The sequence below is a fragment of the Rhodococcus shunpengi genome (genome assembly GCF_048381395.1).
Lineage (GTDB): Bacteria > Actinomycetota > Actinomycetes > Mycobacteriales > Mycobacteriaceae > Rhodococcus.
In genome coordinates this window covers 145,478-203,148 of sequence record NZ_JBLWIU010000034.1, presented here as the reverse complement: position 1 = coordinate 203,148, position 57,671 = coordinate 145,478, and the positions used below count along the sequence as shown (strand labels likewise).

The 57,671-nt window shown below is 69.0% G+C and carries 50 protein-coding genes (1 of these 50 cut by a window edge); 19 read left to right on the top strand and 31 right to left on the bottom strand.

Features of this window, described 5'->3' with window-relative positions; genetic code table 11:
• From mutM to ACNJ7K_RS21130, 10 genes are all read right to left on the bottom strand, one after another.
• On the bottom strand, window positions 1–687 hold the 5' portion of the coding sequence (mutM, locus tag ACNJ7K_RS21175; RefSeq protein WP_230787571.1) for a bifunctional DNA-formamidopyrimidine glycosylase/DNA-(apurinic or apyrimidinic site) lyase. Its footprint begins 177 nt before the window's first position; 687 of the gene's 864 nt are visible here — the first part of the coding sequence; the start codon lies at window positions 685–687; its stop codon lies off the left edge, out of view.
• Window positions 688–693: 6 nt separating this feature from the next.
• A complete protein-coding gene (rnc, locus tag ACNJ7K_RS21170) occupies window positions 694–1,497 on the bottom strand; it encodes a ribonuclease III (RefSeq protein WP_120282237.1) in 804 nt (267 codons plus the stop codon).
• Between the two features lie 11 nt (window positions 1,498–1,508).
• Window positions 1,509–1,691 (bottom strand): 50S ribosomal protein L32, encoded by a 183-nt coding sequence (gene rpmF / locus ACNJ7K_RS21165; RefSeq protein ID WP_006551208.1) that lies wholly within the window; start codon window positions 1,689–1,691, stop codon window positions 1,509–1,511.
• Between the two features lie 2 nt (window positions 1,692–1,693).
• Entirely contained in the window at window positions 1,694–2,308 is a 615-nt protein-coding gene (locus ACNJ7K_RS21160; RefSeq protein WP_120282236.1) for a YceD family protein, read from the bottom strand.
• A 101-nt stretch (window positions 2,309–2,409) separates the two neighbouring features.
• Window positions 2,410–3,168, bottom strand: a complete 759-nt coding sequence (locus ACNJ7K_RS21155) for a DivIVA domain-containing protein (RefSeq protein WP_230787573.1) — start codon at window positions 3,166–3,168, stop codon at window positions 2,410–2,412.
• A gap of 139 nt (window positions 3,169–3,307) precedes the next feature.
• On the bottom strand, window positions 3,308–3,799 hold the full coding sequence (gene coaD, locus ACNJ7K_RS21150) for a pantetheine-phosphate adenylyltransferase (RefSeq protein ID WP_487042151.1): 492 nt from the start codon (window positions 3,797–3,799) through the stop codon (window positions 3,308–3,310).
• The gene (gene rsmD / locus ACNJ7K_RS21145; protein ID WP_487042150.1) at window positions 3,796–4,362 is read right to left on the bottom strand and encodes a 16S rRNA (guanine(966)-N(2))-methyltransferase RsmD; all 567 of its coding nucleotides are present in this window, start codon (window positions 4,360–4,362) and stop codon (window positions 3,796–3,798) included. The genes coaD and rsmD overlap by 4 nt, the downstream gene beginning before the upstream one ends.
• A complete protein-coding gene (locus ACNJ7K_RS21140) occupies window positions 4,359–7,760 on the bottom strand; it encodes a pyruvate carboxylase (protein ID WP_487042149.1) in 3,402 nt (1,133 codons plus the stop codon). The genes rsmD and ACNJ7K_RS21140 overlap by 4 nt, the downstream gene beginning before the upstream one ends.
• A gap of 182 nt (window positions 7,761–7,942) precedes the next feature.
• Window positions 7,943–10,234, bottom strand: coding sequence for an ATP-dependent DNA helicase RecG (recG, locus tag ACNJ7K_RS21135; RefSeq protein WP_120282231.1), 2,292 nt, complete (start codon window positions 10,232–10,234; stop codon window positions 7,943–7,945).
• 45 nt (window positions 10,235–10,279) lie between these two features.
• Entirely contained in the window at window positions 10,280–11,968 is a 1,689-nt protein-coding gene (locus ACNJ7K_RS21130) for a DAK2 domain-containing protein (RefSeq protein WP_268655540.1), read from the bottom strand.
• Between the two features lie 233 nt (window positions 11,969–12,201).
• Between ACNJ7K_RS21130 and rpmB the strand changes: the two genes are divergently transcribed.
• The gene (gene rpmB / locus ACNJ7K_RS21125) at window positions 12,202–12,393 is read left to right on the top strand and encodes a 50S ribosomal protein L28 (protein ID WP_006551201.1); all 192 of its coding nucleotides are present in this window, start codon (window positions 12,202–12,204) and stop codon (window positions 12,391–12,393) included.
• An 88-nt stretch (window positions 12,394–12,481) separates the two neighbouring features.
• Window positions 12,482–13,297: an enoyl-CoA hydratase/isomerase family protein gene (locus ACNJ7K_RS21120; RefSeq protein WP_487042148.1), complete on the top strand. Its 816-nt coding sequence runs from the start codon at window positions 12,482–12,484 to the stop codon at window positions 13,295–13,297.
• A gap of 22 nt (window positions 13,298–13,319) precedes the next feature.
• Here ACNJ7K_RS21120 and ACNJ7K_RS21115 read toward each other — a convergent pair whose 3' ends face one another.
• The 3 genes from ACNJ7K_RS21115 to ACNJ7K_RS21105 are packed head-to-tail and all read right to left on the bottom strand — an operon-like array spanning window position 13,320 to window position 15,548.
• Window positions 13,320–14,048 carry a uracil-DNA glycosylase gene (locus tag ACNJ7K_RS21115; protein ID WP_216850655.1) on the bottom strand — a complete coding sequence of 243 codons (729 nt, stop codon included), beginning with the start codon at window positions 14,046–14,048 and terminating at the stop codon, window positions 13,320–13,322.
• 3 nt (window positions 14,049–14,051) lie between these two features.
• Window positions 14,052–14,579: a gamma carbonic anhydrase family protein gene (locus tag ACNJ7K_RS21110; RefSeq protein WP_120282228.1), complete on the bottom strand. Its 528-nt coding sequence runs from the start codon at window positions 14,577–14,579 to the stop codon at window positions 14,052–14,054.
• A gap of 45 nt (window positions 14,580–14,624) precedes the next feature.
• Window positions 14,625–15,548, bottom strand: coding sequence for a thiamine-phosphate kinase (locus ACNJ7K_RS21105; RefSeq protein ID WP_487042285.1), 924 nt, complete (start codon window positions 15,546–15,548; stop codon window positions 14,625–14,627).
• A 144-nt stretch (window positions 15,549–15,692) separates the two neighbouring features.
• Here ACNJ7K_RS21105 and ACNJ7K_RS21100 point away from each other — a divergent pair, with 144 nt between their 5' ends.
• Window positions 15,693–16,307: a DUF3515 domain-containing protein gene (locus ACNJ7K_RS21100; RefSeq protein WP_120282226.1), complete on the top strand. Its 615-nt coding sequence runs from the start codon at window positions 15,693–15,695 to the stop codon at window positions 16,305–16,307.
• A gap of 100 nt (window positions 16,308–16,407) precedes the next feature.
• Here the strand turns inward: ACNJ7K_RS21100 and scpC are convergent, their stop codons facing one another.
• Window positions 16,408–17,949, bottom strand: coding sequence for a succinyl-CoA:acetate CoA-transferase ScpC (gene scpC / locus ACNJ7K_RS21095; protein WP_159419262.1), 1,542 nt, complete (start codon window positions 17,947–17,949; stop codon window positions 16,408–16,410).
• Window positions 17,950–18,298: 349 nt separating this feature from the next.
• Between scpC and ACNJ7K_RS21090 the strand changes: the two genes are divergently transcribed.
• The 5 genes from ACNJ7K_RS21090 (at window position 18,299) to ACNJ7K_RS21070 (ending at window position 24,026) form a co-directional block, all read left to right on the top strand.
• Window positions 18,299–20,512: a RecQ family ATP-dependent DNA helicase gene (locus ACNJ7K_RS21090; RefSeq protein ID WP_487042147.1), complete on the top strand. Its 2,214-nt coding sequence runs from the start codon at window positions 18,299–18,301 to the stop codon at window positions 20,510–20,512.
• Between the two features lie 216 nt (window positions 20,513–20,728).
• Complete coding sequence (gene ectA, locus ACNJ7K_RS21085; protein WP_487042146.1) at window positions 20,729–21,235, top strand: diaminobutyrate acetyltransferase; 507 nt, start codon at window positions 20,729–20,731, stop codon at window positions 21,233–21,235.
• Between the two features lie 60 nt (window positions 21,236–21,295).
• On the top strand, window positions 21,296–22,585 hold the full coding sequence (ectB, locus tag ACNJ7K_RS21080; protein WP_120282224.1) for a diaminobutyrate--2-oxoglutarate transaminase: 1,290 nt from the start codon (window positions 21,296–21,298) through the stop codon (window positions 22,583–22,585).
• 57 nt (window positions 22,586–22,642) lie between these two features.
• Entirely contained in the window at window positions 22,643–23,041 is a 399-nt protein-coding gene (locus tag ACNJ7K_RS21075) for an ectoine synthase (RefSeq protein ID WP_120282223.1), read from the top strand.
• Window positions 23,042–23,090: 49 nt separating this feature from the next.
• On the top strand, window positions 23,091–24,026 hold the full coding sequence (locus ACNJ7K_RS21070) for a D-isomer specific 2-hydroxyacid dehydrogenase family protein (protein ID WP_060651095.1): 936 nt from the start codon (window positions 23,091–23,093) through the stop codon (window positions 24,024–24,026).
• Window positions 24,027–24,064: 38 nt separating this feature from the next.
• Here ACNJ7K_RS21070 and ligD read toward each other — a convergent pair whose 3' ends face one another.
• Window positions 24,065–25,012, bottom strand: coding sequence for a non-homologous end-joining DNA ligase (gene ligD / locus ACNJ7K_RS21065; protein WP_455409254.1), 948 nt, complete (start codon window positions 25,010–25,012; stop codon window positions 24,065–24,067).
• Between the two features lie 136 nt (window positions 25,013–25,148).
• Between ligD and ACNJ7K_RS21060 the strand changes: the two genes are divergently transcribed.
• Both ACNJ7K_RS21060 and ACNJ7K_RS21055 read left to right on the top strand, forming a co-directional pair.
• Window positions 25,149–26,687 carry an ATP-dependent DNA ligase gene (locus ACNJ7K_RS21060; protein ID WP_487042145.1) on the top strand — a complete coding sequence of 513 codons (1,539 nt, stop codon included), beginning with the start codon at window positions 25,149–25,151 and terminating at the stop codon, window positions 26,685–26,687.
• 5 nt (window positions 26,688–26,692) lie between these two features.
• Window positions 26,693–27,538 (top strand): NAD-dependent protein deacetylase, encoded by an 846-nt coding sequence (locus ACNJ7K_RS21055; RefSeq protein WP_230787598.1) that lies wholly within the window; start codon window positions 26,693–26,695, stop codon window positions 27,536–27,538.
• A gap of 5 nt (window positions 27,539–27,543) precedes the next feature.
• On the opposite strand, the gene proB is transcribed toward ACNJ7K_RS21055, so the two are convergent.
• From proB to ACNJ7K_RS21010, 9 genes are all read right to left on the bottom strand, one after another.
• A complete protein-coding gene (gene proB, locus ACNJ7K_RS21050; RefSeq protein WP_159418610.1) occupies window positions 27,544–28,647 on the bottom strand; it encodes a glutamate 5-kinase in 1,104 nt (367 codons plus the stop codon).
• A 51-nt stretch (window positions 28,648–28,698) separates the two neighbouring features.
• Window positions 28,699–30,156 carry a GTPase ObgE gene (obgE, locus tag ACNJ7K_RS21045; RefSeq protein ID WP_016691889.1) on the bottom strand — a complete coding sequence of 486 codons (1,458 nt, stop codon included), beginning with the start codon at window positions 30,154–30,156 and terminating at the stop codon, window positions 28,699–28,701.
• Between the two features lie 140 nt (window positions 30,157–30,296).
• Window positions 30,297–30,560: a 50S ribosomal protein L27 gene (gene rpmA / locus ACNJ7K_RS21040; protein ID WP_006551184.1), complete on the bottom strand. Its 264-nt coding sequence runs from the start codon at window positions 30,558–30,560 to the stop codon at window positions 30,297–30,299.
• Between the two features lie 36 nt (window positions 30,561–30,596).
• Window positions 30,597–30,908, bottom strand: coding sequence for a 50S ribosomal protein L21 (gene rplU / locus ACNJ7K_RS21035; protein ID WP_006551183.1), 312 nt, complete (start codon window positions 30,906–30,908; stop codon window positions 30,597–30,599).
• 234 nt (window positions 30,909–31,142) lie between these two features.
• Window positions 31,143–34,445 (bottom strand): translation initiation factor IF-2 N-terminal domain-containing protein, encoded by a 3,303-nt coding sequence (locus tag ACNJ7K_RS21030; protein WP_487042144.1) that lies wholly within the window; start codon window positions 34,443–34,445, stop codon window positions 31,143–31,145.
• A 444-nt stretch (window positions 34,446–34,889) separates the two neighbouring features.
• Entirely contained in the window at window positions 34,890–35,309 is a 420-nt protein-coding gene (gene ndk / locus ACNJ7K_RS21025) for a nucleoside-diphosphate kinase (protein WP_006551181.1), read from the bottom strand.
• Window positions 35,310–35,318: 9 nt separating this feature from the next.
• Entirely contained in the window at window positions 35,319–35,729 is a 411-nt protein-coding gene (locus ACNJ7K_RS21020) for a DUF4233 domain-containing protein (RefSeq protein WP_487042143.1), read from the bottom strand.
• The gene (folC, locus tag ACNJ7K_RS21015) at window positions 35,726–37,147 is read right to left on the bottom strand and encodes a bifunctional tetrahydrofolate synthase/dihydrofolate synthase (RefSeq protein WP_006551179.1); all 1,422 of its coding nucleotides are present in this window, start codon (window positions 37,145–37,147) and stop codon (window positions 35,726–35,728) included. Before folC ends, ACNJ7K_RS21020 begins: the two co-directional genes overlap by 4 nt.
• A complete protein-coding gene (locus ACNJ7K_RS21010; RefSeq protein WP_487042142.1) occupies window positions 37,144–39,804 on the bottom strand; it encodes a valine--tRNA ligase in 2,661 nt (886 codons plus the stop codon). Before ACNJ7K_RS21010 ends, folC begins: the two co-directional genes overlap by 4 nt.
• A 182-nt stretch (window positions 39,805–39,986) precedes the next feature.
• Between ACNJ7K_RS21010 and ACNJ7K_RS21005 the strand changes: the two genes are divergently transcribed.
• The gene (locus ACNJ7K_RS21005) at window positions 39,987–40,352 is read left to right on the top strand and encodes a hypothetical protein (protein WP_060651104.1); all 366 of its coding nucleotides are present in this window, start codon (window positions 39,987–39,989) and stop codon (window positions 40,350–40,352) included.
• A gap of 32 nt (window positions 40,353–40,384) precedes the next feature.
• On the opposite strand, the gene ACNJ7K_RS21000 is transcribed toward ACNJ7K_RS21005, so the two are convergent.
• Window positions 40,385–42,379 carry a S9 family peptidase gene (locus tag ACNJ7K_RS21000; protein WP_487042141.1) on the bottom strand — a complete coding sequence of 665 codons (1,995 nt, stop codon included), beginning with the start codon at window positions 42,377–42,379 and terminating at the stop codon, window positions 40,385–40,387.
• Window positions 42,380–42,503: 124 nt separating this feature from the next.
• Here ACNJ7K_RS21000 and thiD point away from each other — a divergent pair, with 124 nt between their 5' ends.
• A complete protein-coding gene (thiD, locus tag ACNJ7K_RS20995; protein ID WP_120282216.1) occupies window positions 42,504–43,295 on the top strand; it encodes a bifunctional hydroxymethylpyrimidine kinase/phosphomethylpyrimidine kinase in 792 nt (263 codons plus the stop codon).
• Window positions 43,296–43,317: 22 nt separating this feature from the next.
• Here thiD and ACNJ7K_RS20990 read toward each other — a convergent pair whose 3' ends face one another.
• The 6 genes from ACNJ7K_RS20990 to ACNJ7K_RS20965 all read right to left on the bottom strand — a co-directional run bounded on the left by ACNJ7K_RS20990 (window position 43,318) and on the right by ACNJ7K_RS20965 (window position 48,675).
• Entirely contained in the window at window positions 43,318–43,923 is a 606-nt protein-coding gene (locus ACNJ7K_RS20990) for a GNAT family N-acetyltransferase (RefSeq protein WP_120282215.1), read from the bottom strand.
• Window positions 43,924–43,932: 9 nt separating this feature from the next.
• A complete protein-coding gene (locus ACNJ7K_RS20985) occupies window positions 43,933–45,144 on the bottom strand; it encodes a winged helix DNA-binding domain-containing protein (RefSeq protein ID WP_120284162.1) in 1,212 nt (403 codons plus the stop codon).
• Between the two features lie 123 nt (window positions 45,145–45,267).
• On the bottom strand, window positions 45,268–46,293 hold the full coding sequence (locus tag ACNJ7K_RS20980; protein WP_487042140.1) for a heme-dependent oxidative N-demethylase family protein: 1,026 nt from the start codon (window positions 46,291–46,293) through the stop codon (window positions 45,268–45,270).
• Complete coding sequence (locus tag ACNJ7K_RS20975; RefSeq protein ID WP_487042139.1) at window positions 46,290–47,285, bottom strand: PDR/VanB family oxidoreductase; 996 nt, start codon at window positions 47,283–47,285, stop codon at window positions 46,290–46,292. The genes ACNJ7K_RS20980 and ACNJ7K_RS20975 overlap by 4 nt, the downstream gene beginning before the upstream one ends.
• Window positions 47,282–47,797 (bottom strand): dimethylamine monooxygenase subunit DmmA family protein, encoded by a 516-nt coding sequence (locus tag ACNJ7K_RS20970; RefSeq protein WP_487042138.1) that lies wholly within the window; start codon window positions 47,795–47,797, stop codon window positions 47,282–47,284. Before ACNJ7K_RS20970 ends, ACNJ7K_RS20975 begins: the two co-directional genes overlap by 4 nt.
• Before the next feature lie 260 nt (window positions 47,798–48,057).
• Window positions 48,058–48,675: a TetR/AcrR family transcriptional regulator gene (locus tag ACNJ7K_RS20965; protein ID WP_120282212.1), complete on the bottom strand. Its 618-nt coding sequence runs from the start codon at window positions 48,673–48,675 to the stop codon at window positions 48,058–48,060.
• Between the two features lie 178 nt (window positions 48,676–48,853).
• On the opposite strand from ACNJ7K_RS20965, the gene ACNJ7K_RS20960 reads away from it, so the two are divergent.
• The 7 genes from ACNJ7K_RS20960 to ACNJ7K_RS20930 all read left to right on the top strand — a co-directional run bounded on the left by ACNJ7K_RS20960 (window position 48,854) and on the right by ACNJ7K_RS20930 (window position 57,640).
• Entirely contained in the window at window positions 48,854–51,259 is a 2,406-nt protein-coding gene (locus tag ACNJ7K_RS20960) for an alpha/beta fold hydrolase (RefSeq protein ID WP_487042137.1), read from the top strand.
• 49 nt (window positions 51,260–51,308) lie between these two features.
• A complete protein-coding gene (locus ACNJ7K_RS20955; RefSeq protein WP_120282210.1) occupies window positions 51,309–52,070 on the top strand; it encodes an SDR family NAD(P)-dependent oxidoreductase in 762 nt (253 codons plus the stop codon).
• A complete protein-coding gene (locus tag ACNJ7K_RS20950) occupies window positions 52,063–53,454 on the top strand; it encodes an amidase (RefSeq protein WP_487042136.1) in 1,392 nt (463 codons plus the stop codon). Before ACNJ7K_RS20955 ends, ACNJ7K_RS20950 begins: the two co-directional genes overlap by 8 nt.
• Window positions 53,451–54,200, top strand: coding sequence for an enoyl-CoA hydratase/isomerase family protein (locus ACNJ7K_RS20945; RefSeq protein ID WP_487042135.1), 750 nt, complete (start codon window positions 53,451–53,453; stop codon window positions 54,198–54,200). Before ACNJ7K_RS20950 ends, ACNJ7K_RS20945 begins: the two co-directional genes overlap by 4 nt.
• A gap of 26 nt (window positions 54,201–54,226) precedes the next feature.
• Window positions 54,227–55,021, top strand: coding sequence for a MaoC/PaaZ C-terminal domain-containing protein (locus ACNJ7K_RS20940; RefSeq protein WP_059383885.1), 795 nt, complete (start codon window positions 54,227–54,229; stop codon window positions 55,019–55,021).
• A gap of 79 nt (window positions 55,022–55,100) precedes the next feature.
• Entirely contained in the window at window positions 55,101–56,459 is a 1,359-nt protein-coding gene (locus ACNJ7K_RS20935; protein WP_487042134.1) for an MFS transporter, read from the top strand.
• Between the two features lie 32 nt (window positions 56,460–56,491).
• Window positions 56,492–57,640 (top strand): acyl-CoA dehydrogenase family protein, encoded by a 1,149-nt coding sequence (locus tag ACNJ7K_RS20930; protein ID WP_487042133.1) that lies wholly within the window; start codon window positions 56,492–56,494, stop codon window positions 57,638–57,640.
• Window positions 57,641–57,671 lie beyond the last annotated feature (31 nt).

Sequence of the window (57,671 nt, the reverse complement as noted above, 5' to 3'; positions counted from 1 at the left end):
GTCGAACGACGTACCGCCCTGCCCGAGAGCCTCCGCCATCACCTCGGTGGCCGCGTCGAGAGCCGACCGGAGCTTCGGACGCGACAGCGCGTCGGTCGGCCGGTTGCCGTGAATCCTTGCGCGCCACAGCGCTTCGTCGGCGTAGATGTTGCCGATGCCGGAGACGACGGTCTGGTCGAGCAGCGCACGCTTGATCTCGGTGTGCTTGGTGCGCAGCACGGCCACGACCGCGTCCGGGTCGAACCGGGAATCCATCGGGTCGCGGGCGATGTGCGCGACCGGCAGCGGCAGATGATCACCGTCCACCTCGACGAGCGGAGCCAGGGCCCAGCCTCCGAAGGTGCGCTGGTCGACGAAACGCAGATCGGCACCGTTGTCGAGGACGGCGCGGATACGCAGATGCTTCTCGTCCGGCACGGTCGGAGGCTGCACGAGCATCTGCCCGCTCATCCCCAGGTGCACCACGAGCGCCAGATCGGCCGGTTCGAGCACGAGCCACATGTACTTGCCGCGACGCTCGACCGAGGCGACCTTCTGACCGGTCACCTGCAGTGCGAGATCGCGCGGACCGGGCTCGTGCCGGCGGACGGCACGCGGATGCAGCACCTGTACCGAGTCCACCGTCGCGCCGACGACGTGCGCGTCGAGTCCGCGACGGACCACCTCGACCTCGGGAAGTTCGGGCACCTGCGGTCAGTTGCTCTCGGTGGGCGTCTCGGCGGATCCGGACTGCTGATCGGAAGCCCCGACATCACCGGCTTCGGCAGCAGTGCCCTCGGTCAGCGCGTTCCACGCGGCCGACGCGGCCTTCTGCTCGGCTTCCTTCTTGGTACGTCCGACACCGGTGCCATAGGGATTGCCACCGATGAGGGCGGTGGCGGTGAATTCCTTGTCGTGGTCGGGACCCGTGGCGGTGATCTCGTAGGCGGGAACACCGAGACCGCGTTCGGCGGTGAGTTCCTGCAGACTCGTCTTCCAGTCCAGACCGGCACCGAGGCGGGGGCCGCGTTCGAGCAGTGCGGCGAACAGGCGCAGGACCACTTCGCGCGCGACGTCGATGCCGTGGGCGAGATGGACGGCGCCGAGAAGCGATTCCATTCCGTCGGCCAGAATGCTGGCCTTGTCGCGTCCGCCCGTCAGCTCCTCCCCCTTACCGAGCAGGAGGTGCACTCCGAGCCCACCTTCTCCGAGGCCGCGCGCCACCTCGGCGAGCGCGTGCATGTTGACGACGCTCGCGCGGATCTTGGCGAGTTCGCCCTCGGACTTGTCCGGGTGGGTGAGGTAGAGCTTTTCGGTCACCGCGAGCCCGAGGACGGCATCGCCGAGGAACTCGAGACGTTCGTTGGTGGGCAACCCGCCGTTCTCGTAGGCGTACGAGCGGTGGGTGAGCGCCAAGGACAGCAGTTCTGCGTCCAGAGGCACGCCGAGGGCGGCGAGGAGAGACTCGTGGCTCTCTTCGCCGCCCTCGGTAGCTGTTTCGGAGGACTTGCTCGTCACGTGAATACCGATTAGACGGGCGCGGTCACCTGACGGCCGTTGTAGGTGCCGCACGACGGGCACGCCACGTGGGGCAGCTTCTTCTCTCCGCAACCCCGGTTCGGGCAGGTGACGAGCGTCGGCGCAGTGGTGTTCCACTGGCTGCGCCGCGACCGGGTGTTGGAACGCGACATTCTGCGCTTGGGGACGGCCACGTCTACTTCTCCTCGTTGTTCGAGCTGTCGATTTGACTGCTGGGTTCTTCGGAGCCCGCGCCGAACTTGGCTGCCAACCCAGCCCAGCGAGGATCCATTGTCTCATGACGGTGCCCGGATTCTGCAATCGCCAGGCGAATGCCGCATTCGGGGCACAATCCCGCACAGTCGTCACTACACAACGGCTGCAGCGGAAGTTCCAGACCCACCGCGTTCACGAGGACCGGTTCGAGATCGATCAGATCGTTCTCGACGCGGTACACCTCGTCGTCCTCGGTGGTCTGCTCCGTAACGCTGTTCGGGTAGGCGAACAGCTCGGTGAGGTACACGTCCACCGGCTCGGTGAACGACTCGAGGCACCGAGAGCACTCACCGACGGCGTCGGCACGAACACTACCGGTGACCAGGACGCCCTCGGACACCGACTCCAGGCGGAGATCGAGATCGATCTCGGAGCCTTCCTCGATCGCGATCAGATCGAGCCCGATGCGCGAGGGTGACGGCACCTTCCGCTCGACCGTACGCATCGAACCGGGCCGGCGGCCCAGGGAGAGCGTGTCGAACACCAGCCCGGAGTCCCGGCCGGAACGGGACGTGCTGGAATCACGGGTGGACACGGGGAACTCACCTTCTTCGGACGACGCAGGACACGACTCGGTCGTGATAGGGCAACCGCTCCATGATACGCGATGGGCGGCAGGAGCGAAAATCCCGCGGGTCAGCGGCGACGGCTCGCCCGGTGGTCGGCCTCCGCGAAGTCGGGAGCACCCGACAGCCGCAGCTGCTGCCGGCCGCGGCCGACGGACCGCAGCGTGGTGCCGAGCAGTTCCTCGAACTCCGCCAGCTTGCCGTCGATGTACTCGTCGCACTCGGTCCGGAGACGGTCGGACTCGGCGTGGGCCGAATCGATGACACGCGCCGACTCGGCGTGTGCGGCCTGCACGACCTCGGTCTGCGACACCAGGCGTGTCTTCTCGGCCTCACCCTCGGCCACGGAACGCTCGTAGGACGCCTGCCCGGACTCGACCAGGCGGTCGGCCTCGATGCGGGCACGCCCTGTCACGCTCTCGTACTGCTTGTTGCCCTCGGCCACGAGATCGTCGGCCTCTGCCTGCGCATCGCGCACGAGTTCCTCGGCGTGGGCGCGGGCCTCCTTGACCATGCGGTCCGCCTGGGCCTTCGCGTCCGCGAGCATCCGGTCGGCGTCGGCGCGCGCGTCCTCGAGGAGGGTGCGCGCCTCCTCGTCGGCGTCCCCGACGGTCTTGTCGGCCTGGGCCCGCGCATCGTTGATCAGCTTGTCGCGGTGATCGAGGACGTCCTGCGCGTCGTCGAGTTCGGGCGGCAGCGCGTCGCGCACGTCGTCGAGCAGTTCGAGGACATCGCCGCGCGGTACCACGCAGCTCGCCGTCATCGGAACGCTACGTGCCTCTTCGACGATTGCGACCAGCTCGTCGAGTGCCTCGAATACCCGGTACACGCCCAACCCCAATCACTCGCTCGACACGACCGGTGCGGTCGCGCCGCCGTCCAGTCTGCCGCAGCGCAGGGCACGCTCGTGTGCCCTGCGCTCGGTGTGTCGGGATACGGCCGTCACAGGCCGCGCGGGAGGGTGCGGTCTAGTTCGCGGCGGCCCGCTCGGCCAGGCGCGCGAGCAGACGATCGTGCACGGAGCCCGGCAGCATCTCGGAGACGTCGCCACCGTAGGTCGCGACCTCCTTGACGAGCGAGCTCGACAGGTAGCTGTAGACCGGGTTGGTGGCGACGAACAGCGTGTCGACGCCGGTGAGCTTGTGGTTCATCTGCGCCATCTGCAGCTCGTAGTCGAAGTCGTTGGCGCCGCGCAGACCCTTGACGATCGCGGTGATCCCCCGCTCCCGGGCGTAATCGACGAGCAGGCCCTGCCAGGCGTCGACCGTGACGTTCGACAGGTGCGACGTGGCCTCGGTGAGCATCTCGAGGCGTTCGTCGATCGTGAACATCCCCTGCTTGTTGGGATTGATCGTGACGGTCACGACGACCTCGTCGAACTGGGCCGAGACCCTGCCGATGACGTCGAGGTGTCCGTTGGTGACCGGGTCGAAGGATCCTGGGCAGACCGCGCGGCTCATGACCCAGCACCGTAGCAGGTGGCGATCTCCACTCTCGTCTCGCCGTAGCGCTTCGACCTGCCGACCTCGAATCCCTGCGGCCACACCGTTTCCGGTGATCGCGACGACCGTTCGACCACGACGATCGAGCCGTCCTCTACCCAGCCTCCGGACACGAGCGTCTCGAGCATGCCGGTGACGGCCTCCTCGGTCACGGCGTAGGGCGGGTCGGCCAGGACGAGGTCGTAGACGCGGTCCGGGGTGCCCGCGAGTACAGCGGATACCGGTGCGGTGCGCAGCACCGCACCGGACAGTCCGACCGTCGCGATGTTCTCGCGGATCACGCCCGCCGCCTTCGCGTCGGACTCGACGAGTATTGCGTGCTCGGCGCCGCGGGACAGCGCCTCGAGACCGAGCGCCCCCGACCCCGCGTAGAGGTCGAGGACGGCGGCCCCGTCGATGTCCATGCGTGCGTCGAGCGAACTGAACAGGGCTTCGCGCACCCGTTCGGAAGTGGGCCGGGTCCCGCGGGGCGGCACCTTCAGGCGCCGCCCCCCGGCCCGGCCGGCGACGATCCGTGTCACTCGGCGCTGTCTCCCGTGGACACCTCGACGAGCAGGTCGCCACCTTCGACCTGTTGCACCGGCCCGATCGCGACGCGCGTGATGCGTCCACCGCGCGGCGCGGTGATCGCGGCCTCCATCTTCATGGCCTCGATCGTGGCGACGGTGTCGCCGGCCGAGACGCTCTCGCCCTCGGACACGACGAGGGTGACCATGCCGGCGAAGGGCGCCGCGACGTGACCGGGATGGTTGCGGTCGGCCTTCTCTGCGGCAGGGATCTCCGCAGCCACCGAGCGGTCGCGCACCGACACCGGGCGCAGCTGCCCGTTGAGGATGCACATGACCGTGCGGTAGCCCTTCTCGTCGGCATCGGAAATCGCCTCGAGGCCGATGAGCAGTTCGACACCCTTGTCCAGGCGCACCCGGTGCTCGTCGCCGTGACGCAGACCGTAGAAGAACTGGTTGGCCGACAGCTCGGTGGTGTCGCCGTAGGTCTCGCGGTGCTGCTCGAACTCCTTCGCGGGGCCCGGGAAGAGCAGGCGGTTGAGCATGCGGCGACGCTCGTCGGACGAACCGCCGAGGGCCTTCTCCTCCTCCGGCGCGAGCGGGGTGACCGGCTTGGGCTCGGCGCGGCCCGACAGCGCCTTGCTGCGGAAGGGCTCGGGCCAGCCGCCGGCCGGGGTTCCGAGATCGCCGCGCAGGAAGCCGATCACCGAATCGGGGATGTCGTACTTGCCGGGCTCGGCGGCGAAGTCGTCGACCGAGACGCCCGCGCCCACGAGGTGCAGCGCGAGGTCGCCGACGACCTTGCTCGACGGCGTGACCTTGATCAGGCGGCCCAGGAGGCGGTCGGCGCCGGCGTAGGCGGCCTCGACCTCCTCGAAGCGGTCGCCGAGGCCCAGCGCGATGGCCTGCTGGCGCAGATTCGACAGCTGACCGCCGGGGATCTCGTGGGTGTAGACGCGGCCGGTCGGTGCGGGCAGGCCCGACTCGAACGGTGCGTACACCTTGCGCAGCGCCTCCCAGTACGGCTCGAGATCGCACACGGCCTGCAGGTCGAGACCGGTGTCGAACTCGCTGTTCGCCGCGGCGGCGACGATCGCCGACAGGGCGGGCTGGCTCGTCGTACCGGCCAGCGCCGCGGACGCACCGTCGACGGCGTCGGCACCGGCGTGCCAGGCCGCGAGGTAGGTGGCGAGCTGACCGCCCGGGGTGTCGTGCGTGTGCACGTGCACCGGCAGATCGAAGTTGCTGCGCAGCGCCGACACGAGCGTCGCGGCAGCCGGGGCGCGCAGCAGACCCGCCATGTCCTTGATGGCCAGGACGTGCGCACCGGCCTCGACGATCTCCTCGGCCAGACGTAGGTAGTAGTCGAGCGTGTAGATCGTCTCGTTCGGGTTCGACAGGTCGCCGGTGTAGGACATCGCGACCTCGGCGAGGGTGGTGCCGGTCTCGCGGACGGCGTCGATCGCCGGACGCATCTGGTCGACGTTGTTCAGCGCGTCGAAGATGCGGAAGATGTCGATGCCGGTGTCGGCGGCCTCCTGCACGAAGGCGCGGGTGACGGCCTCCGGGTAGGGGGTGTAGCCGACGGTGTTGCGTCCGCGCAGCAGCATCTGCAGGTTGATGTTCGGGATCGCCTCGCGCAGCGCCGCGAGCCGCTCCCACGGATCCTCGTGCAGGAAGCGCAGTGCGACGTCGTAGGTCGCGCCGCCCCACGCCTCGATCGACAGCAGCTGCGGCGTCATCCGGGCCACGTGCCCGGCCACGGTCAGCAGGTCCTTGCTGCGCACGCGGGTCGCGAGCAGCGACTGGTGGGCGTCGCGGAAGGTGGTGTCGGTGACGCCGATCGCCTTCTGCTCACGCAGCGCATGGGCGAAGCCCTCGGGGCCGAGCTCGAGCAGACGCTGACGCGAACCGGCCGGCGGCTCGGCGTTCAGATCGATCGCGGGCAGCTTGTCGTGCGGGTAGACCGTCGTGGTGCGCTCGCCGTGCGGCTTGTTCACCGTCACGTCGGCGAGGTACCGCAGGATCTTGGTGCCGCGGTCGGCGGACGAGCGCAGCGTCAGCAGGTGGGGGCGCTCCTCGATGAACGAGGTGTTGACGTTGCCGCCGCGGAAGTCCTCGTCGTCGAGCACAGCTTGGAGGAACGGGATGTTCGTGGCGACACCGCGGATGCGGAACTCGGCGACCGCGCGGCGCGCGCGGGCGACGGCGGTCTCGAAGTTGCGGCCGCGGCAGGTGAGCTTGACGAGCATCGAGTCGAAGTGGGCGGAGATCTCTGCGCCGACCGAGGTGCCGCCGTCGAGACGGATGCCGGCACCGCCCGGGGTGCGGTAGCCGGTGATGCGGCCGGTGTCCGGACGGAATCCGTTGGCCGGGTCCTCGGTCGTGATGCGGCACTGCAGCGCCGCGCCGCGGATGGTGATGCTGTCCTGCGACAGGCCCAGTTCCTCGAGCGACTCGCCCGCGGCGATGCGCAGCTGGGACTGCACGAGGTCGACGTCGGTGATCTCCTCGGTGACCGTGTGCTCGACCTGGATACGCGGGTTCATCTCGATGAACACGTGGTTGCCGCGTTCGTCGACGAGGAACTCGACGGTTCCTGCGCACTGGTAGCCGATCTCCTTGGCGAAGGCGACGGCGTCGGCGCAGATACGGTCGCGCAGCTCGGGATCGAGATTCGGGGCAGGGGCGAGCTCGATGACCTTCTGGTGGCGGCGCTGCACCGAGCAGTCGCGCTCGTACAGGTGGATGACGTTGCCGTGCTTGTCGGCGAGGATCTGCACCTCGATGTGCCGCGGGTTGACCACGGCCTGTTCCAGGAAGACGGTGGGATCGCCGAAGGCGGCGTCTGCCTCGCGGGAGGCGGCTTCGATGGCCTCGCGCAGCTGGGAGGGTTCGGCGACCCGGCGCATGCCGCGTCCGCCGCCACCGGCGACAGCCTTGACGAAGACCGGGAAGTTCATCGTCTCCGAGGCGGCGACCAGTTCGTCGACGTCCGACGACGGCTCCGACGACGCCAGCACCGGGAGGCCGGCGGCCTTCGCCGAGGCGATCGCGCGAGCCTTGTTGCCCGTCAGCTCGAGGATCTCCGCCGACGGACCGACGAAGGTGATGCCGGCTTCGGCGCACGCCGCGGCGAGGTCCGGATTCTCGGAGAGGAAGCCGTAGCCGGGATAGATCGCGTCGGCACCGGCCGACACGGCCGCTTCGACGATCTTCTCGACCGACAGGTATGCGCGGACCGGGTGCCCCTCCTCACCGATCTGATAGGCCTCGTCGGCCTTCAACCGGTGCAGGGAGTTCCGGTCTTCGTACGGGAACACCGCGACCGTCCCGGCACCCAGTTCGTAGGCGGCACGGAACGCGCGGATCGCGATCTCGCCACGGTTGGCGACAAGCACTTTCGAGAACATTGGTCGACGGTACCGCGACGTAACATGCCGCCTTCGACGCGCGTTCCACATCGTGGGACAAGGCGTCCGGATGGCACGACTGGAACGATGCAGTCGGCCCTGTCGTAACACGGCGTCAACATGCCGGGCACGGCCACCGAAACCTCACCGCGGGCTCTGGGGCACGGTGTACGGAACGTAACTCACGACTTGTCGAGATACGCCACGCGTTCGGCGTCGAGCGCGGCCCGCACCATGCTCGCGAGCCCCGGGTGGTGTTCGAGGCCGGGATCCTTCTCCGTCACCGTCCGGGAGAAGTCGCGGGCTGCCTCGATGACGTCGGCGTCGTCGACGAGCGAGAGCAACCGCAGCGTCGACACGGTGCCGGACTGGGCGACACCGAGGACATCGCCCTCGCGGCGCAACTGCAGATCGAGCTGGGCGAGCTCGAAACCGTCGGTGGTGCCGGCCACGGCCTCGAGCCGCATCATCGTCGGGGTCGCGGGCTTCGCGTCGGTCACGAGCAGGCACAGGCCCTGATGGCCGCCACGACCGACGCGACCGCGCAGCTGGTGCAGCTGGCTGACACCGAACCGGTCGGCATCGACGATCACCATCACGGTCGCGTTCGGCACGTCGACACCGACCTCGACGACGGTCGTGCACACGAGCACGTCGAGCTCCGCGGCGTTGAAGGCCTGCATCACCGCGTCCTTCTCGTCGCCGGGGAGGCGGCCGTGCAGCAGCCCCACCCTCAGGTCGCGCAGCGGACCGGAGGTGAGGAACTCGAACTGCTCGAGCACCGAGACGGTCTCGGGCGGCGCCTGCTTGCCCTTCGTCGATCCCGACGGCTCGGGCCCGTCCGGATCGAAGAGCGCGTCGTCGTCGGAATCGCCGTCGCCGATGCGGGAACACACCACGTAGGCCTGCCGTCCGTCGGCGACCTCCTCGCGGATGCGCTCCCACGCGCGGTCGACCCACTTCGGATGCACCTTCGCCGGGACCACGCGGCTGACGATCGGCGACCGTCCTCGAGGGAGTTCGCGCAACGTCGAGACCTCGAGGTCGCCGAGCACCGTCATCGCGATGGTGCGCGGGATCGGCGTCGCGGTCATCACCAGCACGTGCGGGGACGCGCCGTCGCGACCTCGCGACCGCAGTGCGTCGCGTTGTTCGACACCGAAACGATGCTGCTCGTCGATCACCACGAGACCGAGGTCGAAGAACTGCACCGTGTCCTCGATCAGCGCGTGCGTGCCGATGACGATCCCGGCATCGCCCGTCACCGTCTCGTTGAGCGCGGCCCGCTTGCGTGCGACCCCCATCGAGCCGGTCAGCAGAGTCACGCGGGTCGCGAGTTCGTGGGCGCCGAGTTCGCCCGCCGCGGCGAGATCGCCCAGCATCTTCGTGAGCGAGCGCGCGTGCTGCGCCGCGAGCACCTCGGTGGGTGCGAGCAGCGCGCACTGCCGACCGGAGTCGATCACCTGCAGCATCGCCCGCAGCGCCACGATGGTCTTGCCCGAGCCGACCTCGCCCTGGAGCAGCCGGTTCATGGGGTGTTCGCGTGCGAGATCGGCCGCGATCTCGTCGGCCACCGAGAGCTGCCCGGCCGTCAGCTCGAAGGGCAGCCGCCGGTCGAACTCGTCGGCGATTCCGCCCTCGCGACGCGGGCAGGACGGCGCCGACCGCACCTCGACGTCGTGCCGGCGTCCGGCGAGCACGAGCTGCACCGCGGCGGCCTCGTCGAACCGCAGGCGGTCGCGTGCCCGGTCGATCTCCTGTTTCGTGTCGGGCAGGTGGATCGAGCGGAGCGCCTCGTCGAGGCCCACGAAGCCGTGCTCGTCGCGCACCCACTCGGGCAGCGGGTCGTCGACGTGGTCGAGCTGGTCGAGCACCTGCCGCACGCAGCGCATGACGGTCCACGACTCGACCTCGCGAGTCGCGCGGTACATCGGGATCAGCGCGCGGTCGAAGACCGACATATCGACCCCCGACCCGTCCTGCGCGGTGCGGGCGAGACCCGCCAGGGCGCCGGCGCCCCGCACCCGTGCGGGGGTCGCCGAGACCAGATCCTCGGCGTCGCGCGGCTCGGGCAGCACGAGATAGCTCGGATGGGTCAGGCTCCACTTGTCGCGGAAGTACTTCACGGTGCCCGAGAACATCGCGCGCACGCCGGGCTTGATGTTGTGCTTGACCCGGTGCGGGTTGAAGAAGGTGACGTCGATGCTGTGGCGATCGGAGCGCAACCGCACCGCGAGGCGCTTGCCGGCGCGGGACTTCATCGGCACCTCCTGCGCCGACTCGACCCGCGCGATGATCGTGATGTGCTGGCCCTCCGCGGGCCGACTCTCGCCGAGCTCGGCACCCTGGGTGGCGTAGCGGTGCGGATAGTGCCGCAACAGATCCTCGACGGTGGTCATCCCGAACGCGTCGTGCAAGGCGTCCGCCGTCTTGCGGCCGAGGACATGATCGAGCCGGTCCGCGAGTGTCGCCACTGCCGTCCCTTCCGCTACTCCTGCGGTGGCCTCGCGGCGCACCGGCTACTCGACGCCGAGCTGCAGCAGGTCGCTGCGCTGACCGCCCTGGTAGACCACCACGTCGATCTCCGGGTGACGGCGATCGAGGTGAGCGGCCAGTTGCTCGACGAGTCCGTCGGGGGCGTCGGCGCCGACCAGCATCGTCACGAGCTCGCCGCCCGCGGCGAGAATCCTGTCGAGCAACGACGCTCCCGCTGTCACCAGATCATGCTCGATCACTACGACATCATGGCCGGCCAGTCCGAGACTGTCGCCGGGCTCGCACGTTCCGACCCAGGTCAGCGCACGTTCGTTCGCGTACCGCAGCGATCCCCAGCGCACGCACGACGCCGCCTCCGACATCGCGAAGGCGTCGTCGACGGTGGCGCGCATCGGATCGTGCACGGCCAACGAGGCCAGTCCCTGGACCACGGAGGAGGACGGCAGGAACATCACGTCGCGGTCGTCCCGCCGCGCCCGGGCGCCCACGGCGACGACGTCCTGCGCGGAGAGCGCACCGTTGGGCAGCACGAGGACGTCCCGGCTCGGCAGTTCCCGGATCGCCTCGAGCAGTTCGTCCGGGGCCGAGATCTCCTCGGCCCGCAGCACCCGGGCACCCTCCGCCTCGAACAGTTCGGCCGCGCCCTCGCCGCCCACCACTGCGAGGACCGCCCGGGACTGCTCCTCCGCCGGCTCGGCACGGACCGGGGCGGGAGCCGTGCCGAGCGCCACAGCGCCGTCGCCGCACCCGCGACGCGCGGACTCGAGCGCGAAGCACGTGATGTCGATGCGGCTCAGCGAACCCGCCGCGAGACCGGCCTCCACGGCGGCTCCGGGATCGCAGCAGTGCACGTGCACGGACCAGCACCCCGATCCCCCGGCGACGATCGCGACCGAGTCGCCGAGCGCGTCGAGAGACGACCGCAGGGCGTCCATGCGCGCGTCGTCGGAGTTCCCGACGAGATACATCACCTCGTATTCCTGATGGTCGCTGTCGTGACGTTCGTCGACGATCTCGGGTTCGACCACGGGCCGCGAGGCTCCGGCGAGCACCATCCGGCGATCGGGACGTGTTCCGGTCGCGACCTCCACCAGGCAGTCGAGCAGCACGAGCAGGCCGAGGCCGCCGGCGTCGACGACCCCGGCCTCGGCGAGGACGTCGAGCTGAGTGGTGGTGCGCTGCAGCGCGTCGGCGGCGGCATCGGCACTCGCGACGGCGACATCGCACACGGTCGCATCCGTCTCCGAGGCGACGCGGGTCGCGCCGTCGGCCGCAGCTTCGAGGACGCTGACGATGGTGCCCTTCGCGGGTGCACTGAGCGCTCCGGTCACAAGCGTCGCGGCGTTGGAGAAGGCGGCGGCAAGGTCCCGGGCGCCGATCGTCGTCAGTCCCGCGATCGCGTCGGCGAGACCGCGCAGTGCCTGCGCCAGGATGATCCCGGAGTTGCCCCGTGCCCCGGCGAAGGCGCCGCGCGCGAGCCCTTCGGCGACGTCGGATGCGGTGAGCGCGCCGTCCACGGGCCCGCCGATCCGGGCCGCCGCGGCCTGCAGGGTGATCAGCAGATTGTTTCCGGTGTCCCCGTCGGGCACCGGGAAGACGTTGAGCGAGTTGATCTCCGCTCGGCGCTGTTCGAGCGCTTCCACACCGAACTCGACCCACCGGCGCAGCGCCCGCCCGTCCACCGTGTCCTCGGCTCCGAGCAACGATTCCACCCCCTTCGCCTCGTCCTACGGGCATCGTCCACCTCTACGATCGGTACCGTTGCGCACGGTGCCGAGCCCTGGCGAACAGGTTAGCCGCGACCCGGCGCACCGTCCGGTTTGGCCAACCGCCCTCGAGTTCGCTAAGCTTGCCGGGTTGCCTCGCACGGGCGGCTCGTTCCCCGTGTTCGCAAGGCGAAACAACAGACAGAAGATCTATCCACTAGACACAAGGAGTTCGCGACATGGCTGCCGTCTGCGACGTATGCGCCAAGGGCCCCGGCTTCGGGAAGTCGGTCTCGCACTCGCACCGGCGTACCAACCGTCGCTGGAACCCGAACATCCAGAGCGTGCGCGCTCAGGTTGCACCGGGCAACACCCGCAAGATGAACGTGTGCACCTCCTGCCTCAAGGCCGGCAAGGTCGTCCGCGGCTGATTCCCGGTCGAGTCGTAGCGAAGGCCCCCTGCGCTGATTGCGCAGGGGGCCTTCGCCGTTCGATCCCTCGGCCGGATATCGTGCGGGAATGACCGAGAACCAAGTTTCCTTCCCCGACAGCGACTCTCTCCGTTCACTGGTGATTGTGGAGGACCGCGTCCTGCGGATCGCCGTGGCGACCTCCGAACACGGCACCTCCCTGTCCCCCGCAGGGATGGAGCAGGGCATCGCGGCCCTGCGCGCGGCAGGCACCGAGATCGGCGCCGTGCTGCTCGTCGGTGAGGGTGCGAACTTCTGCGCGGGCGGCAACGTCCACGGATTCGCCGCGGCCGAGGACCGCGGCGCCCACCTGCTCGAGATCGCGAACCTCTTCCACGACTTCGTGCGCGAACTGGAGAAGGCGGCCGTGCCGGTCGTCGCCGCCGTGCACGGCTGGGCCGCAGGCGCCGGCATGAGCCTGGCGTTGCTCGCCGACATCGCACTCGCCGGCCCCGGCACGAAGATGCGCGCCGCGTACCCGTCGATCGGCTTCTCCCCCGACGGCGGCATGTCGTGGACCCTGCCGCGGATCGTCGGCCCGTCGCGGGCACGGGAGATCATCATGACCGACGCCGTGATCGGCGCCGACGAAGCCGTGCGCCTGGGTCTGCTCAGCCGGCTCGTCGCCGACGGCGAGATCCAGAGCGAGGGGTTGCGACTCGCACGGACCCTCGCGCACGGACCCACGCAGTCCTACGCCGCCATCCGCTCGCTCGTGGCGGGCTCGGCCGGACGATCACTGTCCGACCACCTCGATGCCGAAGCCGCCTCGATCTCCGCCGCCGCGACGACGCCCACGGGTATCGAGGGTGTCGACGCCTTCGTCGCCAAGCGGCGCCCGGACTGGGATTCGGCCCGCGCCTGACATCCGGGCGGCGGATCGGTGGTCAGGGCAGCCGCCAGTCCACCGGTTCGCCGCCCCGCTCGACGAGCAGAGCGTTCGAGCGGCTGAACGGACGCGACCCGAAGAATCCGCGTGAGGCCGACAGCGGGGACGGGTGCGCCGACTTCACGGTGGGCACACCGCCGAGCATGGGTTCGAGGGTCGCCGCGTCGCGGCCCCACAGGATCGCGACGAGCGGGGTACCGCGCGCGACCAGCGCGCGGATCGCCTGCTCGGTGACGGCCTCCCAGCCCTTGCCGCGGTGCGAGGCCGGCTGGCCCGGCGCGACGGTGAGGACCCGGTTGAGCAACAGGACACCGTGCTCGGTCCACGGCGACAGGTCGCCCGTGGAGGGCTGCGGCAGACCGAGATCGTCGGTGTACTCGCGATAGATGTTGGCAAGACTGCGCGGGATGGGACGGACGTCCGGAGCCACCGAGAAGCTCAGTCCCACAGCGTGACCCGGAGTGGGATAGGGATCCTGCCCGACGATCAGGACGCGGACGGATTCGAACGGCTGCGTGAAGGCACGCAGCACGTTCGGACCGGACGGCAGATAACTGCGGCCCGCAGCGAGTTCGGCGCGGAGGAACTGCCCCATCGCGGTGATGTCACCTGCGACGGGTTCGAGTGCTCGCGCCCAACCCGCCTCGACGAGTTCGGACAGGGGCCGACCGGAACGGGGCTCGTCCGCTCCCCCGGCCGCGGACTGTGTGTCGACGGTGTCGGCCACCTGTCACTCCTGGTCGATGCGGCGGAGGGCGGTCCGGTAGTAGGCGGCGTTCGCCGCATACATCTCGGCGTTGGCGTCGAAGTTGTTCTCGGGGATCTCGTAGCCCTCGCGGACCTTCGCGGGGATGCCCATCGCCATGCGGCGGGGCGGCAGTTCGAAGCGCGGCGGGATCAGGGCGCCGGCGGCGACCTGCGCGCCGGCACCGATGACCGATCCGTTGAGGACGAGCGAACCCGAACCGATCAGCGCGCCGTCACCGATCGTGGAGCCCTCGATGTGCGCGTTGTGCCCGACGACGCACCGCGCGCCGATGACGGTGGCCTCGATCGCGGTGCAGTGGATGATCGTGCCGTCCTGGATGTTGGTCTTCTCCCCCACGGTGATCGTGCCGTAGTCCCCGCGCAGCACCGCCGAGGGCCACACGGAGGCACCGGCACCGAGGGTGACGTTGCCGATCACGACCGCGTCGGGATGAACCCACGCGTCGGGATGGATATCGGGGACACGCTCGCCGAGTGCGTAGACAGCCATGACTGCAGAACCTATCTCGAGCGAACCCCACCCGGAGTGAGCGGCCTAGAGACCAGCGCCCGCCGCGAAGCTCTCCCAGCCGCCGGATCCGTCGTGGCGCTGCCCGTCGACCGTGACGCCGGAGCCTTCCAGGACCACGCCGATCGGCCGCCATCCGTCCGGCAGGGTGACCTCGCGAGGGAAGCAGGCCGCGAGGGCATGATCCTCGCCGCCGGTGAGGATCCATTCCCACGGGTCGGCCGCCAGTACCCGACCGGCCTCGCGGAGTTGCGTGTCGGGAGCGAGCGCACCGGAGTCGAGGTCGATCGCGACCTCCGAGGCCGTGCAGATGTGCCCGAGATCGGCGACGAGACCGTCGGAGATGTCGGTGCAGGCGTGGGCGCCGGCTGCGGCCGCTGCAGGACCTGCTGCATAGGGCGGAGTGGGCACACGATGCGCCGCGACGAGTCCGGGGAAGTCCCGGTTGCCGGCCAGCAGCAGGGCCAGACCCGCCGCGGAGCGACCGGTGCGACCGGCGAGGGCGACGACGTCGCCGGGGCAGGCGGTGGAGCGGAGCAGCGGTGGCCGTCCGTCGAGTTCGCCGAGCACGGTGACCGAGACGATCACCTGACCCGTCTGCACGAGATCGCCTCCCACGACTCCGGCGCCGACCTCCTCCGCAGCCTCCCCGATGCCCGCCGAGATGCCGTCGAGCACGGCGACGGGAGTCTCGGGCGGACAACCGAGGCCGACGACGAAGGCCGTGGGGCGTGCGCCGACCGCGGCGACATCGGCTCCGTTCTGGGCGACCGCCTTGCGTCCCACCTCTTCCGGGCTCGACCAGTCGAACCGGAAGTGACGTCCTTCGACCAGCATGTCGGTCGAGATCGCGATGCGCCCGTCGGCCGCTGTCACGACCGCCGCATCGTGGCCCGGCCCGACGAGTGTGCTGTCGGGTTGCCGCCGTGCTCTCACCGCGCGCTCGATCACGGGGAATTCGCCGATGTCGGCGACGGTGGGTCCGGTCGGGTTCGTCACGGTGACGGTCGCCTCTTTCTCGGTCGCCGGTGGGAGAGAGCCGGCACGTGCCCTGCTACGTTCGATCACGCTACCGCCCCCTGTCCCCGAGCCCGGATGCTGGACACGATGACCGACACCTCTGCTTCCGATCGCGAACCTTCCGACGACGCCCCCGCCGAGGCACCCGGATCGGACGGGACGCGACGCAGTCCCGCTCTGATCGCCACGGCGATCGCACTGCCCGTCGCTCTGCTGGTCGGCGTGGTGGTGGCGGCCGTGATCGTGTCGCAGTCACCTGTGAACACGCCTGTCGGCCTCGGTCCCGTGCCTGCTCCGGAAGCAGAATCCGAATCCTGCTCGCAGTTGCTCGACGCGCTGCCGGAGGAGCTCGGCGACTACACGCGCGCCGAACTGGCCGATCCGGCACCGGTGGGTGCGGCGGCCTGGCAGTCGGACGACGGCGAGGAGGTCGTCCTGCGCTGCGGTCTCGACCGGCCCGACCAGTTCGACCAGGCGGCGGCGCTGCAGGTGATCGACGACGTGCAGTGGTTCGAGGTGTCGGGAGCCGAGCAGGGTATCCCGGCGAGCACGTGGTTCGCCGTCGACCGGCCGGTCTACGTGGCCTTGACCGTGCCCGACGGATCCGGGCCGACCCCGCTGCAGGACATCACAGCGACGATCTCGGCCACACTCCCGCAGCAGCAGATCGATCCGGCGCCGATCCGCTGAGCGGGATCTACCCCTCCGTCTTCACTACGACCCACGAACGAAGGTCGGCCCCGGCACCGTGGTGTGGTGCCGGGGCCGACCGTGTTCGTCGCCGCGCCGATCAGGACGCGTGCATGGTCCCCGTGCGCTGGTAGCGCTCGTGGAAGGAGAACGCCTCACCGAGCAGGTGCGGGGTGTGACCTGCTCCGGGGGCGGCTTCTGCGCGCTCGATGTAGTCGAGCAGTTCGGCGCGGTAGTCGGGATGCGCGCAGCGCTCCACGACGACCCGCGACCGACGACGGGGAGACAGGGCGCGTAGATCGGCGAGACCCTGTTCGGTCACGATGACCTGCACGTCGTGCTCGGTGTGGTCGACGTGCGGCACCATCGGGACGATCGACGAGATCGCGCCGTCGCGGGCCGTCGACGGGCTCAGGAACATCGACAGGTAGCCGTTGCGCGCGAAGTCGCCGGAGCCACCGATGCCGTTCATGATGCGGGTGCCCATCACGTGGGTGGAGTTGACGTTGCCGTAGACGTCGGCCTCGAGCATGCCGTTCATGGCGATGATGCCGAGTCGGCGCACGATCTCGGGGTGGTTGCTGATCTCCTGCGGCCGCAACATGATGTGGTCGCGGTAGAAGTCGATGTTCTCGACGAAGTCGTTCAGCCCCGCTTCGGACAGTGCGAGGGCAGTCGCCGAGGCGAACCGGACGGTGCCGTGCTTGACGAGGTCGAGCATGCCGTCCTGGATGACCTCCGAGTAGCACGTCAGCCCCCGGTACGGTCCGCTGTCGAGACCGGCGAGCACGGCGTTGGCGACGTTGCCGACACCCGACTGCAGCGGAAGCAGCGTGTCGGCGGGCAGCCGTCCCGCGGCGACCTCGTGCGCGAAGAAGTCGAGGACGTGGTCGGCGATGGCCCGGCTGGTGGCGTCGGGCGCCGTGAGCGCGGTGGCGCTGTCGGGACGGTCGGTCTCGACGACCGCGACGACGCGTTCAGGATCGATCCGGAAGTAGGGCTGGCCGATGCGGTCCTCGACGTCGGTGAGGTCGATCGGACGACGGTGCGGGGGAAGCGCGGTGCCGTAGTAGACGTCGTGCACGCCGTCCATGGCGGCGGGGATCCACGAGTTGACCTCGAGGATCACCTTCTCGGCGACGTCGAGCCAGGTCTTGTTGTTGCCGATGGACGTGGCGGGGATCAGCTCGCCCGTCTCCGTGATGCCGGAGATCTCGACGACGGCGACGTCGACGTGTCCGTAGTAGCCCTCCCAGACCTGCTGGGCGACGTGCGACAGGTGGATGTCGACGTAGTCCATGCGGCCTTCGTTGATCCGCCCGCGGGCGGTGGGCTCTGCCTGGTACGGCATACGCAGCGCGATTCCGTCGACATCGGCGAGCATGCGCTCGGTGTCGGAGGCCACCGACGCTCCGGTGAGCAGATTGATCCGGAAGTCGCCGCCGGTCGCCCGCGTGCGCCGGATGTGTTCGGCGAGGGCCGGGGTCACGGCCTTCGGGGTACCTGCGCTGGCGAAGCCGCTGATGGCGACCGTGTCGCCGGGGCGGATCCACTGGACGGCGTCCTGAGCCGACACGATCTTCTTGCGGTAGGTCTCATGACGTACCCGAGCCTCGGCCGGGGTCACGACGACCGACTCCACAGACGGCGCTGCGGGGGATGAAAGGGCTGCGTACATGACGACGACCATAGCGGCGCGGATGATCTGCTCGTCACACTCGGGCCGGACCGGCGATCGCCGTCACCAATTTGGACACAGAGTGTCACGAGTCGCACTCCAAGATCGATGTAATCCAAAGTTGTTGTTTCGCAAGATTTTACATGATGATTTCCGCCACGCGGACTGACACTGGGTGCCACCACCTTTCGTGAGAGCCACTCCGCCGCCATCTCTACGGTATCCCCGTTCGCCGCCGCATCAGTACCGTTCGCCGCCCCCGGAGAACCGTTCACCGCCGCCGTGACGGAACGTCGTCGGGCACGATTGCAGCATGACGAACTCCACCGACCTGTTGCGCGACGATGCCGAGCACCTTCTCCGCGAGCTGGCAGGCCCCGATGCCCGGCTCCGCGACGACCAATGGGTCGCGATCGAGGCGCTCGTGGTGCACCGTCGCCGCGCCCTCGTCGTCCAGCGCACGGGCTGGGGGAAGTCGGCCGTCTACTTCATCTCTGCCAAGCTGCTGCGGCGGCAGGGCCGCGGCCCCACGGTGATCGTCTCGCCGCTGCTCGCCCTGATGCGCAACCAGGTCGCGGCCGCCGAGCGGGCCGGCGTCCACGCCGCGACCATCAACTCCGGCAACGTGACGGAATGGGCGGCGATCCACGAGCGGATCGCAGCGGGCGAGGTCGACGTCCTCCTTGTCAGCCCCGAACGCCTCAACAACCCCGACTTCCGCGACCAGGTGTTGCCCTCCCTCGCCCGCGACGCCGGACTGGTGGTCGTCGACGAGGCGCACTGCGTGTCGGACTGGGGTCACGACTTCCGGCCCGACTACCGCCGCATCCGCACCCTCGTCGCCGAACTCGGCGACGACATCCCGGTCCTGGCGACGACCGCGACCGCCAACGACCGGGTGGTCGCCGACATCGCCGCCCAACTCGGTGTCGGCGGAAGCAGCGACCTCGGTGGACGCAACGATGCCGGCTCCGGCGGCACGCTCGTACTGCGCGGCGGCCTCGACCGTCCGTCGCTGCACCTGTCGGTGGTGCGGATCGACGAACCGGCACGACGCGCGGCGTGGCTCGCGCAACATCTGAAGGATCTGCCGGGCTCGGGCATCGTGTACGCGCTGACGGTCTCCGCCGCCCGCGACCTCGCGGCGCTGCTCACCGACCACGGCTATGCAGTGGCGGCCTACACCGGTCAGACCGAACCGACCGAGCGTGAACAGCTCGAGGCCGATCTCCTCGACAACAAGGTCAAGGCGCTCGTCGCGACCTCGGCGCTCGGCATGGGCTTCGACAAGCCCGACCTCGGCTTCGTGGTGCACCTCGGCGCTCCCTCGTCCCCGATCTCCTACTACCAGCAGGTCGGGCGTGCGGGTCGCTCCACCGAGCGCGCCGAGGTGGTTCTGCTCCCCGGCCCGGAGGACCGCCGGATCTGGCAGTGGTTCGCCTCGGTCGCCTTCCCGGACGAGGCGCTCGTACGACGCGTGATCGCAGCGCTCGATACCGAACGGCCGGTATCGACACCCGCGCTCGAACCGCGGGTCGACCTCACGCGCTCCCGCCTGGAGATGGTCCTCAAGGTCCTCGACGTCGACGGAGCGGTGAAAAGGGTCAAGGGCGGCTGGATCGCCACCGGGCAGCCCTGGACGTACGACGAGGAGCGCTACGGGCGCCTCGAGGAGGCCCGCGCCGCGGAACAGGAGGCGATGCTCGAATACGAGCGCACCACCGAATGCCGCATGGTCTTCCTTCGCCGTCAGCTCGACGATCCCGATCTCGCCGCCGGGGGCCCCGGCTCCGATCACACCGCCGGGGGTCCCGGCTCCGATCACACCGCCGGGGGTCCCGGCTCCGATCACACCGCCGGGGGTCCCGGCTGCGGCCGGTGCGACAACTGCATCGGGTCCCGGTGGGAGACGTCCGTCGGCGACGACGAGGTCGCCCGGACCCGTGCCCGCCTCGAACGCCCCGGTGTGGATCTGCCGCCGCGTCGGCAGTGGCCCACGGGGATGTCGACCCTCGGGATCCCGCTGTCGGGCCGGATCACGGACGGTCCGCGCCCCGGGCGCGTGCTGGGCCGGCTGTCGGATCTGGGATGGGGACCGCGACTGCGCGAACTGCTCGACGGACCGGACCGCGAAGCGCCGAAGGCGGTGGTCGACGCGTCGATCGCGGTGCTCGCGGCGTGGGACTGGGAGGAGCGGCCCACCGCCGTCATGGCCATGGACTCCCCCACACATCCCTTGCTCGTCGAGTCACTCGCGTCCCGATTGGCACAAATCGGACGATTACGAGATCTAGGTGTATTGCGACGCCGAAGCGGGAATACGGAGCCGACGGCAGCGAACTCGGCATATCGGGTCGCCGCACTGGTCGACGCGTGGGAGCGACCCGACAATGTCGGGTCGAGTGGTCCGATCCTTCTCGTCGATGCGGTGACCGACACCGGCTGGACGTTCACGATGGCGGCGAGAACTCTCGTCGCCGCGGGAGCCGACGCGGTGTTGCCGTACGCACTCGCGAGCCCGAAGTAATCGCCACGAGGAGGACCGACGTAACATGTTTGTGACCGGCATCACAACATGCGCTCGACCTGCACGGACCACAGGGTTCCGATCCCGATTCCGGACACGGGCGTGATCTCGACACCGGAAGTTGTTAGGTTGAAAGGACATATGAGGCCCGTCAAGGAAAGAAGTACCCCGACCCCCGACTCGGCTGAATCGAATACCGCGACCACATCTTCGGACGTGGCCGCAACCGAGTCCGGTAGTGAGCCGGCTGCAATCGAATTCCGGCGTCCGCGTATCGCCGACGGTAGACGACTCTGGCAGATCGCGCGTGATTCGCAGGTTCTCGACGTCAATTCCGGTTACGCATATGTGCTGTGGTGTCGCGATTTCGCCGACACATCGGTCGTCGCAACGGACGACACCGATCGCCCCGTGGGATTCGTGACCGGCTACCGCCGCCCCGAGTCCCCGAACACCCTGTTCGTCTGGCAGGTGGCAGTCGACGCAGACCAGCGTGGACGTGGAGTGGCCGGCCGTATGCTCGACGCTCTGCTCGACCGACTCGAGCCGCTCGGCGTGACCCGTCTGGAAACGACGGTGAGTCCCGACAACGAAGCGTCGATCGCAATGTTCACCGCTCTCGCGCGTCGCCGCGGAACGCATATCACTCGCACCGAGTTGTTCGCGCCCGACGATTTCCCTGATTCACATCTGGCCGAGGATCTCTACACCATCGGCGAATGATCGCAGCGCATGTGCGCGCGACATCTCATAATTCTCGAATAATCACAGGAGGACCACGACATGACCATCCTGGAAAACAAGCCCGAGACCACCGGTAAGCCCGATACCTCGATTTTCTCGCACCTCGAATCCGAGGTTCGGAGTTACAGCCGCGGCTGGCCCGCCGTTTTCGACAAGGCATCGGGATCCTGGCTGCGCAGCGAGGACGGCAAGGACTACCTCGACTTCTTCGCCGGCGCCGGAGCCCTGAACTACGGCCACAACAACCCGGTGCTCAAGTCGGCCCTGGTCGACTACATCATGAGCGACGGCGTCACCCACGGCCTCGACATGTACACCGTCGCCAAGCGCAAGTTGCTCGAGACCTTCGAGTCGCACGTGCTCGCGCCGCGTGGCCTGGACTACAAGGTCCAGTTCCCCGGCCCGACCGGCACGAACGCCGTCGAGGCGGCTCTGAAGCTCGCCCGTAAGGTGACCGGTCGCGAGTCGATCATCAACTTCACCAACGCTTTCCACGGCATGACCCTGGGTGCGCTGTCGGTGACCGGCAACTCGATGAAGCGCGCCGGCGCGGGTGTGCCTCTCGTCCACGCGACGCCGATGCCGTTCGACAACTACTTCAACGGTGTCACCGAGGACTTCCAGTGGTTCTCGCGCGTCCTCGACGACGCGGGCAGCGGCCTGAACCGTCCGGCCGCGGTCATCGTCGAGACCGTGCAGGGTGAAGGCGGCGTGAATGTTGCTCGCCCCGAGTGGCTTCGTGCTCTGGCCGACCTGTGCAAGGAACGCGACATCCTGCTGATCGTCGACGACGTGCAGATGGGCTGCGGCCGCACCGGCCCGTTCTTCTCGTTCGAGATCGCCGGCATCACGCCCGACATCGTGACCCTGTCGAAGTCGATCGGCGGATACGGAATGCCGCTGGCGCTCACCCTGTTCAAGCGTGAGCTCGACGTGTGGGGTCCGGGCGAGCACAACGGCACCTTCCGCGGCAACAACCCGGCCTTCGTGACGGCGGCTGCCGCCCTCGAGCACTACTGGGCCGACGACAAGCTCGAGCGCGACACCCTGCGCAAGGGCGAGCGCATCCGCCAGACCTTCATGAACCTGTCGGACATGTTCGACGGCGTCTCGACCCGCGGCCGCGGCCTGGTCCAGGGCCTGGTCTTCGACAAGGCGGAGGACGCCGACAAGGTCTGCGCCCTGGCCTTCGAAGAGGGTCTGCTCGCCGAGACCTCCGGTCCGTCGGACGAGGTCGTCAAGCTGCTGCCGCCGCTGACCATCACCGACGACGAACTCGAGTTCGGGCTGAACATTTTGGCGGAAGCGACCGCCAAGGTCCGTTCCTGAGCGGTCCCCGCTCCGCCCGTTCCGAACCCACTTGCAGAAGAAGGACTTTCGACACCCATGATCGTTCGTACGACAGAAGAGATCACCGGCACCGAGCGCGACGTCGTCTCGGAGGACGGCCAGTGGCGCAGCAAGCGCATCGTCCTCGCCGGCGACAAGGTGGGCTTCTCGTTCCACGAGACCACCATCGAGCCCGGCACCGTCAACGAGTTCCACTACGCCAACCACGTCGAGGCCGTGTGGCTCGTCGAGGGCACCGGCAAGCTGCAGGACCTCGACAACGACGTGGAGTACGACCTCGCTCCGGGCACGATGTACCTGCTCAACGGACACGAGCGTCACCGCGTGCTCCCCGACACGCGCATGCGCATGCTGTGCGTCTTCAATCCCCCGGTCACCGGCCGTGAGGTGCACGACGAGAACGGTGTGTACCCGTTGATCGTCGAACCCGCCTGAGTGCGGTAACCACGTGACCGATGCGGGGCGGACGCTTAGAGTCGAGACCATGACTCCCGAGCGTGCGCCCCGCATCGCTGTCGGCCCCGAGCGCGACCCCCGTTTCGAACGGGCGGTCACGGGCGGGGGCGGCGTGCCCTGCGGACTCGAGGACACCCCCGACGCGCTCGTCTGGACGGCCGGGCCGCAGGACTTCCCCGAGGTCCTCCCCGCCTCCGTCCGCTGGGTACAGCTACCGTCCGCCGGTGTCGAGTACTGGCTGTCGCAGGGCGTCGTCAAGGCCCACCCTCGCGTCACCTGGACGTCGGCGGCCGCGGCGTACTCCACGACCGTCGCCGAACACGCGCTCCTGCTCCTGCTCGCCGGGGTCCGGGCCCTGCCGGCCCATCTGGCGGCCACCTCGTGGACACCCGAGAGTCTCGCGCCGGTCGTCGGCACCCTCCGCGGCGCGACGGTCGGGATCATCGGCGCCGGCGGTGTCGGCCGGGCGCTGATCCCGATGCTGGCCGCGCTGGGGGCGCGCGCACTCGCCGTCACCCGCAGCGGCCGTCCCGTGCCGGGGGCCATCGAGACGTTCCCCGTCGAACGCATCGACGAGATATGGCCTCTGGCAGATCATTTCGTCATCTCCGCGACAGCCACCCTCGACGTCGAGCAGCTCGTCGGTGCAACCGAGCTCGCAGCGATGAAATCCACGGCGTGGGTCGTCAACGTCGCCCGGGGCGATCTCGTCGACACCGACGCCCTCGTCGCCGCTCTCCGATCCGGCGCGATCGGTGGCGCGGGGCTCGACGTCACCGATCCCGAACCGCTCCCCGACGATCATCCGTTGTGGACGCTCCCCAACGCCGTGATCACCCCCCACGACGCCAATCCACCCCCGCTGCGCATCCCGGCCTATCTCGAGCACGTGACCGAGAACGTCACACGGTTCGCGTCCGGCCTCGTGCCGATCGGGGTCGTCGATCCCAGCGCCGGCTACTAGGCCACGTCTACCGGGTCACCGTTACCGGGCCCCAGGGCTCACTCGGACGCCTTCTCCTGCTTCTCGTCGCGTTCCGCCCATTCCAGGAGCGGATCGAGGGAGAAGACCGCCTCGTCGATGCCCGCGTGCAGGTCGCCGAGTTCTTCGAACCGCTTGGGCACGGTCCGGATCGTGAAATCCCGTGGTTCGAGATCGTCGATCTCGTCCCACCGCACCGGAGTGGAGACCGTCGCCTCCGGCACACCGCGGACCGAATAGGCACTGGCGATCGTGTGGTCGCGCGAGTTCTGGTTGTAGTCGACGAAGACCGCCGACGGGTCGCGTTCCTTGCGCCACCACGCCGTCGTCACGTCGCCGGGCGCGCGTCGCTCCACCTCCCGTGCGAAAGCCCATGCGGCCCTTCGGACGTCGTCGAACTCCCATTCCGGCGCGATCCGGACGTAGACATGCAGGCCGTCGCCTCCCGAGGTCTTCGGCCAACCCACGGCACCGAGTTCGTCGAGCACCTCGTGCGCCACCGACGCCACGCGCCGCACCCGATCGAAATCGCAGTCGGGCATCGGGTCGAGGTCGATCCGCCACTCGTCGGGCCGCTCCACGTCGCTGCGCCGAGAGTTCCACGGATGGAACTCCACGGTGGACATCTGCACGGCCCACACGACGTCCGCGAGGCGGGTCACGCACAGTTCGTCGGCGTCGCGGTCGTAGCGCGGGAAGTGCACCCGCACGGTCTCGACCCAGTCCGGAGCCCCGCGCGGCAGCCGCTTCTGGTGCACCTTCTGCCCTTCGAGACCGTCGGGGAACCGGTGCAGCATGCAGGGCCGCTCACGGAGTGCCCGGACGATCCCCTCCCCCACGCTCAGGTAGTAGTTCGCGAGATCGAGCTTGGTCGCCCCGATCTCGGGGAAGTACACACGATCGGGATGCGTGATGCGCACCGTGCGACCGTCCACGTCGAGTTCGACTGCATCGGCGTCCTTGCTCATCCGCCTCTCCCGTCCCTCCCCCTCGTGCACACGTCCTGTGCACCATCCTGGCCTCTCGATTCCCACCGGCGTGCGGAAATACACCCCGACGCACGATTTCCTCCGCGTGGCACGTCCGGGCGCTAACGTCGAAGCGATGCTGCTGCACTCGGTTGTCGACACCTCCGTTGCCGTCGCCGCCACACGGTCACGACGCACCAAGATCGATCTGCTGCGGGAATTGCTCGGGCGCGCCGAACCTCACGAGGTCGAAGCGGTGGTCTCATGGTTGTCCGGAGAGATGACCCAGGGCCGCGTGGGTGTCGGCTTCCGCACCCTTGCCGGCCTCTCCGCGCCGGTCGCCGACGATCCGACGCTCTCCGTCGACGAGGTGTCCGGCTTCCTCGACCGCCTCGCCGGCATCGCCGGTTCCGGGTCCACCGCCGCGCGGCAGCAACTGCTCCTGGAGCTGTTCGGCCGGGCCACCGAGTCCGAGCAGCGTTTCCTCGTCGCGCTCCTCGGTGGTGAGCTGCGGCAGGGTGCGCTCGAAGGGGTGATGACCGATGCGGTCGCAGCGGCAGCCGGTCTCCCCGTCGAACCGGTCCGCCGGGCGGTGATGCTCTCGGGCCGACTCGCGCAGGCCGCGGCGGCGGCCTTCGACGGGGGCGTCGACGCGCTCGCGGAATTCGGCCTGGAACTCGGCCGACCGGTCCGGCCGATGCTGGCCTCGCCCGCCGAGTCGCTCGAGGCGGCACTCACCGAGTTCGACGGGGCCGTGAGCGTGGAATACAAACTCGACGGTGCACGCATCCAGGTGCACCGCCACGAGGACGCCGTGTGGATCTTCACTCGCACGCTGCGCGACATCACCGCATCGGTCCCCGAACTGGTCGAACTCGTCCGGGCACTGCCGTGCCGCAGTGTCGTACTCGACGGCGAGACACTCGCGCTCACCGATGCCGGCCGTCCCCGACCGTTCCAGGAGACCATGAGCCGGTTCGGTGCCCGCTCCGAACGCGAACTGCTCCTCCACCCGTACTTCTTCGACTGCCTGCACCTCGACGGCGCCGACCTGCTCGACGAGCCACTGTCGGTGCGTCTCGACCAGCTCGCCCGTGTCGCGGGTGAGCACCGTATCCCCGCGCTCGTCGCTCCGGACGCCGACAGCGCCGAGGCACATCTCGGTGACTCGCTCGGCAACGGTCACGAGGGCGTCATGGTGAAGTCGCTCACGTCGACCTACACCGCCGGACGCCGGGGCCGAGCCTGGCAGAAGGTCAAACCCGAGCACACCCTGGATCTCGTGGTGCTCGCCGCCGAGTGGGGTTACGGGCGCCGCACCGGCTTCCTGTCCAATCTGCACCTCGGTGCCCGCGACCCGGACGGTGGTCCGCCGATCATGGTCGGGAAGACGTTCAAGGGACTCACCGACGCGCTGCTGCAGTGGCAGACAGAGGAATTCCCGCGCCACGAGACGCATCGCGACGAGCACACCGTCCACCTGCGACCCGCGATCGTCGTCGAGATCGAACTCGACGGAGTGCAGACCAGCAGCCGCTATCCGGGCGGGGTGGCGCTGCGCTTCGCACGGGTGCTGCGGTACCGGCCCGACAAGTCGGCCGCCGACGCCGACACCATCGATGCGGTCCGCGCGCTCCTGCCCGCAGCGCCGGTTCCCGGAAGCGGCCTACCGTAGATGGAGTGATCGACGTTCCACTCCGTTCCGACGACCTGCCCACTCTCCTGCACGGCCGTCGGATCGCTGTTCTCACCGGCGCCGGGCTGTCGACGGACTCCGGTATCCCCGACTATCGCGGACCGGACTCGCCGCCCCGCAACCCGATGACCTACCAGCAGTTCGTCGGCGACGCGGAGTTCCGGCAACGCTACTGGGCGCGCAACCACGTCGGCTGGAAGCACATGGACGCCGCCCGCCCGAATGCCGGGCACCGGGCGCTCGCGGCCCTCGAACGCGCCGGTTCCGTCGTCGGCGTGATCACCCAGAACGTCGACCTGCTGCACACGAAGGCCGGCAGCCGGCGGGTCGTCGACCTGCACGGCACCTACGCGCAGGTCCGATGCCTGTCGTGCGAACACCGCATCTCGCGGTTCACGCTGCACGAGCGGCTGTGCGCGGCCAATCCGGGATTCGACGACCGGATGCGCGCGACGACCGGTCTCGAGGTCGCCCCCGACGCGGACGCGGTGGTCACCGACACCGAGGACTTCGTCGTAGTGGACTGCGAGCGCTGCGGCGGGATGCTCAAACCCGACATCGTGTACTTCGGGGAGACGGTGCCGCGCCCGCGCGTCGATCTCGCATTCTCGGTGGTGGACGGTGCCGACGCCCTGCTGGTCGCCGGGAGTTCGCTGACGGTGCAGTCGGGGCTGCGTTTCGTGCGTCGCGCCGCGCAGCGGAACATCCCGGTGGTGGTGGTCAATCGCGGCCCCACCCGCGGGGATGCGCTGGCGACCCTCAAGCTCGAAGCGGGTACCTCGGAGACCCTCGCCTTCCTGGCCGACGCGGTGACCGCACCGACTTCGTGAGGTTCTCAGACCACCCGGACGAGATCGTCGGCGTGCACGACGGGTCGCTGGAGATCCGGCGGCAGCTGCCTGGTCGAGAAGCCGATCATGAAATCGAGTTCGGACGCGTCGTAGGCCACCACACCGCGCGCAACCGTGCGGCCGTCGGGCGCGACGATGCCCACGACGTCGCCGGCGTGGAAACCGCCACTGGTGCCGGTGATTCCGGCGGCGAGCAGCGAGCGTCGCCGCTCCATCACGGCGCGCACGGCACCCTCGTCGAGATACAGCGAACCGTGGACGTCGGCAGCATGCCGCACCCAGAAACGCCGCGCCGACAGACGCTGCGGACGGGCCGCGAAGGCCGTGCCGACGTCGGCGGCGCCCAGCGCGCGATCGGCCTGGGCGGCCGCGGCGAGCAGCACCGGCACGCCGGAGTCCGCCGCGAGACGGGCCGCGGACAGTTTCGACGCCATGCCACCGGTGCCCAGCGCGCCGCCCGAGCCGGCGACCACGCCGTCGAGATCCTCGGGGGTGCGGACCTCGGGGATGAGGTTCGCGGAGCCCTTGCGGGGATCCCCGTCGTACAGGCCGTCGACGTCGGACAGCAGGATCAGCGCGTCGGCGCCGATGAGATGCGCGACGAGGGCGGCGAGCCGGTCGTTGTCGCCGAAGCGCAGTTCGACGGTCGCGACGGTGTCGTTCTCGTTGACCACCGGGACCGCCCCGAGCGAACGCAGCCGGTCGAGGGTGCGTTGCGCGTTGCGATGCTGAATGCGCCGGCCGATGTCGTCGGCGGTGAGCAGCACCTGGCCCACGGTGCGGTCGTAGCGGGCGAAGGAGGTGCCCCAGGCGTGAGCGAGGGTGAGCTGCCCGACGCTGGCCGCAGCCTGCTTCGTCGCGAGATCACGCGGCCGACTCGTGAGACCGAGCGGTGCGAGCCCGGCACCGACCGCACCCGAGGAGACCACGACGACACTCGAACCCGTGCGGATCCGGGCCTCGATGGCATCGACGAGACGATCGAGCCGGCCACGGTCGAGCCCACCCACCAGGCTCGTGATCGCCGACGAGCCGATCTTGACCACTACGCTGCGGGCGTGGGAGACGACCTCCCGGGTGTCGCTCATGTTCTCCTCGGTACGCTTCGGGCTTCCTGAACGGTGGGAACGCGGGGCCGGTTACTCGAACTCGTCGTCGGTGGCCAGACCGCGGCGCACCTTCTTGGCGTGGCGACGTTCGGCGGCGCCGACGCGGTCGACCTGGTCGAGGCGGGCGTCGGTGCCGCGACCGGTGGGCACGACGTCCACGCCGGCCTGCGTCTGCGGTTCCCACTCGAAGCCGACCTCGCCGATGGTGACCCAGCATCCGGGTTCCGCGCCGAGCTTGACGAGCTTGTCCTCGACGCCGAGACGTGCGAGGCGGTCGGCGAGGTAACCGACGGCCTCGTCGTTGTCGAAGGCCGTCTGGCGCACCCACCGCTCGGGACGGGTGCCCCGCACGATGAATCCGCCGGGCACCTCGGGATCGCGGACCACGGTGAAGGCCTCCTCGTCGCGGGCGACGGGACGGATCACCGGGCGGGTCGGCGCGGCCGGCGGATGTGCCTCGCGGTATTCGTCGACCATCTTCGCGAGCGCGAACGTCAGCGGACGCAGGCCGTCGCGGCTCACGGCCGAGATCGTGAAGACCGGCCAGCCGCGGGCCTCGAGTTCGGGGGTGACGAACTCGGCGAGTTCCTTCGCGTCGGGCACGTCGGCCTTGTTGAGGATCACGATGCGGGGGCGCTCGGCGAGGTCGCCGAGTCCGCTGTCGCCCGACAACGCGGGCTGGTAGGCGGCGAGTTCGGCCTCGAGCGCGTCGATGTCGGAGATCGGGTCGCGGCCGGGTTCGAGGGTCGCGCAGTCGACGACGTGCGCGAGCACGGCGCAGCGCTCGAGATGACGGAGGAAGTCGAGGCCGAGACCGCGGCCCTCACTGGCGCCGGGGATCAGGCCGGGCACGTCGGCGACGGTGAAGGTCGTGTCGCCCGACTGCACCACACCGAGATTCGGCACGAGGGTGGTGAACGGGTAGTCGGCGATCTTCGGCTTCGCGGCCGAGAGCACCGACACGAGCGACGACTTGCCGGCCGAGGGGAAGCCCACGAGACCGACGTCGGCGACGGACTTCAGTTCGAGGACGAGATCGAGTTCCTCACCCTCCTCACCGAGGAGCGCGAAACCGGGGGCCTTGCGTGCCTTCGACGCGAGTGCGGCATTGCCGAGACCACCGCGACCGCCGTGCGCGGCGACGAAACGCGTGCCGGTGCCCACGAGGTCGGCGAGGATGCGGCCGTCGCGGTCGAGCACGACGGTGCCGTCGGGAACCTTCAGGACGAGGTCGCCGCCGTTGGCACCGTTGCGATGGCCGCCGGCGCCCTGGGCACCGTTGGTCGCCTTGGCGTGCTGGTGGAAGTGGAAGTCGAGCAGGGTGTGGACGTTGCGGTCGACTTCGAGGACGACGTCGCCGCCGTTTCCTCCGTTACCGCCGTCGGGGCCGCCGAGCGGCTTGAACTTCTCGCGGTGGACGGAGGCGCAGCCGTTGCCGCCCTTACCGGCGCTGACGTGCAGCACCACCCGGTCGATGAAGCGGGACATGGGTGGACCTTCTCTCGTCCGAAAAAACAAACCTGGTGATCAACGCAACAAGGGCGGGTCAGGGTGTGCGACCCTGGCCCGCCCCTATTGGGAGTATGTCGCGGGAGCTGGTCCCGCGGTGTCCGTTACCGGACGGCAGATCAGGCGTCTGCCGCAGCCGGAACGATGTTGACGGTCTTGCGACCGCGCTTGGTACCGAACTCGACGGCACCGGCCGCGAGGGCGAACAGCGTGTCGTCGCCGCCGCGTCCCACGTTCACGCCGGGGTGGAAGTGGGTGCCGCGCTGGCGCACGATGATCTCGCCGGCGTTGACGGCCTGGCCACCGAAGCGCTTGACGCCGAGTCGCTGTGCGTTCGAATCGCGACCGTTACGGGAGCTGGATGCGCCCTTCTTGTGTGCCATGACGAACCCTCCTGGGGTTGAAGCTCGAAGCTCGGTTTACTTGATGCCGGTGACCTTGACGACCGTCAGCTTCTGACGGTGGCCCTGGCGCTTGTGGTACCCGGTCTTGTTCTTGAACTTGTGGATGCGGATCTTCGGGCCCTTGGTGTGCTCGACGATCTCGCCGGTGACCGAGACCTTGGCCAGCTTGTCGGCGTCGGTGGTCAGTTCGGATCCGTCGACGACGAGGACCGGGGCAAGCGAGACAGCAGCGCCGGGCTCACCCTCGATCTTCTCGACCTTGACGAGGTCGCCTTCAGCGACCTTGTACTGCTTACCGCCGGTCTTGACGATCGCGTACGTTGCCATCGGACGGCTACCCCTTGCTTCTTCGAACGTGCTCGCGCCACAGTGCTGCGGACGCGACTGGTCTGGTGTGGTTGCTGACTCGGGTCCCGCCGGCATCCTGAATCCGGACGCGGCTGGGCACTATCGCCGAGTAGCGACTGAACAAGATTACGGGAAGGTGACTCCCAGGGTCAAACCGGGTGGCACGGTAGTGCCTGCTTCCGGGCCGGTCGTGACCGGCCCGGAAGCGGAGGGTCACGCTTCGGCGTCCACCGGAGGTCCGGCGGGGCGCCCTGCGGCACGCCGCGAACGCGGTCGCCGCACGATCTCCACCGGCGTCTCGACCGGTGTGCTCGGCCCGGAATCCGACTCGGCCCCCGTCGACGTCCCGGTCGTCGCGGGGACGACGAACACCTTGGCTGCAGGCCCACCGTCACCGGTAGGCGCTGCGGCCGCCCGTGCGACCCTGCGTGCCCGACGGCGACGCGGAGCCGGTTCTGCGGCCTCGACGGAAGCCGCTCCGTCGGTGCTCTCCCCTGTGCCGGAGACGGCCGTCTCGGACACGGCAGCCTCGGGAACAGCGGTCTCCGCGACTGCGGCTTCGGCTGCTGCGACCTCTGCCTCGATCTCGGCGGGCTCGTCGGAGGCGGTCGTCACCGTGGTGGCGTCCTCCCTGGCGACGGGCTCCTTCGTCGGCGCGGCGACCTTCTCGGGCTCGACGGCCCGCAGCGGCTCGGTGACCTTGACCGGGTCGACGTCGCCCGCAGGTGCGGACGCCGCCTCGGATGCGGTCTCGGTCGCTGTCGGCTCTGCGGCCGGAGCGTCCGCGGCCGGTGTCGAGTTGTGCGCGGCCATCGCGAGCGCGACGGGGTGCGCGGCACGCTTGACGACCTCTTCGGGCGACGGCGTCGTGTGCGTCTCGGCGGCGGGCTCCTGCGAGCTCTTGTCGCGTCCACGCTTGCGCCGCGAACCACCGCCGGACGAACGACCGGAGTCGTCCGAGGACTTCGACTCGATCGGCTCCGAGTGCACGATGAGGCCGCGGCCGCTGCAGTGCTCACAGGTGGTGGAGAACGCCTCGACGAGACCGGTCCCGAGCCGCTTGCGCGTCATCTGGACCAGCCCGAGCGAGGTGACCTCCGAGACCTGGTGGCGGGTGCGGTCCCGGCCGAGGGCCTCGGTCAGGCGACGCAGCACGAGGTCGCGGTTCGACTCGAGCACCATGTCGATGAAGTCGACGACGATCATGCCGCCGATGTCGCGCAGGCGCATCTGGCGGACGATCTCCTCGGCCGCCTCGAGGTTGTTACGGGTGACCGTCTCCTCGAGGTTTCCGCCGGAACCGGTGAACTTGCCGGTGTTGACGTCGATGACGGTCATCGCCTCGGTGCGGTCGATGACGAGCGTGCCGCCGGACGGCAGCCACACCTTGCGGTCGAGAGCCTTCGCGAGCTGCTCGTCGATGCGGTGCGCACCGAAGACGTCCACCGAGTTCTCCGAGCGGTAGCGCTCGACGCGCGGCAGCAGGTCGGGTGCGACGGTCCGGATGTAGCTCTCGACGGTGTTCCACGCCGAGTCGCCCTCGATGACGAGCTTGGAGAAGTCCTCGTTGAACAGGTCGCGCACGACCTTCACGAGCAGATCCGGCTCCTCGTAGAGCGTCTTCGGCTGGCCCGATGCGTCGGCCTGCAGCTTCTCGGACTGCTCGCGGATCGACTCCCACTGCGTCTGCAGGCGGGTGACGTCGCGGGAGAGTTCCTCCTCGCTCACGCCCTCGGCGGCGGTACGGATGATCACGCCCGCCTCGGAGGGGACGATCTCACGGAGGATGTCCTTGAGTCGCTTGCGCTCGGTGTCGGGCAGCTTGCGGCTGATGCCCGTGGACGATCCGCCCGGCACGTACACCAGGAAGCGTCCGGCGAGGCTGATCTGGGTGGTCAGACGCGCGCCCTTGTGACCGACCGGGTCCTTGCTGACCTGCACGACCACCTGGTCGCCGGGCTTGAGGGCCTGCTCGATCTTGCGGGAGTTGCCTCCGAGGCCGGCGGCCTCCCAGTTCACCTCACCGGCGTAGAGCACGCCGTTGCGGCCACGGCCGATGTCGATGAACGCGGCCTCCATGGACGGGAGGACGTTCTGCACGCGGCCGAGGTAGATGTTGCCGACCATCGACGCCGACCCGGAGGTCGTGACGAAGTGCTCGACGAGGATGCCGTCCTCGAGCACCGCGACCTGCGTCATGCCCGCGTGGGAACCACCCGTGCGTTCGCGCACGACCATGACCCGGTCGACGGCCTCGCGGCGGGCGAGGAACTCGGATTCGGTGAGGATCGGGGGCCGGCGGCGACCGGCCTCGCGACCGTCGCGGCGACGCTGACGCTTCGCCTCGAGACGCGTCGAACCGCTGATGCCCTGGACCTCGTCCTTGGCGCGGCTCTTCGGACGCGGCTCCCGCTCGTGGACGACCGTGGGAACCGAGTCGTCGTCGGTGCTCGCGGTGTCGGTGTCGGAACCGCGACGACGACGGCGACGGCGGCGGCGACGGGACGTCCCCCCGCCCTGCTCGTCGTCGGTGTCGTGCTCGTCGCTGCTCTGCTCGTCGCCCGAGGCGGCCTCGTCGGAGGTGCTCTCCTCGGTGCCGGCGGTCTCCTCGGCGGGAGTCTCCGCTGCGGTGGACTCCCCTGCGGTGGACTCTGCTTCGGCGGACTTCTCCGTCTCCGCGGCGGCGGACTCGGAGTCCTCGCCGGTCGCGGTGGTCTCGTCCTGCTGGTCGGTGTCGGTGCCGTCCCCGCGGCCACGTCCACGACCGCGACGTCCGCGGCGGCGGCGACGCGGCTGGTCGTCCTGGTCTTCGTCCGCCTGCTGCGACGGTGCTTCCTCGGTGGACTCGGTGGACTCGGCGGCGGCCGGCTCGGCGGTCTGCTGCTCGTCCTCGGCCGGTGCCTGCTCGGTGTCCTTGCCGCGGCGTGCGCGCCGGCGACGCGGGCGGGTCTCCTCCTCCTCGGCAGGCGAGGGCACCTCGGGCTGGAGGAACAGCGGTGCAGCGACGATCGGCTCGGCCGTGGTGGACGGCTCGGGCATCTCGAACAGCGGCGTGCTCTGCTCCACCGAGGTGAACAGCCCGGTGGGTCCTCCGACGGAGGGGATGTCGAGTGCCTGCGGTGCGGTCTCGTCCGCGGTCTTCTCGGCGGGTCGCAGCTCGTCACCCTCGACCGGCACGGCCTCGGCCTCGGGAGCCGTCTCCGCCACAGCTTCGGGAGCCGTCTCGGCTGCAGCTTCGGGAGCCGTCTCGGCTTCCTGCACGGCGGGCTCGGCCGTGCCCGTGTCGTCGCTCAACGCAGCGTGCAGGTCCTCCGCGACATCGCGTGGGAGGGTCGAGTGCGCACTGCGCAGCTCGGTGCCGCGCTCGGCGGCTTTCGCGATCACCTGCTTACTGGTCAGCCCCAGCAGCTTGGCGAGGGCATGGACGCGGATCTTGGCAGGCAGACCGAGGAGGTTCCGTCCCCCTGTGTCCGACGCTTCGATCGAGTTGTTCTCCGGCGGCTCTTGATCGGCCACGTAGGTCTCCTAAGGCCCCCGGGCGCGTCCACCACCGACAACAGCGATGTGAGCGGCCACGCGGGGGCGCAGCTTGTGTACTCGCGCCGGGTGGGCGCGAGTCCTTCCGGTCTCGCATCGCGCGGTCGTCCGGTGCCCGTTTTCACTGCACGGCCGAGCAATGCCTGGCTTGATCGCGGGTCGAGCGCCGGAACATCCAGCGTGCCGCCGAGCGAGGTGTCTCCTTCGTCCTCGGCCACAGCGATGTCGGGCATCGATCCGTGATGTCGTTCGGCCGCTCCGCACGCGGTGTGTGCGGGGCAACCTCTGCCAGTATCCCACACGGAGATGCACGGATACGCCAACGGCGCCCCGGAGGGCGCCGTCGGCGGTGTCGGGAGGCGCGAAGCGCGACGCCCGGGAGGTTTCGTGAGCGACACGCCAGGCGCCGCTCGTGCGGGGCTGTTACTTCGCAGCCAGGGCGGGGAACCAGAGAGCAATCTCGCGCTCGGCGGACTCCACCGAGTCGGAGCCGTGGACCAGGTTCTCGCCCGGATCCAGACCGAGGTCGCCACGGATCGAGCCGGGCACGGCCTTCTCGACCGGATCGGTGCCACCGGCGAGCTGCCGGAACGCCGCGATCGCGCGGGGGCCTTCGAGGACCGCGGCCACGAGGGGGCCGCCGGTGATGAACTCGATCAGCGAGGGGTAGAAGGGCTTGCCCTCGTGCTCGGCGTAGTGCGCTCCGGCGACCTCCTCGGTCGCGGTGCGCAGCTCGAGAGCCACGATGTCCAGCCCCTTGCGCTCGATGCGCGAGAGGATCTCTCCGACGTGACGGCGTGCGACGCCGTCGGGCTTGATCAGTACCAGGGTCCGCTCAGTCACGCGACAAGCCTAGAGGTCGTCCCGCTGGCCCGGCAGCAGACCCCTGGATTCGCGATCCCTGATGTCCTTGCGCAGGTAGAAGATGTACGCCCACACCACGGCGAAGAGCACACCCACCGCACCGAACGCGAGGTCGACGAAGAAGCCCAGCACGGCGAGCACCTGCAACGTGATGTTGAACGGGATCGCCCACGACTTCTTCTGCACCCCGGCTCCGAGGAACATGAGAACGGCGAGGCCCACGACGTAGGTCGTCGACCACGCGCTCAGTCCCCCGCCGACGGTCGCGATCACCGGCAGCACCAGCAGCACCACGATCGCCTCGAGCACGAGCGTTCCCGCCATCACGCCGCGGAAGCCCTTCCAGGGGTCCGTCGTCGGCGGCCGGAACTTCTGTTCCTCCGGCTTGTCGGTGCTCACGCGGGATCCTTTCCGAACAGACTGCGGGCCGCACCTGCGGTCACCACCGAACCGGTGACCACGACCCCGGCGCCCGACACCGCTTCGCCGGGCTCGCCGACCTCCTCCGCGATCGCGATCGCCGTTTCGATCGCATCCGGGAGCGTCGCCGCGGTGACGACCCGTTCGTCGCCGAATCGGGCGACGGCGATGTTCGCGAGATCGTCGACGTCCATCGCCCGCGGCGACCCGTTGTGGGTGACGACGATCTCGTCGAAGACGGGTTCGAGCGCCTCGATCAGACCCGCGACGTCCTTGTCGGCCATCACGCTCACGACGCCCACGAGCTTGCGGAAGTCGAATTCCTGGGCGAGCGCGGCCGCGAGGGCCTTCGCGCCGTGCGGGTTGTGCGCGGCGTCGAGGAAGACGGTGGGCGCATTGCGCACCCGCTCGAGCCGGCCCGGCGTGGTCACCGACGCGAACGCGTCGCGCACCGCCTCCACGTCGAGCTGCTTGCCGGGGCCCGCCCCGAAGAACGCCTCGACCGCGGCCAGCGCGACCGACGCGTTGTGCGCCTGGTGCTCGCCGTGGAGCGGCAGGAAGATGTCGGTGTAGAGACCGCCGAGACCCTGCAGGTCGATCTGCTGTCCGCCGACGGCGACCGCGCGCCGCACCACCGCGAACTCGGAGCCCTGGCGGGCCACAGCCGCGTCGGCCTCGACGGCCTGCCGCAGCAGCACGTCCATCGCCTCGGGCTCCTGCTGCGCGATGATCGCCACGGTGTCGCGGGGCACGAGACCGTCGTCGGGTGCCTTCTTGATGATCCCGGCCTTCTCCCCCGCGATCTCCGTGAGGGTGTCGCCCAGATAACCCGTGTGGTCGATCCCGACGGGCGTGATCACCGCGACCTGCCCGGTGACGACGTTGGTGGCGTCCCACCGTCCGCCGAGACCCACCTCGACGACCGCCACGTCGACGGGTGCATCGGCGAATGCCGCGAACGCCATGGCGGTGGTGACCTCGAACTTGCTCATCTTCGGGCCACCGGCCGCCTCGGACTGTTCATCGATCATCCGGACGTACGGTTCGATGTCGCGGTAGGTGTCGACGTAGGTCCGCGGCGAGACCGGCGCGCCGTCGATGCTGATCCGCTCGGTGGCGAGCTGCAGGTGCGGGCTCGTCGTCCGGCCGACGCGGTGGTGCATGCGGGTGAGCAGCGCGTCGATCATCCGGGTCGTCGACGTCTTGCCGTTCGTGCCGGCGACGTGGATCGACGGGTAGCTGTTCTGCGGCGACCCGAGGATGTCCATGAGCGCGGCGATCCGCGCCAGGGAGGGCTCGATCTTCGTCTCCGGCCAGCGCTTGTCGAGCTCGGCTTCGACGAGCGTCAGTTCGGCCAGGTCCACCGGGGACGGCGCCCCCGGGGTGTCGGTGCTCACGCCGCGCCCAGCTCCTTCAGTCGTGCGGTGATCCGTGCGATTTCCTCTTCCGCGATCTGCTTGCGACCGCGGATCTTCTCGACCACCTGGTCGGGTGCCTTCGCGAGGAAGGCCTCGTTCGACAGCTTCGCGGAGGTGCCCGTCAGCTCCTTCTCCGCGGCGGCGAGATCCTTGCGCAGGCGGGCGATCTCGGCGCCGACATCGATGCTGCCGGAGGTGTCGAGCTCGACGGTGACCGTCGCGCGGCTCAGCCGGACCTCGATCGACGCGGTGGCCGAGAACGAGTCCTCCGGCGCGGTCAGGCGCGCGAGCGACTGCACGGCCGGCACCTGCGCGACGAGATCGGCGTCCTCGAGACCGACGAGCCGGGCCGCGACCTTCTGCGACGGCTTGAGGCCCTGGTCGCTGCGGAACCGGCGGATCTCGGTGACGAGCCTCTGCAGGTCGCCGACCCGCTGCGCCGCGGTCTCGTCGGTGGCGACCCCGGGCGCCTCGGGCCAGGACGCGATCACGACGGACTCGCCGCCGGTGAGCACCTTCCACAGGGTCTCGGTGACGAACGGGATGACCGGGTGCAGCAGGCGCAGCAGCTGGTCGAGGACGGTGCCGAGCACGACCTTGGTGCCGTCGGCGTGGGCGCTGCCGTCGGCGAGCTGGACCTTGGCGAGCTCGAGATACCAGTCGCAGACCTCGTCCCACGCGAAGTGGTAGAGCGCCTCGCACGCCTTCGAGAACTCGTAGTGATCGAAGGCCGCGTCGACCTCGGTGCGCACCTGCTCGAGGCGGTCGAGGATCCACCGGTCGGCGTCGGTGAGCTGGTCACGGGCCGGGAGCTCGCCGATCACCGCGCCGTTCATCAGCGCGAACTTGGTGGCGTTGAACAGCTTGTTCGCGAAGTTGCGCGACGACTGGGCGTGGTCCTCACCGACGGCGAGGTCGCCACCGGGGTTCGCGCCACGTGCCAGCGTGAAGCGCAGGGCATCGGCGCCGAAACGCTCGACCCAGTCGAGCGGGTCGATGCCGTTTCCGCGCGACTTCGACATCTTCTTGCCGAACTGGTCGCGGACGAGGCCGTGCAGGAACAGATCCCGGAACGGAACCTGCGCCTGGTGCACCGCGTCGTCGCCCGACACGTAGGTGCCGAACATCATCATGCGGGCGACCCAGAAGAACAGGATGTCGTAGCCGGTGACGAGAACGCTGGTGGGATAGAACTTGTCGAGCTCGGGGGTCTTCTCCGGCCAGCCCATCGTGGAGAACGGCCACAGGCCGGACGAGAACCACGTGTCGAGCACGTCCGGGTCCTGCTCCCAACCCTCGGGTGCGCTCTCGTCGGGACCGAAGCACTCGACCTCGCCGTTCGGGCCGTACCAGATCGGGATGCGGTGACCCCACCACAGCTGACGCGAGATGCACCAGTCGTGCATGTTGTCGACCCAGTCGAACCAGCGCGGTTCCTGGCTCGCCGGGTGGATGACGGTGTGGCCGTTGCGCACCGCGTCGCCGGCGGCCTTGGCGAGCTTGTCGACCTTGACCCACCACTGCATCGACAGGCGCGGCTCGATGGTCTCGCCGGACCGCTCGGAGTGGCCGACGCTGTGGAGGTAGGGGCGCTTCTCCGCGACGACGCGGCCCTGCGCGGCGAGTTCCTCGCGGATCGCGACGCGCGCCTCGAAACGGTCCATGCCGTCGAAACGGGTTCCGGAATCGACGATGCGGCCGGCCTTGTCCATGATCGTGGGCATCGGCAGGTCGTGCCGCAGACCCATCTCGAAGTCGTTGGGATCGTGCGCAGGCGTGATCTTCACTGCGCCCGTACCGAATTCGGGGTCGACGTATTCGTCGGCGATGATCGGGATCTGCCGCCCGGTGATCGGGTGCTCGAGCGTGGTGCCGATGATGTCCTTGTAGCGCTCGTCCTCGGGGTGGACCGCGACGGCGGTGTCGCCGAGCATCGTCTCCACACGAGTGGTGGCGACGACGACGTGCGGCTCGTCGTCGTTCAGGGAGCCGTAGCGCAGGGAGACGAGCTCGCCCTCGACCTCCTCGAACTTCACCTCGATGTCGGAGATCGCGGTCTGCAGCACGGGCGACCAGTTGACCAGACGCTCGGCGCGGTAGATCAGTCCCTCGTCGTAGAGGCGCTTGAACATCGTCTGCACGGCGCGGGACAGGCCCTCGTCCATGGTGAAGCGGTCGCGCGACCAGTCGACACCGTCGCCGATGCGACGCATCTGGCCCTGGATCATGCCGCCGGACTCGGCCTTCCACTGCCAGACCTTCTCGATGAAGGCCTCGCGACCGAGGTCCTCCTTCTTCTTGCCGTCGGCGGCGAGCTGCTTTTCGACGACGGTCTGGGTGGCGATGCCGGCGTGGTCCATGCCGGGCAGCCACAGCACCTCGTAGCCCTGCATGCGCTTACGGCGGGAGAGCACGTCCATGAGGGTGTGGTCGAGGGCGTGACCCATGTGCAGGCTGCCGGTGACGTTCGGCGGCGGCAGGACGATCGAGTACCCGGGCTTGTCGCTCGTGGGGTCGGCCTCGAAGTAGCCGGCGTCGACCCACTGCTGGTAGAGCTCCGCTTCGACGGCGCTGGGGTCCCAGCTCTTGGGAAGGGCGTCGGCGGGGTTCTGCGAGTTCTCTGGCGCACTGGTCACCCGTCAATCGTAAGCGTCGCGACGAACCTCCTGGACACGGGCCATGACAGAGATGGGCAAGGGTCGCGACAGAGACGGACAGGGGTCGCGACAGAAGAGTGTGGCCCGCTCCCCGACCGGGTATCGCAGTGCCGGGCGGCCGAATGCGCGGACGCCGAACGGACAGGACGGAGGACACCGTCATGATGCGGGCATTGATCTTCGCTGCAGGTGCAGCCGCGGGATTCGTCGCGGGGACCCGGGCGGGACGCGAGACCTACGACAAGATGCGGGGGCGTTCGAACGAGCTGTGGCACAACCCGGCGGTGCAGGAAAAGGTCATTCCTGCGGTACAGGACAAGGTGACGGAAGCGGCCGGCGTCGTGAAGGAGAAGGCGCCACACCTCCAGGAGACGGTCGGTGGTCTCGCCGAGAAGGTCACCCATCGCGGCGGATCGGGTCAGCACTCGGCCGGCTCCGGTTCCGCGACGAGCGAGTCGACACCGGCCACCGACGAGCCCACGCGTCCGCCGGCCTCGCCGGGCGACCAGCCGCGCCCGCCCGAATAGCGAGGCAGTAGACCCCGAGCGGACGTCCTCGGTCAGCCCAGCTCGTCCGGCAGGTCGAGCGGGCGGCCGAGCACGTGCTCGGACAGGAACGCCTCGACGGTCCGGTACCAGATCTTCGAGTGCTGCGGCTTCAGCACCCAGTGGTTCTCGGACGGGAAGTACAGGAAGCGGTGGACGGTGGTGCCGTCGTCCTCGGCGGGCCGCCCCGATTCGTCGAGCAGCTCGTACCACAGGCGCAGGGCTTCGCCGATCGGGACGCGATAGTCCTTGTCGCCGTGGATCACGAGCATGGGCGTGACGATGTCGGCGACGAACAGGTGCGGTGAGTTCTCGACCGCCATCTCCGGGGTCATCTCCCGCTGCCAGTACCAGGCCACGTCGGTGGTCGGCGTGAACTGGTCCAGCGCCCACAGGCCGGCATGGGTGACGACCGCGCGGAACCGGTCGGTGTGCCCCGCGATCCAGTTGGCGAGATATCCGCCGAACGATCCGCCCATCACCGCGGTCCGTTCCTCGTCGATGTCGGCGCGCGCGACCGCAGCATCGGTGACGGCCATCAGATCGGTGTACGGTTCGCTCCCCCACCGTCCCCAGCCACGCCGGACGAAGTCGTCGCCGTATCCCGTGGACAGTGCGGGATCGGGCAGCAGCACCGCATAGCCGCGGGCGACGAGGAGCCACGGGTTCCAGCGCCACGACCACGTGTTCCAGCTGCTCAGCGGACCACCGTGCACCCACAACAGCATCGGCGCGGGGTCGTCGGGGGACGCGGTATGCGGAAGTGCGAACCACGCCCGCACCGGCGTGCCGTCGGCGGCTTCGGTGGTCAGTTCCTCGAGGCGTCCCGGCAGTTCCGGGAGCGCAGCGGGAGCACGTAGCGGCGTAACGGTGCCGGCGTCGGGTCCGGTGACATCGATGCGCACGGGGTGCGGCGGTGCTTCGTAGGAGGCCCGCAGCGCGTATGCCGTGCTGCCGTCGGGTGCGAGGCAGACGTCCGTGTAGGCGGCGTCGTCCGGGGTGACGCGGTCGGGCTGCTCGGACCCGAGTCGCTGCACGAACACCGGCGCGCGTCCGTGATCGTCGGCGGTGAGCACGAGACCGGAACCGTCGGGCAGCCAGGTGACGGAAGTGGGACGTCTGTCCCATCTACGGGCCTCGATTGTCGTGGTTCCGCTCGCGATGTCCAGGACGCGGACGGTGATCTGCGGCGGGTTCTCCGCGTCGCTCATCGATTCGTGCAGGTAGGCGAGCTTCGTCCCGTCGCGCGAGATCGACGGGTGCGTCACGTCGCCGGTCTCGTCGTCGACGAGCGGGGTGCGCAGGCCGGTGCCGAGATCGACCCGCACGAGCGTGACGCGGCGCGAGGCGAGCGGACCGGGGACCACCCATGTCGCGGCGGCGAACGAACCGTCGGCAGCGATGTCGACGGAGCCATCACGCAGCGACCCTCGGATCCCGGGCGTGAGGTCGGTGAACCCGTCGCCGCTCTTGTCCGGGACGAGCAGGTGCGGCTGGTCGGGCCCGAGATCGTGGTCCCAGTAGCGCACCGGATAGCCCGTGTGCAGCACCGCGGTCACGGCCCCGTCCTTGCGGGCGTCCCGGATCCGTTCGTCGTCGGACTCGCTGTGACCGAGGACGGACGCGACGAGGACGATCCGGTCGGCCTCGGACGCCGCGTGCGCCGATACGAATCCACCCTTGCGAGATCCGACCTGCTCGGCCTCGCCGCCCGCCGCGGGCAGTCGCCACAGCGACACCGGCGGGTCGTCCTTGCCACGTGCGGCGGTGAACAGCAGGTCGCCGGTCGCGGTGAAGGTCGGGTTCGATTCACCCGTGGTGCCGTGGGTGAGGCGTCGCGCCGGAGCGTTGCCTTCGGGATCCACCTCCCACAGGGCCCCGGTGTACGAGGTGGCCTTCTCGTCGAGCGTCGACTGCGTGATCACCAGGCGTTTCCCGTCCGGAGACATCGTGAGGGAGGTGACGCGGGGAAGCGTCAGGTAATCGTCGAGCTCGTGGAAGGCCGTCATGCCTGGACGATATCGGGAGCGACGGTGGGCGGTCCGCAGGTGGCACCGGGTTCGTCTGTAACCTGGTCGTTCGGCGGGTACATCCCGTGGCAACGCCGTCTCCCAGTCCGAACGGAGCACTCACATGGTCGACCTCGCATACGTCATCGCCGGCTCGGAAGCGACCGGTGGCGCCGGTCTGCAGGTCGACCTCAAGACGTTCCAGCAGCTCGGTGTGTACGGGGTGGGCACCACGACGTGCATCGTCTCGTTCGACCCGAAGAACAACTGGGGCCACCGCTTCTTCCCCGTTCCGGCCGACGTGATCGCCGAGCAGATCGAGGCCGCCACCGCCGCCCACGATCTCGACGTGGTGAAGATCGGCATGCTGGGCACGCCCGCGACGATCGACGTCGTCGCCGAGGGTCTCGAGAAGCAGGACTGGCGGCACGTCGTGCTCGACCCGGTCCTGATCTGCAAGGGCCAGGAGGCCGGCGCAGCGCTCGACACCGACAACGCGCTGCGCGCGCAGGTGCTCCCCCACGCCACGGTCGTCACCCCGAACCTGTTCGAGGCACGCACCCTGTCCGGCATGGACGAGATCACCTCCGTCGACCAGCTCATCGAGGCCGCACGTCGCATCCACGACCTCGGCCCGAAGTACGTCGTCGCGAAGGGCGGCGTCGAACTCGACGGTGAGGACGCCGTGGACGTGCTGTTCGACGGCTCCGAGGTCACCCTCCTGACGGCCCCGAAGGTCGGCAACGAGCGCGTCTCCGGTGCCGGCTGCACCCTCGCTGCTGCGATCACCGCCGAACTCGCGAAGGGCGCGTCGGTCGCCGACGCCGCGGCCCGCGCGAAGGATTTCGTCACGGCCGGGATCAAGGGACGCGTGTCCGCCAACACCCCGTTCGACACCGTCTGGCAGGGCGTCTGATCCGAGAGCGGATCGGTACCCGTCAGCGCGGCTGCCGCCACATCCCCCACAGCGTCGGCCCGCCGCCGGGGATGACGATGGCGCGGGTGACCTCGAACCCGAACCGCTCGTAGTAGGGGACGTTCGATTCCTTGCTCGACTCGAGGTAGGCGGGAGCGTGTTCGGCGTCGGCGCGGTCGAGGCCGGCCTTCATGAGGGCTGTGCCGAGACCGGTCCCCCGCGCGGCAGGTGAGGTGCCGATCGTCGACAGGTACCAGTGCGGCTCGCCCGGATGCGCCGCGTCGAGGGTTTCGTTGACCTGCCCTCCCCGCTTCATGTATCTGCCGAGCGCCGCGGAGAAGCCGGGCAGAAGGCGGAGCGAGGTCCACACATTAGTGCGCCACCGTCCGGGCGGCGCCCACATCGCCGCCCCTCCGACCGTCCCACCGGACTCGGCGATGTCCGTGGCTCCCAAGGGCACCATGTGATGCCGGGCGTCGACGGCGAAGAATCGGGTCATGCGGCGGATCCGGTGCTCCTCGTCCGGGAACATCCACACGAAGACCGGATCGTCGAAGAACGCCTCGGCGATCACCCGAGCGAAGACCGGAATGTCGCGGCGCGTGGCGGTTCTCGGTTCGACGGCCATGTCGGCAGCCTACGACGAAGACGTGCCCGACGACCTGCCTTCCGTCGCCAGTTCCTTCGCGAGGGGCGTGGGGAACCGCGGCATCACCCGCACCCCACCGAGCCAGTCGTCGAGGCGGTCGGCTTCCTCGCGTAGCACCGCGGTGCCCTCTGCGCCGATGTCCTCGAGCAGGTGCAGGCTCACCGCTCCCGTGTCGGTCTGCCACCACGTGCCGACGATCCGTCCGTCCCACCAGGCGGTGGGACCGGCGTTGCCGTTGGAGTCGAACAGCGCCTCCTTGTACGGACCCAGATACCACCCGCGTTCGGTCCACCCCATGACCGTGGGATCCAGACCGGGCAACAGCACACCCCACGGTTCGACTTCGCCCTGCTGTTCGAGGTCGTCGGGCAACAGGTAGCCGGGACGGCCGTCGAGATCGACCTCCACCACGTCGAGTTCGGCGAGGGCCGCGCGGACGGCAGTGAGGGTGGATCCGAGCCACCACTTCAGGTCCGCCTCGGTGCCGGGACCGAATGCGCGCAGCCACATCCGCACGAGTTCGCGCACACCCGTCGCCTCGTCGACGGGGTCGATGGCCGAGCCCAGCCACGACTCCGTGGTCGTCCAGGTGGGGCGCGACACCCGCCACGACCCCTTGTTCGACGCCCGAACCACTTTTCCCTCGGCGGAGAGCACCGTGAGCACGCGAGGCGCGAAGGTGACCGGCCCACCCCAGGATTTGCCGGCACCGAACTCCAGCGCGCCGTCGAGGAGCGGGATCTCGGTCTCGAGCTCGCTCGATGTCGCCTCCCGCCCGTCGGCCAGGGCGGTGAGGATGTGGCGGCTCACCTCGTCGAGCCAGCTCTCGCCGTCGTCGTGCAATCCGGCCTTCACGACGTCCTTGACGACCGTGCGTCGCTGTGCGGCGGCGACCCGGGCGCTCGCCCCTGCCTGCACCACCGGGAGGGTGTCGCGCGGGACGACGAAGACGGTGCGCCGCATGGCCATGTGTTTGACCAGGGCGCGGTCGTCGTAGAGCGCCCTGTGGAGGTCGGCCACAGTGAAGTCGCCGACCCGCGCCCACGCCGACAGGTAGACGGTCGCTGGGTCGGTGCCGTGCAGGCACACCAGGCTCCTCGCGGCATCGACCGCATCGGACGCGCGGTGCTTCGGGTGCAGGCGGTGCCTGGCGGCAAGTCGTGCTCGGCGTTCGGTTGCGTCGATCCTGCGCACAGCCATGGCCGACATCGTAGAGGTGGTGTCCGACGCAGGAGGGCTACCGACGAGCCGAATCGACAACTGCGGGGAGGTCGTGTGCGAGTTTCTCGAGAATTCCGCACACAACCTCCCCGAAATCCGTGTTCAGGGCCGGACGCCGCCGTAGGTGCGCAGCCAACGCAGACCCGGTCCGCGGGTACGCGTGATGCCCTTGTAGTCGGCCATGTCGTCGGGAAGTTCGTCGAGGACCGAGTGGAGACACTCGGACCACTCGGGCACCCGGGCGATGTCCTCGAACGACAGCAGGTGTGTGCGGATGAGGAACATGATCGCGCCGGAGACACCGAGACGCACGAGATGCTGGACCTCGACGCGGAGGTGCAGGCGAGGTCCGACGTCCTCGAGCGGCCCCTCGGCGAGCAGTCGGCGGTCGCGGCCCCATTCGGGATAGGTTTCGGTGGACTGGTCGAGTCGACGGTCGACGCTGAGCGACCAGTTCGTGCGTCGGTAGCAATGTCCCGCCTGCAGACCCATGAGGAACTGCTCGGCGCGCGGGATCACTCCTTCGGTGTGGACGCGCGGGACGGGCCCGTGGATCTGGCGGAAATTCATGCCGACGTCGAAGCGCAGCGACCAGTCGGCCGCGAAGGTGACCAGGCCGGCGTCGCCCCAGAGGGCACCTTCGCGCTGGTCGAGCAGGACGACGTCCTCCTGGAGGTGCCTGCCGATGAAGCGCAGAGGCGGCTCGGGCAGCGTCGACCGATCACCGAAGACGAAGGGCTGTTCGACGCCGAGCGCGCGATTGACGAACAGCCGCGCCTCACGGTCGCGTTCGAGTGCGAAGGTCTCCGGGTACGCGTCGGCGAGCATCCGCATGAGCGTGACCATCGCGTCCCACTGCGCGATCTCCATGTGCGGCAGAGACTGGAACCGGGTGGGGTCGGTGGTGAGGATCCGCTCTCGTTCGGCGAGGTCGTCGAGATAGTGGTCGTCGATGTCGACGGGATGCCGACCCCATCCGCCCGCGGCGGTCGCAACGGGACTTCCGGCAGGTTCGACGTTGGTGCTGTAACGATAGGCGTCACGAGCGAACGGAAACGGGAAGCGCGCGATCCGATCGGGGAGACCGAGGTCGTCGTCGCGGACGGCGAGATCGATTGTCGTACTCACAGATCCAGCTCCAATCGTGGTCCGTTCGATCGGGAGACGCACGGCATCATGCAGTCTCCCGCGTCCTTCTCCTCAGCACTCAGGTACAGATCGCGGTGGTCGATCCCTCCGCTCGTCACGGGCAGTCGACACTCACCGCACACGCCCTGCCGGCACAGGTTGGGCACTGCGACCCCGCGACTTTCGAGTGCGTCGAGCAGGCTGACGCCCGAGTCGACGGCGACGTCGATGCCGCGGCGGGTCAGGTGAGCGACGAACGGTTCTCCCGGGTCGAGGTCGCCGACCCCGAATCGCTCGTAGTGCACACGCGCGTCGGGCCACCCCGCACGACCGGCACGTTCGCAGAGTTCGTCGACGAGGCCGGCCGGACCGCACATGTACAGGTGGGTGCCGATGGGCTGCTCCAGCAGCGCCTGCCCCATCCGCTCCCGGAAGTCCTCGCGCGCCGTGTAGGTGTGCAGACGCGGTCCGCACAGATCATGCAGTTCGTCGAGGTGGGCATCGTCGCCGTCACGGAAGACGTAATGCACCTCGAACGATCGTCCCCACTGCACGGCGGCGCGGACGTGGGACAGGATCGGAGTGATCCCGATGCCACCCGCGACCAGCAGATGGTGTCGGGCCGTGAGGATCGGAGCGAACGCGCTGCGCGGTGTGCCGACCGGGACTCGGTCACCGATCCGGAGGTCGTGGACCCACTGCGACCCGCCGCGACCGGAGTCCTCCAGCCGCACCGAGATCGCGTAGTGGTCGGGCTCGAAAGCGGGACCGGTCAGGGAGTACGAGTTGCGATGCGGTCGCCCGCCGGGTCCGGTGCCGCAGGTGACGACGACGTGGCTACCGGGCGTGAAGGAGGGAAGCGTGCAGCCGGCAGGGTCCACGAGGCGGACGTGTCGCACGGTGGGGGTCAGCGCGATCGTCGCCGCGACCGTCAACTGGAGTTCCGCTCTGCCGGCCGAGTTGCCCACCAGGACGTCGGATGTCAGCGTCATGGGCGTTCCTCCGCGTCGACGGCGAAGCCGAGATAGGCGGCGTGCAGCCGGGAGACATGGTGGTGGACGACGAGTTCCGAGGCGCAGGTGGGACAAGTGGTGGACTGTCCGACCGCGACGTGGGCGGCGTGCGTCGAATGGCAGTGCGCGCAGTAGACGGTTCGTGTCGCCGAATCCACGGGGAGGGGAAGGATCTCGTCGTCGAGGAGTCCTGCGGCCACGGCGGCCGATCGTGCGGCCAGCACTGCCGCTTCCGGTCCGACCAGTACGAGGCGCCATCCCACGCGTGCTGCGCTCGCCTGCCGCTCCAGGATCTGCGCGGCCGTGCCACCCCACTCCTCCGGCAGGCGGATCCAGTCGACCCGACGACCCCCGAAGGACGATACGAGACTGCGTGCCTGGCCCTGGGCGGCGTCACCGAAGGACAGGACGGTCACGTAGCGACCCCCACCGGCGATGCGCCGCTCCTCGTCCCATCTCGGGACGCTGGTGGTGTCCACACAGACGCTCACGCGATCACCTGCGCCTTCCGGCAGCCCGAAACGACAGGAAAACGGTTGTAGTGGTGTCTGTCTCGGGCATGAGAACTCCTCGGGAGGACCTACGTGGATACGCCGGGTGTGGCAATACCGATCGCTGATGTGAAACAGACGATAATGCGAAGAAACACTGCGATGAGTTGCCACTCGGTTAACGCGTGTAACCGATTCCTCTCGGAGGCACGACGTTCGGGCCGCAGACACCGAGGGCCGCGGCCCGAACGAGGAGTTCGTCAGCTCTCCGGAGCGAAGAACGCACGGTGCCAGATGCGCGTTACGATCTGCGCGGCATGCTCGAGAGGCATGGGCGTAGCCTGCATCTCCTCCTGGGCGTACCAGACGTAGGCCGACTGCTCCACCATGCACGCCACGGCTTCGACCACGCCCCTGATGTCGACGCCGTCGACCTCGTCCATCCCGCACTTGACCCGCAGAACGGTGGCGAAGCGGTCGATGTGCCGGTTGCGCATCTGCCACCAGAACTGCCGGAACTGCGGATCGACGTTCGCCGCCTCGACCAGCGTGCGCATGATGTCGCGGTTGTCGTAGTAATGCGTCAGATAACCGGTGTTCGCTTCGAGCAGCGCCTGGTAGGGATCGTCCTCGATGCGGTGCTCGGTTGCGCCGCTGGCACGGAACAGGTCGTCGTGCGTGTCGGCGATCAGCGCGGAGAACAGATCTTCCTTGTCGCTGAAGTACCTGTACAACCCGCCGAGCGACATCCCCGCTTCCGTCGCCACGCCACTCATCGTGGCGCCGACGTATCCGTCGCGGGCGAAGACCGCACGGGCGGCTTCCAACAGTTTCGTGCGGGTGCGGCGCCCCTTGGTGGTGTTCGGTAGGTGCGGCATATCCCCCCCTTTCCTTGCGGGAATCGTAACCGGTCAACACAATCGTCATCAGAGTTAACAAAAAAGCGATGTCACTCTCTTGACGTGAGCCACGTTACTCCCCCAGAATCGTCACAACAACATCGCGCAGACCCCGCAGCGCCCTTCTTCTTCATCGTTTCCATCGAACGGAGTCCCTGTGAATTCCTGTGCAACCACTCTCGCCACCGCAGCACCGGGCGGTCACGTCGCCGGCGCCCGGACTCCCCTCGATTCGTTCCTCGGGCACCTCGACACCGACCCCCACGCCCTCGCCGTCCGCGACGACCGGGGCCACTCCCTGACCCGCGCCGAACTGTGGGAGCTCGCCGCCGACATCGAGCACGAACTCGCCGCCCACGGTCTGGGCCGGGGCGACATGGTGATCGTCTGCATGCCCAACTGGACCGAATGGATGGGTGCCTATCTCGGAGTCGTCCGCGGTGAGATGGTCGCAGGGACCCTGCCGGTGACCACCGATCCGCGATCCATTGCCTACACCGCGAATCTCGTCGGCGCGAAGGCCGTCGTCCTTCCCCGTTCGCATCGCGGACGCGACTTCGTCGCCGAATCCGAGGTCCTGGCAGCAGAACTCGGACGCGAGGTTCAGATCCTCCTGGTCGACGGCCAGGACGGAACCCGCACCTGGCGCAGTTTCGACGGCCCGCCGGCGACGATCCCCGCCTACCCGGACGATCTCGTGCACGTGCTGTTCTCGTCGAGCACCACCGGCAAGTCGAAGGCGATCGCGCATTCCGAGGCGAGCCTGAGCGCCTACAACCGGATGGTCATCGATCGCTACGAGGTCTCCGGCGAGCGTCCGATCTTCATGCCGTCCCCGCTCGGCCACAGCACAGGCTTCTGGCACGGCGCCCGGATGTCGCTGATGACAGGTGCGGCACTGATCCTCCAGGACGCCTGGGACCCGCGCCGCGCTCTCGACCTCGTCGAACAGCACGGCTGCGAGATCACCGTAGCCGCAACTCCTTTCCTCAAGGACATCGTCGACACCGCGTGGGATTCCGCCACCCCGAAGCTGGCCGGGATGCGCATCTTCCTGTGCGGCGGTGCCCCCGTCGCCCCGAGCCTCATCGAACTGGCGCAGGAGCAGATGCCCGACACCCGTATCGCGGCGATCTGGGCGATGAGCGAAGGTGGAGCGACCTCGAGCCTCCCCGACGACTCCACCGAGCTCGTCGCGTACACCTGCGGCAAGGTGATGCCCGGCGTCACCCTCGAGGTCGTCCGCGAGGACGGCACGCTCGCACCGCGCGGGACCGACGGCGAGATCGTCATGCGCACTCCGTCGCTCTTCCTCGGATACATCGGGCAGGAGCAGCTCTACCGCGAGTCGTTCACGGCCGACGGCTGGTTCCGCACCGGCGACACCGGAATCGTGGACGACAACGGCTACCTGAGCCTGACCGGACGACTCAAGGACCTCATCATCCGCGGCGGTGTCAACATCTCCCCCGTCGAGATCGAGAACGCGATTTCCGGACACCCGCAGATCGCGCGCGTGGCGGTCGTCGGCAGCCCCGACGAACGACTCGGCGAACGCATCTGCGCGGTGATCCAGCCGCTCGGCACCGCCCCGACCCTCGACGAACTCGTCGGATGGCTCGCGGAGCGCGACGTGCCCCGGCGGTTGTGGCCGGAGTCGATCCGCATCCTGCCCGCCATGCCGGAGACCCCCGCCGGAAAGATCCGCAAGAACGTTCTCAGAGAACTGATCTCGTCAGGAGAAGATATGACCAGCAGCACCGTCGAACTCACGACGCAGAGCGTCACGCTCCGCGACATCGACGTGACCTACACCCGCGCCGGTGAGGGCCCCGCGGTGGTGCTGATCCACGGCCTCGCCGAGGATCACCGCAGCTGGCGCACCGTCCAGGAGACCGGCCTGCCGGTTACCACCTACGCCTACGACCTCCGCGGGCACGGACGCACCACCGTCGGTTCCCCCGAAGGCACGCTCGCCCAGCTGCGCGACGATCTGATCGCCTTCCTCGAGGAGGTCAGCGGTCCCGCGATCTGCGTCGGCTTCTCCCTCGGTGGCACCGTCGTCCTCTCCGCCGCAGCCGAGCGCCCCGACCTCGTGACCAAGGTCGTCGCGCTGGGTACCTCGAGCGTCGTCGGCCGCGGCGCTGCCGGCTTCTACGCCGGTCGCATCGAGCTGTTCCGCGGCGACGACAGCGAAGCACAGCGCTCCGCCCTCCGCGACGACACCGCCGCCGCCCTGCACAATCCCGACTCCGACCTCGACGCCGTCACGGACTTCCGCCTCGAGGCGGTCGGTGCGGCGCAGGGTTACATCAACGCGTCCACCGCGATGGCCGCACTCGTCGACGCGCCGCTGACGCCCGAGCTCTCCCGTATCGCGCCCGACACCGAGGTCGCGATCGTCGGCGCCGACCATGACACCTTCTGCCCGAAGAAGGCCGCGGACATCATCCTCGGCGCGATCGAGCACGCCACCTACCACGAGATCACCGGCGCCGGGCACCTGATGCTCGTCGATCAACCGGAACAGTCGATCGAAATCCTGCGCGGGCTCCTCTCCTGAGAAGCGCTGCGACCGAGAACTTCCAGTACACCGCTCTTCGAAAGGCTCCATGATGCAAGAACGCCCCACCGCCCTCGTCACTGCCGCCGCGGGCGCAGGGATCGGCGCCGCGATCGCCACCCGCCTCGCCGCAGACGGTTTCGATGTCGTCATCACCGACGTCCACGAGCGCCGCAGTCAGGAACTCGCCGCGAAGCTTGCCGCCGAATACGGACGCGACTTCGACAGCTACGTCCTCGACGTCACCGACGAGGCCCGTGTCGAAGCTGTCGTGTCCGAGATCGCCTCGAAGAAGGGCCGACTCGACGTTCTCGTCAACAACGCCGGCTGGAGCAAGATCGAGCCCGTCGCCGAGATGTCCTCGGAGACCTGGAAGCGCTGCCTCGACGTCGACCTCAACGGCACCTTCTACACGATGCGCTACGCGCTTCCGGTGATGCAGAAGAACAACTCCGGCGCCATCGTCAACATCAGCTCGATCGCCGCCTACGAGACCAGCACCGAGCACGGCGCCGCCTACTCCGCCGCCAAGGCCGGTGTCCTCGCACTCACCCGCGTCGCCGCCGCCGAGAACGGCAAGCACGGCATCCGCGTCAACGCCATCACCCCGGGCCTGATCTACAACGACTTCCTCCGCAAGATCTACCCGGACGAGTTCTTCTCCGGCTACGCGGAGAACCGCTCTCTCGTCGGCCGTGTCGGCCGCCCCGAGGACGTTGCCGGTCTCGTCTCGTTCCTCGTCGGACCCGACGCCGGTTACGTCACCGGTGAGGTCTACGGCATCAGTGGTGGGGTGCATCCGCATGGCTGACAACCCGCTGCGCCTGACCGTTCGCGAGCTCACCGACGCCTACGCGCGCGGCGATCTGAACCCGATCGACGTGACCGAGCAGGTTCTCGACCGGATCGACCGGTTCGATCCGGAGGTGCGCGCATACGTGGCGGTCACGGCCGATCTGGCACGGCTGCAGGCCGCCGAGGCGGCCGAACGCTACCGCCGCGGTGAACGCGCACCCCTGCTCGGGGTTCCGGTGTCCATCAAGGACGCCTTCCACCTGGCCGACACGGAGACCGGACTCGGGTCGCTCACCCAGCGCGGGCGCGTCGCCCGATCGGATTCCGGTGCCGTCGCGCGGCTGCGCGCGGCAGGATCGGTGATGCCCGGTAAGACGAGCGTGCCCGAGTTCTGCCAGTCCGCCACCAGCGACAATCTGCTCGGACCCGAGACCGGCAATCCGTGGGACCCGACGCGCACCCCGGGCGGTTCGAGCGGCGGCGCGGCGGCCTCGGTCGGCGCCGGCCTCGCGACGATCGCCCTCGGTTCGGACGGCGGCGGATCCATCCGGATCCCCGCGGCCTTCAGCGGGCTCGTGGGATACAAGCCCACCACCGGCCTGTGCGCCGACGAGCGTGGTTTCCGGGCGATGACGGATTTCGTCACCGCCGGTCCCCTCGCCTGGACGGTGGACGATGCCCGCATCATGACCGAGGTCCTCGCGGAGACGACCTTCGCCCGTGCCTCGGCGCCGAACCGGCGGATCGCCTTCTGTCCCCGCCCGGACGGCCGGCCCGTCGATCCGGCGATCGTCCGCACGCTGGAGTCGGTCGCGGCCACCTTGTCCGATCTCGGGAACGAGGTCGTCGAGACCGACATCCCGATCCAGGGATGGAACGAGATCTTCGGTCCCCTCGTGCTCGACGACGAACTCCGCGAGCGGGCCCACCTGCTCGACCGGCCGGAGTTGCTCACCCCGTACGAGCAGGCAAGTCTGCGCGCCGCGATGCAGTTGAGCAGTGCGGACGTCGCCGTGGCCCGCCAGGCACTACCCGACTTCCGCCGGCGCATCGATGCCTTCCTCCATCGCTTCGATGCGATTCTCACCCCGACGGTGGCGACGGTCGCGTTCCCACACGACCAGCGGCCGAAGACCATCGACGGTGAGAAGGTGGACTGGCTGTGGGGCGCCTTCCCGTTCACGTCCCCATTCAATGTGGCCGCCACTCCGGCGATCTCGCTGCCGGCCGGCGTCCACGACGGTCTCCCGATCGGTGCTCAGCTCGTGGCGGCGCAGGGACGCGACGCGGATCTGCTGAACCTCGCCGAGTCTCTGGAGGCCGCACTCGCGTTCGACTACGCGCCGGTGCGCGAGCGCTGGGCCGACGTGGAATCCCGCGAACCGGAGCCCGTACCATGAGCGCCGGGCTCGACCGCCGGCGGCACGGATCCGTGCTCGAGGTCGTACTCGACCGCGCGGAACGACGGAATGCGCTCTCGCGCGCTCTGCTGACCGAGATCCGGCAGGTCTTCGCCGATCTTCCGGAGGACGTCCGCGCAGTGGTGCTGACGAGTTCGGACCGGGTGTTCTGTGCCGGTGCGGATTTCGCAGACCTGACCGGGACGTCCGCGGATCTCGACTACGACCGGGACCTCGAGGACGCGTGCTCGGCGATCCGGAGCAGCGCGGTGCCGGTGGTCGCGGTCGTGGACGGAGCGTGCGTTGGCGCCGGCGTCGAGCTGGCGACCTCGTGCGACGTCCGGATCGCGGGTCCGAAGGCGTGGTTCCGTGTCCCGGCGGTCGAGCTCGGCCTGCTCTACAACCCGGCGTCGATCCGCCGGATCCACGCGGTGCTCCCCCGCACGACGATCACCCGGTTACTGGTGCTCGCCGAACGCTTCGACGCCGACGACGCACTCCGCAGCGAACTGGTCACCCACACGGCCGACGGAGATCCCCGCGAACAGGGGCTGACCCTCGCAGAGCGCCTCTCCGGCCTTCCCCGCGACGCTCTCGCCGCGACCCACTCACTGCTCCACCACCTCGACGAGGGTCGTTACGACGACGTCGAATGGCAGGGAACCCGGATCCGATTGATGGACAGCCCCGATCGGAACGCCGCCGTCGCGGCCGCCTCCGAGCGGCACGGCACCCCCGCCTCCTGACCCTCTCTCCACCCGAAGGAAAGTTCATGAACGCAGTTGCCTCCCTGAAGGGCTACGACCTCGGTAGCCGTGTCGTGTCGTACGACGAGTCCGATGCGATCCTCTACGCACTGTGCGTCGGGGCGCAGCCCGGTCAGTTGCCGCTGGTCTACGAACGGGACCTGCACGTGCTGCCGACCTTCGGGCTGGGTCTCGGTCTGTGGGCGGTCGAGGAGGCCGGGGAGCTCGGTGCCTACGACCGCTTGAAGTCGCTCCATGCCGCGCAGCAGTTGACGGTCCACGCACCGTTCCCCCGCTCGGGCAAGATCGAGATGCGCGCCCACGTCACCGATGTCTGGGACAAGGGATCCGCTGCGACCGTCGACATCGCCGTCGAGTGCGAGCAGTTCACCGCGACCTACGCGATCCACCTGCCCGGCTCGGGTGGTTGGGGCGGGGAACGTGCCCCCTCCACGCCTCGGGTCGATCTCGAGGACGCCCCGTTCCGGGCGGACACATACATCGCGGCGAATCTTCCTGCCCTGTACCGCCTGACCGGCGATCTACACCCCGTTCATATCGACCCGGAGGTCTCCTCGGGGTACGGTTTCGAGCGCCCCATCCTGCACGGCCTGTGCACGCTGGGTATCGCCGCCCGCACGGTCGCCGAGGCCGCCGGAGCCCAGCCGTGGGAACTCCGCGAACTCCGCGCCCGCTTCGCAGCCCCCGTCCTGCCCGACGCGACGCTCACCGTCCGCGCGCAGGCGTCCGGCACCGAGGTCGACTTCGACGCCCGGATCGATACGACGGGTGTGCTCTCCGGCGGTCACGCGAGCTTCTGATCGCGTACTGCCAGATGTCCGGTTCTACCCCCAAGGAAATCCTCCGCCCCACAAGCAGTTCCCGCCGAAAGGGACTCCGATGACCGCACACGCCGCTTCCAGCTTCGGAACCAAGCAACAAAAACGAGCGTTTCTCGCCAGCCTCGTGGGCACCACCGTCGAATGGTTCGACTTCTTCATCTACGCGACCGCCGCGACGCTCGTCTTCTCGACGATCTTCTTCCCCGAACTGGGGTCGAACGTCGGCATCCTCGCCTCCTTCGCGACCCTCGGTGTCGCCTTCCTGGCCCGTCCGGTCGGCGCGTTCGTCTTCGGTCATCTCGGGGACCGCCTCGGGCGCCGCACGACGCTGATCACCACGCTGACCGTGATGGGAGCCGCCACCGGCCTCATCGGTCTGCTCCCCACTTGGGATCAGGTCGGTATCTGGGCACCGATCATGCTCACCGCCCTCCGCTTCCTGCAGGGCGTCGCAGTCGGCGGCGAGTGGGGCGGCGCCGTCCTCATGAGTGTCGAGAACGCGCCGAAGACCCGCGAACGCTTCTACGGCTCCGCACCCCAGATCGCGAGTCCGCTCGCGCTCGTGCTCGCCACGGTCGTCATGTACTTCGTGGCCCGCATGCCCAACGACCAGCTGATGTCGTGGGGATGGCGGATCCCGTTCCTCGCCGGCTTCGTCCTCGTCCTGATCGGTCTCGTCATCCGGCTCGGCGTCGAGGAATCGAGTGAATTCACCGAGGTGAAGGAGACGGGCACCGTCACGAAGAACCCGATCGCCACCGTCCTGCGCACGATGCCGAGCCGCGTGCTCGCCGGTATCGGCCTGCAGGCCAGCGTGATCGTGCTGTTCTACCTGATCACCACATACATGCTCACGATGGCGACCAACATTCACGGGTTCACCAAGAGCGACACCCTGATGATCCTGCTCATCGCTGCGACGATCGACCTCTTCGCGATGGTCGGCGTCGGCATCCTCTGCGACCGGTTGTCCGCCTGGACGGTCTTCGTGGGCGGGGTGGTCTTCACCGGCGCCTTCGCATTCCCGCTGTTCGCCCTGTTCAACACCGGCAACATGGGGCTGATGATCGTCGCGTTCTCCGCGGCCCTCGTGCTCGGTCACGCCACGACCTACGCGGTGGTCTCGAGCATGACGGCCAACCTGTTCCCGACCGAGGTCCGCTACAGCGGCGTCGCCCTGTGCAGCGCGTTCTCCGGTGTCGCGTGGGCGGCTCCGACCCCGCTCGTCGCCGCCGCTCTCGTGCCGACCGACGGCTCGCAGCACTGGTGGCCGCTCGCCGCGATCCTCGTCGGCACCGCTGTCGTCTCGTTCGTCGCCGCGGCCTCCATGCGGAGCCATTTCACCACCGGGACGGCGAGCGACGATCGTGACGACCAGTCCCGCGACCTGCGGGTCCGCGTCGGCGACCCCGCCTGAGCACCACCCATCCGAACGACCAGGAGATTCTCATGACTGTGATGCTCAGCGAGGAGCAGCGTGAGTTCGGGGCGGCAGTCCGCGAATTCTGCCGCCGCGAGGTGGGCACGCGTGAACAGCGCGACAAGCTCACCGACTGCGGTCGCGAAGGGCACAGCCTCGAACTGAACCGGCGGATCGCCGAACTCGGATGGGCCGCCATCAACGTCCCCGAGGAGTACGGCGGGGCCGGCGGCAACCATGTCGACCTGTGTGTCCTGCTCGAGGAACTTCACCGCGGTCTCGCCCCGGTCCCGTGGCACGGCACGACCCTGATCACCGCCGGGATCTACACCAAGTTCGCGAGCGAGGAACTCAAGCGATCGGTGCTCGGCCGGCTCGCCGAGGGTGCCGCGCTGGCGATCGCGATGTCCGAACCGGAAGCCGGTTCCGACGTCGCGGCGCTGACCTGCCGCGCCGAGCACACCGCGGACGGCTGGATGATCAACGGTCAGAAGACGTGGATCACCAACGCCCATCAGGCGGACAGCATCCTCCTGGTCGCCCGTACCGAGCGTGGCGAGAAGAAGCACCACGGGCTCACCATGTTCCACGTGCCGGCCGACACGCCGGGACTGACGATCAAGGGCATCGACACACTCAACGGAACCGAGGTCAACGACCTCTACTTCGCCGACTGCGTGCTGCCCGCCGACTCGGTGGTCGGTGAGGTCGGGCAGGGCTGGGCCCAGCTCATGCCCGGCCTGGCCACCGAGCGGCTGATCCTCGCCGCGCAGATGCTCGGCACCGCCGAACGCGCCTTCGACGACGTGCTGGCGTTCGTCTCCGAGCGCACCCAGTTCGGCAACCGGGTCGGCTCGTACCAGGCGATCAAGCACCGCATCGCCGATCTCGCGACGGAGATCGAGTGCACCCGCCTGCTGGTCTACAGCGTCGCGCACCGCGCGGATGCCGGCGACGACCCACAGGGGTTGGCTCGCGCGTCGTCGATGGCGAAGCTCAAGGCAACCGAGGTCGCGAAGAACACTGCCCTCGATGGCATGCAGATGATGGGTGGCTACGGCTACTCCACAGAGTTCGACATGGCCCAGCACGTGCGTGCAGCACTGGGCGCCACCATCTACGGCGGCACCAACGAGATCCAGCGGGACATCATCGGGAACTCGTTCGGGCTTCGGTAGAACACCCTCTCCACCACACTGCAGCGGCGGG

Coding starts and splice junctions, on each gene's coding strand:
- ACNJ7K_RS21005 (WP_060651104.1), top strand. CDS start 39,987: ATGATGCGGGCATTGATCTTCGCTGCAGGTGCAGCCGCGGGATTCGTC.
- ACNJ7K_RS21110 (WP_120282228.1), bottom strand. CDS start 14,579: ATGGCTGTCTACGCACTCGGCGAGCGTGTCCCCGATATCCATCCCGAC.
- rpmB (WP_006551201.1), top strand. CDS start 12,202: ATGGCTGCCGTCTGCGACGTATGCGCCAAGGGCCCCGGCTTCGGGAAG.
- ACNJ7K_RS20965 (WP_120282212.1), bottom strand. CDS start 48,675: ATGCCGCACCTACCGAACACCACCAAGGGGCGCCGCACCCGCACGAAA.
- ACNJ7K_RS21090 (WP_487042147.1), top strand. CDS start 18,299: ATGACGAACTCCACCGACCTGTTGCGCGACGATGCCGAGCACCTTCTC.
- proB (WP_159418610.1), bottom strand. CDS start 28,647: ATGAGCGACACCCGGGAGGTCGTCTCCCACGCCCGCAGCGTAGTGGTC.
- ACNJ7K_RS20930 (WP_487042133.1), top strand. CDS start 56,492: ATGACTGTGATGCTCAGCGAGGAGCAGCGTGAGTTCGGGGCGGCAGTC.
- rplU (WP_006551183.1), bottom strand. CDS start 30,908: ATGGCAACGTACGCGATCGTCAAGACCGGCGGTAAGCAGTACAAGGTC.
- ectB (WP_120282224.1), top strand. CDS start 21,296: ATGACCATCCTGGAAAACAAGCCCGAGACCACCGGTAAGCCCGATACC.
- ACNJ7K_RS21070 (WP_060651095.1), top strand. CDS start 23,091: ATGACTCCCGAGCGTGCGCCCCGCATCGCTGTCGGCCCCGAGCGCGAC.
- ACNJ7K_RS21060 (WP_487042145.1), top strand. CDS start 25,149: ATGCTGCTGCACTCGGTTGTCGACACCTCCGTTGCCGTCGCCGCCACA.
- ACNJ7K_RS20940 (WP_059383885.1), top strand. CDS start 54,227: ATGAACGCAGTTGCCTCCCTGAAGGGCTACGACCTCGGTAGCCGTGTC.
- ACNJ7K_RS20945 (WP_487042135.1), top strand. CDS start 53,451: ATGAGCGCCGGGCTCGACCGCCGGCGGCACGGATCCGTGCTCGAGGTC.
- ACNJ7K_RS21140 (WP_487042149.1), bottom strand. CDS start 7,760: ATGTTCTCGAAAGTGCTTGTCGCCAACCGTGGCGAGATCGCGATCCGC.
- ACNJ7K_RS20950 (WP_487042136.1), top strand. CDS start 52,063: ATGGCTGACAACCCGCTGCGCCTGACCGTTCGCGAGCTCACCGACGCC.
- ACNJ7K_RS20955 (WP_120282210.1), top strand. CDS start 51,309: ATGATGCAAGAACGCCCCACCGCCCTCGTCACTGCCGCCGCGGGCGCA.
- ACNJ7K_RS20990 (WP_120282215.1), bottom strand. CDS start 43,923: ATGGCCGTCGAACCGAGAACCGCCACGCGCCGCGACATTCCGGTCTTC.
- ACNJ7K_RS21100 (WP_120282226.1), top strand. CDS start 15,693: ATGCTGGACACGATGACCGACACCTCTGCTTCCGATCGCGAACCTTCC.
- ACNJ7K_RS20935 (WP_487042134.1), top strand. CDS start 55,101: ATGACCGCACACGCCGCTTCCAGCTTCGGAACCAAGCAACAAAAACGA.
- obgE (WP_016691889.1), bottom strand. CDS start 30,156: ATGTCCCGCTTCATCGACCGGGTGGTGCTGCACGTCAGCGCCGGTAAG.
- ACNJ7K_RS21000 (WP_487042141.1), bottom strand. CDS start 42,379: ATGACGGCCTTCCACGAGCTCGACGATTACCTGACGCTTCCCCGCGTC.
- rpmA (WP_006551184.1), bottom strand. CDS start 30,560: ATGGCACACAAGAAGGGCGCATCCAGCTCCCGTAACGGTCGCGATTCG.
- coaD (WP_487042151.1), bottom strand. CDS start 3,799: ATGAGCCGCGCGGTCTGCCCAGGATCCTTCGACCCGGTCACCAACGGA.
- ACNJ7K_RS20975 (WP_487042139.1), bottom strand. CDS start 47,285: ATGACGCTGACATCCGACGTCCTGGTGGGCAACTCGGCCGGCAGAGCG.
- ACNJ7K_RS20985 (WP_120284162.1), bottom strand. CDS start 45,144: ATGGCTGTGCGCAGGATCGACGCAACCGAACGCCGAGCACGACTTGCC.
- ligD (WP_455409254.1), bottom strand. CDS start 25,012: ATGAGCAAGGACGCCGATGCAGTCGAACTCGACGTGGACGGTCGCACG.
- thiD (WP_120282216.1), top strand. CDS start 42,504: ATGGTCGACCTCGCATACGTCATCGCCGGCTCGGAAGCGACCGGTGGC.
- ACNJ7K_RS21075 (WP_120282223.1), top strand. CDS start 22,643: ATGATCGTTCGTACGACAGAAGAGATCACCGGCACCGAGCGCGACGTC.
- ACNJ7K_RS21120 (WP_487042148.1), top strand. CDS start 12,482: ATGACCGAGAACCAAGTTTCCTTCCCCGACAGCGACTCTCTCCGTTCA.